This is a genomic window from Haloarcula nitratireducens (assembly GCF_019599505.1).
The window spans coordinates 1-56,305 of record NZ_RKLT01000004.1 but is presented as its reverse complement, the minus strand read 5'-3'; the positions used below and the strand labels follow the sequence as shown (position 1 = coordinate 56,305).

The window sequence follows — 56,305 nt, the reverse complement described above, 5'->3', positions numbered from 1 at the left end:
TGTACCGCGGTTTCGTTGATCCGCAAAACAGCGCGAAACGAGCTTATGTCCGGTCTAATAGCACTTTAGCAACTTCAATGTAAAGGGACGACAGGGAGAAGGGGCAAGCGAGATGAAACGCAACTCCAACCGCCGCGCGTTCCTCACGACAACCGCAGCGGGTGCCGCTGCGTTCGCGGGGTGCGGTGCCTTCGGAGATTCCGGTCAGTCAGACACCCAGACGCCCGAAAGCGACGGGACGGCGACGTCGACCCCGGCCCAGGCCGAGAACGGGACCGGAACGCCCGAGGAGACCGGGACGCCCTCCCAACAGCGCGACTACACGAACCGCGGGAAGGTCCTCGACGACTTCGAGGACCTCGAGTACTGGGGGACGATCCAGGGCGACGTCTCCGCGGAGACCGAGGACGTCTTCCGCGGCAGTCAGTCCGTTCGCATCCAGAACCCCTCCGGCGGCGGCGCGGGGATGTACAAGGCCTATCCCGACGGCCTCGACCTCACGAAGAACAACCTCTCGATCGCCGTGAAGATGGAGAAACCCAGCCCGGGCAAGCTCGCGATGGAGGTCATCGCGCCCGCCCGGAGCGACCACCTCGTCTGCCGGCGCTACATCCCCGACGCGATGGACGGCTGGATGCGCGTCGACCTCGGCTACACCGGCCTCCGCGGCGACCCGATGCTGAAGAGCGTCCAGGAGCTGCGCATCGTCGTCCTCTCGGACGGCGAACCCATCAACTTCGTCGTCGACGACCTCCGCAAGCACAAGAAGCCGACCGACAAGGGTCGCGTCATGCTCTCCTTTAGCGACACGTACGCCTCTCAGTACGACGTGGCGTTCCAGGAACTCAAGAAGCGCGGCATACCCGCGATGGTCGCCGCGGTCCCCGACCGAATCAACAGCAGTGGCGCGCTCACGACCGGACAGCTCCGGGAGATGCAGAACGCCGACTGGGACGTCGTCTCCTCGCCCCACATCGGCACGCCCCTGCCGAAACTCTCAAAGGACGAACAGCGCCGCACCATCAAACAGACGAAGGAGTACCTCCGCCTGAAAGGGTTCCGCGAGGGGATGCGGTTCATGTCCATCCCGTACGGGAGCTACAACAGGACGACGCTCGACCTCGTCGACGAGTTCCACGAGTACGGCTTCGCCTACGGCGCGGGACCGAACGCCATCCCGCCGGTCGGCACCTCCGCCGTCTCGACGGTCAGCGGCTCGGACCTGAACGGCGCGGCCCGGATGATCAACCTCGCGGCGAAGTACAACCAGCTCACCGTCGTCAACTTCGGAAACATCGGCAAAGACCAGAGCGTCGACAAGGAGCACCTCAACCACCTCCTGGACATCATCGAGGACTGGCAGAGCCAGGACAAGCTCGAAGTCACCACGCCCTCCGGCCTCCTCAAGCTACAGCAGTCCTGAGCGGCCGTTCGAACTCGCTCTGCCCCGTTGCTATCGGGCGACGTCGCCGCCGCCGTGTCCTTTTCGCTGTCTCGTGACTCGTCGAGACCGGCCGCCGCTCGGGTACTGGTTTCGGCTCGGTCCGTCGGTATTCGAAGACCCCGACTCAGCCCTGGTCCGGCGACTCCGCCGGTCGGGCGGGCCGGACGACGACGAGCTCCCCGCCCTGAATGGTGACCTCGTAGTCGTCCAGTCGGAAGAACAGCTGCGCGTCCTCTCGTCGCGTCTGGTCGTTCGCCGGCCGGAACAGGCGGTCGAGCGCGTCCGGGTCGACGACGTCGTAGACCCGACTGGCCACCTGCGCCGGTTCGATGCCCTCGGCGTCGGCGATGGCTCTGACGACGGATTCAGAGAGGGGCCGGTCCGCGGAAAGGGAGCGCCTTTCCACGTTCTCGTGCATACGCACCCTATACACGTCCACCCATGAAACAGTTTGGCATATATTCTTATCACCCGGCGCATCCGGGTCGGTATACGTATAGAGGGACACCGAATTCACCCGGCCACAGCGGTGTCAGACAGCAGTTCCGCCTCGTCGACCGTTGGGAGAAACTGTCTCAGTTGCGGTCGAGCCGTTACGTGTTGTACACGCGGACCGTCCCGTCGCCGGTGATCTCGACGAGACAGTTGACCAGTTCGAAGGTGAGTCGCCCCTCTCGGCCCGATCCGTCGGGTCGGGGGCGGAAGATCCGGTCGAGCGCGTCCGGGTCGACGTGGTCGTTCACGCGCGGGACGACGTCGGCCGGTGAGACGCCGACCGCCTTCGAGACGGCGTCGACGACGGTCACCGTCAGTTCGCTGTGCGGGTCGTCGAAGTCGTGTTCGACGACCATGTCCGGCGTCGCGGCCGTGGAAGCGACACTGATCGGTCGATCGCTCGGTCTCGGTTCGTTCTCTTCGTGACCCTTCACGTCTTCTCACCTTGCTCTGCTGGGCTCGTTCGAGCGCCACCCGTCCGATGCCCCAGTTTCGACTCCGACTTTGAAAGAGACCGTATTAAAATCTATCTCCGTATCAGTCGGTGACCCGGCGTCAGACGACCGCGTACCGATCTGCTCCGGACGGTTCCGTGCTCACCGTCGATTCCGGTCCCCGATATCCCGGCGTCGCACGTTCACGTCGCGCTTTCGCCGGGGGACCGCGAAGCGCCTCGTCCGGGGACCGTCCACGTGCGTTCCCGCGTCGTCGAGAGACGGGGAAGGTCGGCGTTTTCGAGGACTCGGTCGCGCCAGATGGCGTAGGTGAGGACGTTCCATGACTGCCGGCCGCTGCCCTCGATGACGGACTCGCGTTCGCCGTCGGGGACGAACGACGGCGGCTCGTACGTCTCGAACGCCGACGAGAGCGGCCCCGACCGCAGGTACCGCTGGAACGGCAACACGCCCGCGCCCTTCGGCTGCCCGATGGGGTACTCCGGCAGCCGGTCGCGTAGCAACTGCTTGAGGTGGTGTTTCGTCGAGACGTCGTAGAGGTGTCTGGGACCGGAGACGAAGCGCCGCTCGGCGGGGATCGACAGCGACGTCTCGATCATGCTCTGGGTCTCGAAGGGGTTGGTCAGCGCGTTCCCGTGGGCCATCGCCAGCTGTCGCCAGCGCGCGCCGACCCGGTGGCCGAAGACGAGGTTCATGTGCCGGCACTCGGCCTGCCGAGCGAATCGGCTGTACGTGTCGTCGAGTGGCACCCGTTCGGTCACGTACTCCGTCTGGGCGGCGACGCGGTCGTCGACGAGCGAGGGATCGAACAGTCGCTTCGCGTAGCCGGGGTTCGAGTACGTCGCGTACTGGTGTGCGTACGAGTCCGCGTCGTCGACCGGGCGGTCGAACTGGGCGTCGAGTTCGTCCATCCACTCGACGAACCCGCCGACCGGTCCGGGTCCGTACTGGGCGAGACCACGGGAGACGGGCGTGTTCAGCAGCGGACTGGCCCAGTCGGCGTAGCGCGGCCCCCTCATGGGCGTGTTGCCGAAGATGGAGTCCGCGCCGACGGCCATCACGTATCGTCGCCCGGAGTGCTGCCGGAGCGCCTCGTTCACCATCAGCACCTGTAACGGACAGGAGGGCGACCCGGTCGCGTCGATGCTGTCCTCTAAGTGTTCGAGGACGTCCGCCTCGGGGATCATCTCCTGTTCGAACGGCGCGTCGAAGTGGTCGGCCCCCTCGCGCGCGTACTCGACCTCGTAGGCGTACTCCTCTGAGTCCACGCCGGCGTTCAGCATCGTCGAGTCCTCGAAGAACGTCTGGGTGAGCGTCGAGTCCACGCCCCCGGAGTAGAGGTTGATAGCGTCGCCGTCGAACCCGTCGGTCGCCATCAGGTCGTCGTAGGTCGACTCGATGGCCGCGGGGGCTCGCGACGGTGGCGTCTCCGTCCGCGTCGAGAGCGTTCCGACGCGTTCGCTGGTCGTCTCGCCGCTGTCGAGGTGCCAGGTGCGCCACTCGCCCTGCTCGACGCCGTCGACCCCCTCGACGAATCCCGTCGCGCCGACGGGCGCGCGAAACAGCAGGTGGTCGATGATCGTCTCGTCGCTGACCGCGCGTTCCTCGACCGGGACTTCGGCCAGCGCGTTGCGGAAGTGGTCGGCGAGGACGAACTCGCCGTTCACCTTCGTCCAGTAGAGGCGGTGACCGCCGGTGACCGAACGGTAGGCGTGGACGGTTCGCCCCGAGTCGTCCTCGACGTTGACCGCGATGGCGTCCTCGGTGACCGACGGCAGCGCTCGCTTGACTTCGGCGATCGACGCGGCGTCTCGAAGGACCCTCTCGATACTCGACACGTCGATGCCGGCGACGACCCACGTCCCGGTGTCTGTCTCCAGCGTTCTGGCGGCCGGGTCGGCCACCAGTAGGCGAAACGATCCGGTCATTGGACAGGTATACCGCGGGTATCCCCATTATTATGCCGTTGCTATTCGGCGAATTCTCCGACGCGTCGCCCTCTCGACGCGAATTCGCGGCGTGCGAGTGGGCTGCGACGGGTGATCCTGCATCCCGTCTCGATGGCCGACGAGAAGACCGTCCGAAGCAGCGTTTTTCGCGCCCGATCTGTGACCGCCAGATACGCCGCGATGTTGATTCTATATCGCGCGTAAGGATTTATCGAGGGGGAGGCTGGATCCGTAGCCGAAATACGGAGTAACGGCTAGAACGTCCCGATCGCGTCGGTTTCCGGCGATAGATCTCGCTCGTAGCGAGGAGAAGTCCCGACCGATCGCGAGCTGTGTAGGATGGTAACGCGTGTATCGTCGTAGCGTCCACGTTTCGCTCGTCTCGCCGTCTCACGCCGGTTTCTCTGCGTGGAAGGGTACTGTCCGTTTCAGCGTTACTGCGACGGATAGGTCGCCTGCGCCCCGTTACTGTAGCGCGTCGTCAGTGCACTCGAAACGATGCTCTGGGGAGTCGTGTGCGATGGCGACGCACGCCGACCTGCTCTCGGCGGCCGCGACCGCCGGCGAGATGAATCGCCGTTTCGGTCGTTTGCAGGCGTCGCGGAGCCGTATCGTCGGCGAGAATCGTCGAGTCGCGGGTCGAACGACGAGCGCGGCCGTCTCTCGACGGTCGGGTCGAATCGGCGCTACGCCGTAGATAAATCGCTATCCGCGATACAGAATCAGCGCAGTCGCGTTCGAAGCGTCTCGGCGGTTCGCTCGCCGATGCCGTCGACGGCGGTCAGTTCGTCCGACGAGGCTTCGCGGACGCCGTCGACGCTGCCGAAGCGACGCAACAGGCGTTTCCGCGTCGCCGGGCCGACGCCGGGCACCTCGTCGAGCGCCGTCGAGACGTCGTCGCGCAGGGTCTGGTGGTACTGGACGGCGAAGCGGTGGGCCTCGTCGCGGACTCGCTGGAGGAGGTGGAGGTGCGCGGCGTCGTCCGCCCAGTCGTATACCCCGTCGGGCGCGATCACCAACTCCTCATCCTTGGCGAGGGCGACGACGGGCACGTCCCAGCCCGTCTCGGCCAGCGCGTCCCGTGCGGCCCCCAGCTGTCCCTCGCCGCCGTCGATGAGCAACAGGTCGGGGTCGGGCCGGTCGTCGCGTCCCTCGACGGCGCGCAGCGCGCGCCAGCGGATCAGTTCGCGCATGTTCGCGTAGTCGTCGTTGCGCTCGGTGAGCTTCTTCCGGCGGTAGCCCGATTTCTCGGGCGACCCGTCGACGGCGAGGACGTTCGACCCGACGACGCTCCGGCCCTGCGCGTGGCTCACGTCGAACCCCTCGATGCGGTCCGGGCGGTCGATTCCCAGCGCGTCGGCCAGCGCACCCACCTCGTCGCTGACGCCGCCGCGCTGGCGGGCGTTCTTCAGCGCGAGGTCCACGAGCGTCGCCTCGCGACCCGCGCCGGGGACTCGCAGCGCGACGCCCTCGCGTTCGAGCCACGCCTCGATGTCGGGGTCGGCGGGGTCCTCGGCACAGAGAATCTCGTCTGGGAACTCCCGCTCGGCGTAGTACTGCGTGAGAAAGGCCCGGTAGACGTCCTCCGGTCCCTCGCCGTCGGGCGAGTCGAGCGTGTGCCGTTCGCGCTCGACGAGTTTCCCGTCCTCAGCGTGGAGGCGGGCGACGACGGCCCTGTTTCCTTCGACAGCGGCACCGAGCACGTCGGTGCTGGACGCTCCGTTGGCGTCGCTGACGGCCGTATCGCCCTCCCCGTGAAGCGCCTCGACCGCGTCGAGTTTGTCCCGGAGGTTCGCCGCGCGTTCGAACTCCTGTTCCTCTGCGGCGGCGGCCATGCCGCGGCGGAGCGGGTCCGCGAGCACGCCGATCTCGCCCTCGAAAAAGCGCTCGACGCTCGTCACGTCGGCGGCGTAGTCCGCCTCGCTGATCTCGCCGGTGCAGGGCGCGGTACAGATGCCCATCTCGTAGTCCAGGCAGGGCCGATCGCGGTTGCTGTACTTGTGGTCCGAACAGCCGCGCAGGCCGTAGGTCTCCCGCAGGGCCTTCACGACCACCTCGACCCGGCCCTTGTCGGTGAAGGGACCGTACACCGTCGCGCCGTCCTCGGGATCTCGTGTCACCTCGATGCGCGGGACGGCGTGGTCGGTGAGTTGGACCAGCGGGTAGGACTTGTCGTCTTTCAGGCGGACGTTGTACGGCGGCCGGTGGCGCTTGATGAGGTTGGCTTCGAGCAAGAGCGCCTGCGTCTCCGTATCGGTGACCGCGAAGTCGATGCGGTCGGCGCGCCCGACCATCTTCCGGATGCGTCGACTTCGGGGGTCCGCATACGAGCGCACGCGGTCCCGCAGGTCGACGGCCTTGCCGACGTACAGCACTCGGCCCTCGGCGTCCTCGAACTGGTAGATGCCCGGTTCTCGGGGGAGGTCGCCGGCCCGCGTCCGAACGCCGTCTGTGTCCATCGCTGTGAGGTTAGGGCTCGGCGGAGTTGAACGTCACGCCGGCGAGTCGACAGTCACGCCAGCGGGTCGTCCACGGGCGGCGTCGCCTGTCCCGCCTCGGGCGGGGCGTCGCCGGGGAGAAGCGCCCCACGGAGGCGGTCTATCGCCCCGCCGTCGGCAGGCGCGGGCAGTTCCACGTCGTCGCCGCCGGCTACCTCGATGATAAGTAACTGCTCGCGGCTCCACGCGTAGACGCCGAGCGCGACGGCCGACAGCGCCAGCGCCAGCCCGCCGAACAGAACCATGAGGTCGTCGAGTCGCGCCACGAGCGAGAGCATCGTCTGAAGCGTGCCCATCATCCCGCCCAGACCCGGAGCCGTGGCCGCGCTCCCGCCCTCCAGCGAGACGCCGCTGGCTAAACTGTCGAGGCTGACCAGTTGACCCGCGCCGACGAGTGCGACGCCGGCGACGAGCGCCTTCAGTCCCCCTTCGAGGAGGCGGCCCTCGCCGCTGGTCCGCCGACCGACGCCGTCGACGTTGGGCCGGTCGACCTGTCGGAAGTTGGGTCCCTCGCGCTCGGGCGTGAACACGAGGACGCGGTGGCTCGTCACGACGACGCCGCTCTCGCCGAGCGAGACCCGTTCCTCGACGGTCTCGCCGTCGTACAACAGTCTCTCCGCCCCCGCGCCCCAGTCCATACCCCTACTCATGCGAAGCAGGTGATTTCAATGTTTGCCCCCAAACGGCTATCTCGCTGGGATACCGAGATACCACTGATGAGAGCAGACCCGCGCTGTCCACACTGCTCGGGGAAGGTCAGCGCCACGGCGACGTGGTGCATGCACTGCGGCGCGGATTTCTCGGTGCCGACCGACGCCAGCGGCGGACAGTTCGCGGGCGAGGCGTCGATGGCCGACCTCGAATCCGCCCTCGAAGCCGGCGACGTCGACGGAGTGACTCGCGTCTTCCGGCGGCGGGCGGACGGTTCGCGACTCGTCGGCGTCGCGCTGGGGGTCGTCGCGCTGGTGACGCTTCCCATCGTCGCTCCCGAGGGGATGACGTGGGCGTACCTCGCGGCCGTCGTCGCTATCGGGGCGTACGCGGCCCGCCAGCCGAGCGCGGACGATGCGATTCGCGACGGCGGCACCGCGCTCGCCGTCACACCGATTCTACTGTGGCTGGTCGCCGCTATCGTCGGCGGGTTCACGGGCGTTAGCGCGCTTGATCTGGTCGGCCCGACGCTGTACGCGGGCGTGGTGTTGTTCGCCGTGCGCCGGCTCACGTAGCTCGCCGATCGAAACGAAGAGAGCCGTCCCCGGCCAGACGCGACGGTATCAAAACTACCATGCCCCCCGACTGCGAGGCGACGTACAACAGGTGTCTCCCGTGACCGAAAAACGCGAATACAGAGACGACTACCCCGAGAAGACGCTGTACATCCCCGGCCCGACGGAGGTCCGCGAAGACGTCATCGACGAGATGGCCCAGCCGATGTTCGGCCACCGGATGGACCGGATGACCGACCTCTATACGACCATCGTCGAGGACACCAAGGAGTTCCTCGGCACCGACAACGAGGTCGTCGTCCTGACGGCCTCCGGGACCGAGTTCTGGGAGGCCTCGACGCTCAACCTCGTCGACGAGAACATCCTCGTCCCGACCTGCGGGAGCTTCAGCGAGCGCCACGCGAACGTCGCCGAGCGGCTCGGCAAGGACGTCGACCGACTCGAATACGAGTGGGGGCAGGCGATCAAACCCGAGGACATCCGCGAGGAACTCGAACAGGGTGACACGGACTACGACGTCGTCGCGACCGTGATGAACGAGTCCTCGACCGGCGTCCGCAACCCCATCGAGGAGATCGGCGACGTCGTCGCGGAGTACCCGGACACCTACTTCGTGGTCGACGCCGTCTCCGCGCTCGGCGGCGACTACGTCGACATCGACGAGCACGACATCGACGTCATCTTCGCCTCGACCCAGAAGGCCTTCGCCATGCCGCCCGGTCTCGCGGTCTGCGTCGTCAGCGACGACGCCTACGACCGCGAGGTCGGGAAGGACTCCGCGTCGTGGTACGGCGGCTTCCAGCGCTGTCTCGACTACTACGACCGGAAGGGCCAGACCCACTCGACGCCGGCCATCCCGGTCATGCTCGCCTACCGCAAGCAGATGAAACACATGCTCGAAGAGACCCACGAGGGCCGCGACGAGCGGCACCGCGAGATGACCGAGTACGTCCACGAGTGGGCCCGCGAGCACTTCGACCTCTTCGCCGAGGAGGGGTATCGCTCCCAGACGGTCTCCTGTATCGAGAACACGCAGGGCATCGACGTCGCCGCGACCATCGAAGAGGTCTCCGAGGAGTACGACATGGTCTTCTCGAACGGCTACGGCTCGCAGCTCGGCGAGGAGACGTTCCGCATCGGGCACATGGGCGAACACGACGTCGAGAGCATCCGGAAACTCACCGACGCCATCGAGGACGTCGCCGACCTCTGAGGCCCGCTGCGCGACGCGATCGCCTCGGCCGAACCTCCTGTCACTTCCGGTCCTCCCGAACGAACCGACTTCCCAGTCTGGCCGTGCGAGCCGCTCACATGGCACGTGCCGACGCCGTGGTTATCAGAATGTAAATTCCGGGGAGTAAATATAAGTCCGATTTCCGGACCCCCTTCGCTATGGAGACGACACGCGGATTCGAACCGATAGCCGGCCACTACAGCAGGCGCATCGGCGCGGCGCTCGCGGTGACGCTGGTCGCGACGCTCGCGTTCGGTGCGCTCTTCGCCGTCCACGCGGTGAACACGGAGGCGGGGCTGTCGGCGATCGCCGGCACGCTGTTCGTCGTCGCGCTCAACCTCGGTCTGCTCGGCATCGTCCTCGGCGGCAACGCGGCCGTCGCGCTCCGCCGGCTGACCGGTGCCGCGGAGGCCATCGAGGACGGCGACCTCGACGCCAGTCCCGACGTGGACCGGGCCGACGAGTTCGGCCACCTCGCTACGGCGTTCGACGACATGAGCGACTCGCTCGGCGAAGCGCTCGACGAGTCCGAGACGGCGCGGAGAGCGGCCGAGGACGCCCGCGAAGACGCGGAGGAGTCCCAGCGAGACGCGGAGGCGGCCCGACGGGAGGCCGAGGCGTTCAACGAGACGCTCATCGAACACGCCACGGACATCGGCGATGCGATGGCCGCGGCCGCCGACGGCGACTTCACGCGGCGACTGGAGACCGACGTGGACGTGGACGCGGTGGAGCGAATCGCGGTCGCCTACGAGGAGATGGCCGGCGACCTCTCGACGACGGTCGACGAGATCCGGGAGTTCGCCACCGTCGTCGAGAGCGCGAGCGGGGCCGTCGCCGACGACGCGGCCGACGTCGAACGGCTCAACGAATCGCTGGCCGGGGACATCCGCGAGCTGGCACGCGACATCGAGGGGCAGGCGAACCGGCTCCAGACCGCCGTCGCGGAGACGAACGACCTCTCGGCGACGATCGAGGAGGTCGCCTCGACGACGGACGAAGTCGCCCGGCGGGCCGGGCGGGCCTCGGACGTCGGCGCGACCGGAGCCGAGCGCGTCACCGACGCCATCGAGTCCATCGAGGGCGTCGAGACGGCTATCGCCGACCTGGACGCCCTCGTCGCGGCGCTGAACGACCGGATGCGGGACGTGGAGTCGACGACCGGCATCATCGACGACATCGCCGAGCAGACCAACATCCTCGCGCTCAACGCGAACATCGAGGCCTCGCACGCCAGCGAGGGCGGCGAGGGCTTCGCCGTCGTCGCCGACGAGGTCAAGAGCCTCGCCGAGGAGACCCAGAACGCCATCGACGAGATCGAGGGCATCGTCGCCGGCGCTCGGTCGGACGTCGACGAAGTGACCCGGGAGATGGACGCCACCCGAGCGCGCATCGACGAGAGCGTCGAGACGGTCACCGACGCGGGCGACACGCTGGCACAGCTCACCGACACCGTCGACGACGTCGACGAGGCGATGGGCGAGATCGCCCGGGCGACCGACGACGGCGCGGCCGCCACCGAGGAGGTGGCCGCGACCATCGACACCGTCGGTGACGCCGCCGCCGACGTGGCCGAGCGCTCGCACGCGCTGGCCGACACCGCCGAGGAGACCGCCGAGACGATGAGCGACGTGCGCCGCCGGGCCGACGATCTCTCCGCCCGCACCGACGAACTCATCGACCGCCTGTCGGCGTTCGACACGCGCGACGGGGGTCACGGCGCGTCGGCCGACCCGACACCGACCGCCGGGCGACAGACGGTGGGTGGCGACGATGATTAGCCAATCCGGCGTCTACGGCGTCGCCGCGGCCGTCTCGGCCGCGGCGTTCCTCGTCTTTCTGGGCTGGCTCAGCCGCGTTCCGGCGTCTCGGCGGCGCTACTGCTATCCGGTGGTCGCCGTCGTCGGCTTCTCGGCCGCGATGAGCGCGCTGACGTCGATGGGCGTCGCCCCCGTCGCCGGGACTCGACTCTCGGTCCCGAGTATGATCGACGACCTGGTCGCGTACTCCGTGCTGTGGACTGTCGCGGTGGCGCTGGCCGACGAGTCCCGGCGGATGCTCGCCGTCGCCGCCGTCGTCCCGGCGGTCCAGGTCGTCGCGTTCAACGTCGCGTCCGTCGTCGGCGGCGTCGTCGGCCTCGCGTGTCTCGCCGTCGTCGTCCTCGGACACGGCCTGATGGCGTACTTACTCTTCGGGCCGATCTGGCGTCGGGCGGCCGACGTTCCCGACGGACAGCGGCTCCTCCACTGGAAGTCCCGAAACCTCCTGTTGTTCCTCGTCGGGATGCTCATCGTCTACGCGCTGCTCTCGGTCGCGGCGGTGTTCGACTCGTTCGTCATCGCCGTCCTCAGAGTGTATATCGGCCTGCTCATCAGGGTCGGCTTCGCCGGGTTCCTCTTCGTCAACGTCACTGCCATCGCGGTCGGCGGGGTAGGCTCGACGGACAGCGGTCCCGCGTCATTCGCCGACGAGGCGGGCGTGAGCGGAAGCGATTGAGTCCACTCGACTCGCGCGGGTACTTCGGCGTTTTCAGATACTGAAATAGCGTACCAACGCTTATACACATATGACAGAAATACGCTAACCAGTTGTAGACCATGAGCAAATCTTTCGATACCGCTGACCGAGAGCGAGCTTCCGTGGGGGCCGTCAGCGAGCAGTTCGACTGGGCAGAGACCGAACCGAGCATGGCAGTCGTCGAGACGATCGCCGCCGCGACCGGCCGAACGCCGGCCGAGGGGACGCCGATCTACGAATCGGTCGACGCGGAGGCGATCGACACGCTGTTCGGGTCCGGAAACGACTCGCCGGACCGCCGGTTTTCGTTCACGCACGAGGGACTCACAGTGACAGTCGCGGGCGACGGCACCGTGTCGGCGCGACCCGCCGTCTGATCGCGCTCTCGGTGAGCGGACGCTGAACGCGCCGACAGCGCCAGCGGCACACAGCGGACAGTATTAGTGAGTGGCTCTCTCAGTACCGACGATGGCAGCCCTCGAAGACGAGACCGACAACCCCTACGTCTCGGACCCGCCGACCGAGTTCGACCCCGCCGGCGAACTCGACGCGGACGAGGCCCGGGAACAGGCCGAGCAGTTGCGCGAGGCCGTCCGCTATCACGACCACCGGTACTACGTCGAGAACGACCCCGCTATCGGAGACCGGGCCTACGACGCGCTGTTCGCGCGCTTAGAGGAACTCGAAGGGGCGTTCGACCTCGACACGTCGGGCAGTCCGACCCGGCGCGTGGGCGGCGAACCGCTCTCCGAACTCGACGAGGTCGAACACGTCGCGACGATGGGCTCTATCGACCAGGGCGGCGACGCCGAGGCCGTCCGCGCGTTCGACGAGCGGGTCCGAAGCCGACTCGCCGAGGCCGACTACGACGGCGACCTGCGGTACTTCTGTGAACCCAAGTTCGACGGGCTCTCGGTCGAGGTCGTCTACGAGGACGGCGAGTACCGGCGCGCGGCCACCCGCGGCGACGGCGAGGTGGGCGAGGACGTCACCGAGAACGTCCGGACCATCGCCAGCGTCCCGCAGCGCCTCCGCGGGGACTACCCCGACTTCCTGGCGGTCCGCGGCGAGGTGTACATGCCCCGCGACGCCTTTACCGAGTACAACCGCGAACGCGTCGAATCGGGCGAGGACCCCTTCGCCAACCCCCGCAACGCCGCCGCGGGGACGCTCCGCCAGCTCGACCCGAAAGTCACGGCACAGCGCCCGCTCGCCGTCTTCTTCTTCGGCGTCCTCGAGGCGTCGGTCGACTTCGAGAGCCACGCCGACCTGCACGAGCGGTTCCCCGAGTGGGGACTGCGGGTCTGTGACCGGACGCGCGTCGTCGACGACGTCGAGGCGGCTATCGACTACCGCGAGGACCAACTCGCCGCCCGCGACGACCTCGGCTACGAGATCGACGGCGTCGTCCTGAAAGTCGACGACATCGACGCCTGCGACCTATTGGGGAGGACCAGCCGCGCCCCGCGGTGGGCCTTCGCGTATAAGTTCCCCGCCCGCAAGGAAGAGACCACCGTCAGAGACGTCGTCGTGCAGGTCGGCCGCACCGGTCGGCTGACGCCCGTCGCGCTGATGGACCCCGTCGAGGTCGGCGGCGTCACGGTCACGCGCGCCTCGCTGCACAACCCCTCGCTCATCGAGGAACTGGGCGTGAACGTCGGCGACCGCGTGCGCATCAAGCGCGCGGGCGACGTGATCCCGGACGTGGTCGAGGTGGTCGAGAAGGACGGCGACGGCCACTTCGCGTTCCCGGAGACGTGCCCGGTCTGTGACAGTCCGGTCGAGCGCGACGGCCCGATGGCGTTCTGTACCGGCGGGCTCTCCTGTCCCGCCCAGCGCGAGCGCTCCGTCGAACACTACGCCAGCCGCGGCGCGCTCGATATCGAGGGCCTCGGCGAGAAAGCCGTCGAGCAGTTGCTCGACGCCGGCCTCGTCGAGGACGCCGCCGACCTATACGAACTCACCGTCGAGGACCTCCGGGAACTGGAGGGCTGGGGCGAGACGAGCGCGCGGAACCTCGTCGCGGAACTCGACGCCGCCCGCGACCCGCCGCTCTCGGACTTCCTCGTCGCGCTCGGTATCCCGCACGTCGGCGACGTGACCGCCCGGAACCTCGCCGCGGAGTTCGGGACGTTCGAGAAGATACGGGACGCGGCCGAATCGGGCGACCGCGAGGCGTTCGAGGCGGTCCCCGACGTGGGTCCCGAAGTCGCCGAGAGCGTCGTCGAGTTCTTCGAGAGCGAGGGCAACCGCGCGGTGCTCACCCGACTGCTCGACCACGTCGACCCGCGGGCCGCCGAGGCGACCGGCGGCGACGCGCTGGACGGGTTGACGTTCGTGTTCACCGGCTCGCTCGACGGCTACACGCGAGGCGACGCACAGGAGCTGATCGAGCGACACGGCGGCTCCGCGACCGGTAGCGTCTCGGGGAACACGGACTACCTCGTCGTCGGCGAGAACGCCGGGAAGCGAAAGCGCGAGGACGCCGAGGCGAACGACGTGGAGCTGCTGGACGAGGAGTCGTTCGAGGCGTTGCTCGACGAGCGCGGCGTCGAGCGCGAGTAGCGAGAAACGAGGCGTTCGGTCGCCGTTACAAGTCCGCGAGGTTGAACGTGTAGTAGCTGATGGTCGCGGCTATCCCGACCCACGCCAGCATGAACACGACGACGGCGGGGTCTGAGTAGACGAACGGCATCGAGCTGCCGCCGGCCTGACAGGAGACGAACGCCCCGAAGAGCCCTTCCTGGGCCTGCGGCGACCCGTTGAGGACGTTCGAGCAGATGGTGCGGCTCGCCTGCTCACCCTGGCTGAACATCCCGTAGCGAGCGCTGCGGGCGGCGTTCTCGCCCTCGCCGAGAACCGAGTTGACGAGCGTCTGGTAGGCCTGATTCGGGTTCAGGAGTTTCAACAGGAGCACGACGTGCCAGCGTATCGCCCCGGTGACGCCCAGTTCGTTGGTGAGGATCTTCCCGACGCCGTTGGCACCCGCGTTCCAGAGGAACGTGAAGTAGAAGTAGACGATGAAGTTCGCCGCACCGGACCAGAGGCTCTTCGAGAAGGCCCCGGAGATGGAGACGGTGATGGCGACGAACACCAGCGCGAACACCACCGTGAAGAAGCTGAACACCGCGAACAGCCCCGGCTTGAACGTCAGCCGCGAGAGCGCCAGGAAGACGGCGGTGAGGCCCAGCGAGATAGCGAGGGGAACGCCGAGCACCGCACAGCGGCCCAGCACCTTCCCGACGATGACGTCCTTCCGGGAGTGGGGCAGCGACAGCAGGAGCTTCAGCGACCCCGACGTGCGCTCCTTCGAGATGGCGGCGAAGCCGACGAAGATGGCGACGACGGGCAACAGGAACGTCACCATCCGCGTGTAGATCTGCGAGAGCAGGAGCTGCATCCCGAGTTCCTGTGCGCCCTGACTCACACCGATATCGAAATACAGCGCGAGCGCGACGGGCGAGATGAACGCGACGGTGAAGATGAGCCCGAGCAGCCACAGCCCCTTCGAGCGGATGGCGTCCTTGAACTCCTTCTTCGAGACGGTGTACCACTCGAAGGTGTTCCTGAGGGTGCGGTCGACGTCCCCGAGCGGGCCGGCGTCGGCGGTGCTCACGCCTGGACCTCCCGTTCTCGCTCGCGCTGGTCGGTGTAGGCGGTGAAGAGGTCTTCGAGCGAGGCCTCCTCGGTCTCGAAGTCCTCGACGGTGACGCCCGCCTCCTCGAACGCGTTGAGGACGGTCATCTTCGCGTCCCCCTGGCAGTTGACGACGGCGCGGTCCCCCTCCCGCGTGACGCCCGAGACTTCCGGGAGCGAGCGGACCTGTTCGACGGCGCTCTCCAGTCCGTCGGCGTCGGCGACGGTGACGACGAGTTTCATGTCGCCCTGTGCCGCGGACCGGAGGCCCTCGACGCTGTCCTTGGCGATGAGTCGCCCGTCTTGGAGGATGCCGACGGTGTCACACACCGACTCGACCTGACCGAGGATGTGCGAGGAGAAGAAGACCGTCGCGCCGCGTTCGCTCTCCTCGCGGACCAGATCGCGCATCTGTCGAGCGCCGTTCGGGTCGAGCCCGGTCGTCGGTTCGTCGAGGATGAGCAGGTCGGGCTGGTCGACCAGCGCCATCGCCAGCACGAGGCGCTGTTTCATTCCCTTGGAGTAGCCGCCGGCTCGCCGGTCCATCGCGTCGGCGACGCCCACCCGTTCGAGCAGCGCTTCCGGGTCGTCGTCGGCGTCTTTCGACTCGATGACGAACTCCATGTGCTCGCGGCCGGTCAGTCGCTCGTAGACGTCGTAGCCCTCGGGGAGGACGCCGATGCGCTCGCGGATGGCCTTCGAATCGTCCTGCGCGTCCATTCCGAGCACCTTCGCGGACCCCGCCGTCGGCCGGACGAAATCCAGGAGGATATTGATCGTCGTCGACTTCCCCGCCCCGTTCGGGCCGAGGAAACCGAACACTTCCCCCTCCTCGACCGTCAGGTCCACACCTTGCAGGGCGACGACGTCCCCGAACTCCTTGCGGACGTCGTTCAGTTCGATAGCGGTCATACGCCGGGTTTGTGCCGCCCTCCGGTATAGTCTTTCGTGTTGACTACACTGAACGAAAACGGCGGTTGCGGCGTCTCAGACCTCCGAATCCGGGTCCTGGTTGTCGGCCATCCGCCGGGCTTCGGTCGCGTAGCGCTCGCGGTCCTCGTCGGCGACCGGCTCCAGTCGGTCGGGTTCGACGTCGATCGCCGCGGTGACGCGCTTTTTCATCAGGAGGTTCGTCGAGAGCTGCTTCGTGACGTGGCGGTCCCCCTCGGGCGTGGCGTAGACCAGCGTCACCATCCGCTCGTCGCCGAAACTGGAGCGTTCGACCAGCCAGCACCGCACCGTCTCCTCGGAGTCTGTCATTGGTCCGTCTTGAGGGGCCGTGGGTTTGTATCCTCCGAGGCAAAGTGCGCCGCGGTCGATACGTCGCTGACCCTACCGGCGGTCAGATGCCCTCGCCTACCGACTAACTCGCCCATTACTTTGACACTCTGTCCGTTTCCCCCGTCTACGGGACGCCCTGACAATGACGTACTGTGACTGCGAGCCAGAACACGAAGCGGTGTGGGAAGGTGACGAAGCGACGCTGTCCGAGACGCTCATCGAGGCGATAGCGACCGTCGAGGGGGTCCGCCCGATAGAACTCGAACCGCTCGCCGACACGATAGACGCGGTGGCGCTCGATACGCTCTTCGAGAGTTCCGACGCGGTGCGTGACCCCGAACAGATATTCTTCTTCTCCGTCTCGGGATGGAACGTCTTCGTCAGCGGCGACGGCCGGATCCAGATCTGCGACCCCGCCGAGTCGTCGACCCCTTCTCCCCTGTTCGAGTCAGCCGCCGTCGACTGACCGGTTCCGCTGCGGTGGTAGCCCCCGCCGTCGCCGTCCTCCGGCCCCGCCTCGTTCGCTCCCCGATTCACGAGCTAACGACCCACACGGGGAGAGTTTTGCCGTAACTCGTGGTTATAGATGTTCGGAGATATATGCATACTGCACATGACTCATCGCTACGGATTCGGGACGCGCTGCGTCCACGCCGGACAGGAGGAGCCCGACCCGGCGACCGGGGCGCGCGCGCCGCCCATCTATCAGACTTCCTCGTACGTCTTCGAGGACGCGGAGACGGCCGCCGACCGCTACGCGCTGGAGGACGACGGTAACGTCTACTCTCGGTTCGACAACCCGACCGTTCGGACCCTCGAAAACCGGCTGGCGTCGCTCGAAAACGCCGTCGACGCCGTCGCCACCGGGTCGGGGATGGCGGCGCTCGACGCCGCGACGACGGTGCTGGCCCGAGCCGGCGACAACGTCGTCTCGGCGTCCTCTATCTACGGCGGGACGCACTCGTATCTCGCCAACACCGCCAGCCGACGGGGCATCGAGTCGCGCTTCGTCGATACGTTGGACCCCGACGCCTACGCCGAGGCCATCGACGACGACACGGCCTACGTCCACTGCGAGACCATCGGTAACCCCTCGCTCGTGGTCCCGCCGCTCGAAGAGATCGCGGAGGTCGCACACGACCACGGCGTCCCCCTGTTCGTGGACAACACCTTCGGGACGCCCGCGCTCTGTCGGCCGCTGGACCGCGGTGCGGACCTCGTCTGGGAGTCGACGACGAAGTGGATCCACGGCTCCGGGACCACCATCGGCGGAGTGCTGGCCGACGGCGGGTCGTTCCCGTGGGCCGACTACCCCGAGAAGTTCCCCGAGATGGGCGCTGAGAACCCCGCCTTCGGGGCGAACTTCGCCGAGCGATTCGGCGACCGGGCGTTCACGATGGCCGCCCGCCAGCGCGGCCTCCGCTCGCTCGGTGACGGGCAGAAGCCCTTCGACGCGTGGGCGACCCTCCAGGGGAGCGAGACCCTCTCGCTTCGGATGGAGCGGCACTGCTCGAACGCGCTGACCGTCGCCGAGCACCTCCGGGACCACGACGACGTGTCGTGGGTCACCTACCCGGGCCTCGAGAGCCACGAGACCCACGACCTCGCCGACCGCTACCTCGACGGCGGCTACGGCGGCGTCGTCACGTTCGGGCTCGACGGCGGCTACGACGCCAGCCGACAGTTCTGCGAGGAGACGGACTTAGCGCAGTTCCTCGCCAACATCGGCGACGCGAAGACGCTCGTCATCCACCCCGCGAGCACGACCCACGCCCAGCTCTCGGAGGAAGAACAGCGCGCGAGCGGCGTCAGCCCGGACCTGATTCGGATGAGCGTCGGCATCGAGGACCCGGCGGACGTGCTCGGGGACATCGACGAGGCCATCGAGCGAGCCACATGAGCGTCGAATCGGAGACCGTCTCGGTCGGCGAGTTCGAGTTCCAGTGCGGCGAGACCGTCGCCGACCTCGAACTGGCCTACGAGACCTACGGCGAGTTCGAGGGCGACAACGCCGTCCTCGTCTGTCACGCCCTGACCGGAAGCGCTCACGTCTCCTCGCGCGGCCGCTTCGAGGACGGCGGCGACCAGGCCTACGCGTGGTGGGACGACATCGTCGGCCCGGGGAAGGCCATCGACACGACGGAGTACTTCGTCGTCTGCGCGAACGTCCCCGGCTCCTGTTACGGCTCGTCGGGCCCCTCCAGTACGAACCCCGAGACCGGCGAGCCGTACGGTCCGGAGTTCCCCCCCGTCACGGTCGCCGACTGGACGGAGGCCCAGCGCCGCCTACTCGACGAACTCGGGATTCCCGCGCTGTACGCCGTCGTCGGCGGCAGCGTCGGCGGTATGAACGTCTTAGAGTGGGGTAAGCGTCACCCCGACCACGTCGAGAAGCTCGTCCCGGTGGCCGCCGCCCCGCGACTGGACCCGCAGTGTCTCGCGCTGAACGGCATCGCCCGCCGGGCTATCACCACCGACGACGACTGGAACGGCGGCCACTACTACGGCGGCTCCGACAGCGACGAGAACGGGACCTCGTCCGACGGCGGGACCCACCCCGACGAGGGACTGGCGCTGGCCCGGCAGATCGGCCACGTGATGTACTTCTCGAAGGCGAGCATGGAGCGCCGGTTCGGTCGCCGCGCCGCGACGCGGGAGGCCGAGCGCGCGTTCCCGACCGACCCCGCGGGCCGGTTCTTCCCGTACCGGGACGTGGAGTCCTACCTGGATTACAACGCCTCGAAGTTCGTCGAGCGCTTCGACGCCAACAGTTACCTCTACCTGACGCGGGCGATGGACAACTACGACCTCTCCTCGGGGTTCGAGTCGGACGCCGACGCGCTGGCGGCCTTCGACGGCGAGGCGCTGGTGATGTCCTTCACCGGCGACTGGCACTTCACGACCCAGCAGTCCGAGGCGCTGGCCGACGCCCTGCGCGAGACGGACACCGACGTCGCTCACCACGTCGTCGACTCCGATTACGGCCACGACGCCTTCCTCGTCGAACCCGACAGCGTCGGCCCGCCGCTATCTGACTTCTTAGAGGAGGGACTCGACGGCAACGCCGTCTCCGATACGAAGGCCGTCGAGAGCGAGTCGAGCGACTTCGCGCCCGTTCACAACAGTCTCTTCTCGCGCTAGGCGCTAGCCTTTATCACACCTCCCGCCGTCGGTTCACCTGTATGACAGACATGTTTGTCAACGCCGACGACGACGAACTCTCCTTCGGCAAGACGGTGTTCGACGAGGAGGGGAACGAGCTCGGCAGCATCCGCGGGTTCGACCAGCACGGCTTCTACGTCACCGTCGAGGGCGGCATCGAGTCGATGTCCGACGAGCACCGGACCACGGGCGCCGCCGGGCAGGCCGAACTGATGTGGCGCTGCTGGGAGTGCGGCGAGATGGGCGATATCGAGGAGGACATCCCCGACGAGTGCCCCTCCTGTGGCGCGCCCAAAGAGGAGATTTACTACTGGACCGAGGACTGATCCGCACGTCGAAGCGGTTTATCGGTGAGTAGCGGATTCGTACGAGTGAGGACTGATCCGCACGTCGAAGCAGTGTCTCCGCGAGGAGACTGTTACTCCGCCCGCTCGATGCGGTCGGCCGTCGCCGCGTCGAGCGAGTTTTTCACTGTCTCCAGACCGCTCTCCGGCAGCGCGAAGCGAAGCGTCTCCGCGCGCCACTCGGCGATAGCCACATCGTCGGCGTCGCGGACGACGAGATACGAGAGCTCGTCGAAGAGCGTGGCGAGCGCGTCAAACGTCTGGGGCGTGAACGGCACGGTGCCGGCGGTGTGGTCGGCGTCGACGGTGACGTCGGCGTGGCCCGACAGCGCCTCCAGTTCGACGCGCCCGGGACCGACGAGGTCCGCTCGACGGCCGCGGTCGAGGTAGCAGAACGCTGTCTCGGGACGGCGCGGCGTCGTATCGAGCACCGCCGCGAGCGCGTCCAGTCCGGCGTCCTCGTCGCTCACGGGCGGTCGCACCCGAAACAGGGGTTCGTCGTCGGGCCACGTCGGCGTCCCGGTGTCGAGTCCGGCCCGTTCCCACGCGTCGACGATGGCGTCCGTGAGGCGGTCCACGCCGACGTCTTCGATGGCGTCGGTGACGCGCTCGGCGTCCGATTTCCGCTCGTCCATGGCGGTCGTTCGCGGCGCGGCGTGTTGTGGTTGGTGGTCTCGGTGTCGCCGGCGCTGTCGAAGTCAACCCGCTCTCGGTCGTCGAGCGGCTCGCGGTGTCAGTTGATGGGAACGCCTACAAGTCGGCCGATAGAAGACGCTCAAGGTATGAGCGTCATTCTGGAGTTCACACTCGACGCCGAGGAGTTCACTCTCGGACAGGCTCTGTCGGGGCCACCCACGATGGAGATCGAACTCGAACGCATCGTTCCCACCGGCAAGGCCGTACTGCCGTTACTCTGGGTGACCGGTCCCCCCGAAGACATCGACGCGTTCGAGACGGCGGTCCGCGACCATTCGAACGTCGAGGCGTTCCGCGAACTCGACGAGGTCGGCGACAGTCGCCTGTACCGATTCCGGTGGCTGAATGACCCCGAGAACCTCATCGAAGAGCTCGCAGACCTCGACGCGACCATCCTCGAGGCGACCGGGGCCGACCAGTGGGCGTTTCGGGTTCGCTTTGCCGACCACGAGAAACTCACCCGTTTCCACAACTTCTGTACCGACCGGAGTATCACGATTCACATCGAACGCACCTATACGCTAAACGAGGACACCGAACGCGGGCATCGCTTCGACCTCTCGCCCGAACAGCGCGAAGCTCTCGTGTTGGCCCTGCGCCGAGGATACTTCGCCACGCCGAGGGAGGTCGACCTCACCGAGCTCGCCGACGAGCTCGGCATCTCCCGGCAGGCGATCTCCGATCGGATTCGTCCCGCCAACGAGAAGGTCCTCCGGAAGGCCTTGCTCTCCGCCGGCTCGCAATACGAGTAGTCGCGGACCCTCAGCGTATAAAACGGTTGATCGGTCAAGGCGTACTTCTTTGCGGAACCCGCCCAGTCCACGAACCAAGCGGGACCATCGCTCATGATAGTGAAAGCTCATCGGGAGAAGATACTTTCCCACCTCGAAGATGCGACGTCGGCTGAGAACCGAGGAGTCGGGGACCCCACTATCCGTGGGGCGTTGCCACGCTCCGACAGTACGATTCGACTCACGGCTGCGAATCAGGGGGGAGAGCGCTCATGACGCGGTCGGACGATGCCGAGAAGACACCCGGGGAAAGCGAAGTAGTCACTATGGATGACGGGTCGACGCACGTTTTGTGTATCGCCCCATCATGCAGCGAAGACGCGACTAAATCCTGTTACGATTCGAACATCGACCAATACGTCGCTTTCTGTGACGATTGCTTCGAGGAGTGGATAGGAAAGAACCACCTCGAAGCCGTCGACGGGTAACCGACGAGAACCGGCTATCGAACGGTCATCGCTGGCATAAGGCGATTCCCGGACGACAGTCTCGATACAGCCACCGTCCGTCTTCCGTCCTCCGCCCGGCCGGTCGGTCCCTGAAGCGGCCTTCTGTGTGGATCGGAACCGCTCGAACCCTTTTGTACCGCCCCCGCTTTCCCCAACACATGCACGTCGTCGTCTTCGGGGCCGGGAGCCTCGGGAGCCTCCTCGGGGGAATGCTCGCCCGCGCGCACGAGGTGACGCTCGTCGGGCGGGACCCCCACGTCGCCGCGGTTCGACGCGACGGCCTCGACGTGGTCGGCGTCGAGGAGTTCCGCGCCGACCCGGCGGCCGACACCGCCGTCCCCGAAGCCGCGGATCTCGCCCTGGTGGCGGTCAAGAGCGGCGACACCGGAGACGCCGCCCGCGCGCTCGCCGACTGCGAGCTCTCGGCGTGCCTCTCCGTGCAGAACGGGATGGGCAACGAGGTGACGCTCGCGGCCGAACTCGACTGTCCGGTGCTCGCGGGCACCTGCTCCTACGGCGCGCGGCTGGAGGGGCCGGGCACCGTCGCGTTCACGGGCCGCGGCGAGGTGGTGCTGGGCGCGCGAGCGGGCGGTCCCTCTCCGGTGGCCGACGGAGTGGGCGAGGCGTTCGACGCGGCCGGGATCGAGACGACGGTGGCGACGGACATGCCGACGCGCCTGTGGGAGAAACTGGCGGTCAACGCCGCTATCAACGCCGCGACGGCGCTCGCTCGCGCGGAGAACGGCGCGCTCGCCGACGGTCCGGGGCGGGAACTCGCCGCCGACGCCGCCCGCGAGACGGCCCGCGTCGCCCGCGAGCGGGGCGTCGACCTCACCGACGAACGCGCCGTCTCGCTGACCGAGACAGTGGTTCGGAACACCGCCGCGAACCGCTCGTCGACGTTGCAGGACGTGGAAGCCGGCCGACCGACCGAGGTCGACGCCATCAACGGCTACGTCGTCGAGCGAGCGGCCGAGCCCGTGCCGGTCAACGAGACGCTCACGAGGCTCCTCCGCCTCTGGGAGCGGGAGCGAGACGCTCGATAGCTAACCCGATTACCGACCGGTCGAGTCCGCGGCCTTCGTCAGAGTCTTGCTAACAAGGACCACTTACCGCGATGTGACACTCACTAGCGGCGAGCGACTGCCGTGCTTACCGGGGTTCTCGACCCCACCGTCGTTGGTCGATGATGACTCGGATACGTCGTCTCGCCGATCGCCGCTCGTTGCCCACGGCGGAGACGAGCCACCCCACTCAGTCGCCGTCGGCCGGTTGCTCGACCTGTTTCTTCGGCATCCCCAGCATCTCTCGGGCCTCCTCGGGCGTCGCGATCTCCCGGTCGAGGCGGTCGAGTATCTCGACGGTGCGGGCCACGAGCTGCTGATTACTCGCGGCTTTCTCACCGCGGCGATAGTAGAGGTTGTCTTCCATCCCGACGCGGACGTGGCCACCGAGCAGGACGGCCATCGTCGTCAGCGGCAGTTGATGGGGACCGACCGCGAGGACGTTCCACTCGGCGTTCTCGGGCAGGTTGTCGACCATGTTGATGAGGTTCCGCGGCCGCGCGGGCGTGAACGAGCCGCCGAAGATGAGGTTGACGTAGGGCGGTTCCTCGACCAGTCCCTCGTCGATGAGCCGTTTGACCTCGGCCAGCTGGCCGGAGTTGAACACCTCCATCTCCGGTTTGATGCCCTTGGCCCGCATCTCGACGGCGAGGCGCTCGATGTTGTTCCGGGTGTGGTTCGTGATGATGTGCTTGTCGCGCTTGAACGGTCCCATGTCCAGCGACGCCATCTCGGGCGGCGGGTCCGTTCTGATGCCCGCCACGCGCTGCTCGTAGGGGCTCTGCCCGCCGGTCGTGTTCTGGATGATGATGTCCTCGCAGCGGTCGCGGATGGCGTCGTTCACCTCCTGGAGCCGCGACGCGTCGTTCTCCCCGCGTTCGTTCCGGCCGTGGACGTGGGCGATCGACGCCCCGAGTTCCTCGCAGGCCGCCACCTGTCGGGCGATTTCCTCGGGCTGCTCGGGCAGGTTGGGATTGACGTTCTTCCCGTGAACCGCGCCGGTCGTGGCCACGGTGAGGATGACCTTCTTCCGCCGGTGGTAGTCGTCGTATGACACTGGTGTCACTCACACCGTTCGATACTTGGTTACGACACAGCTATCGGCGATTTCGCGCCGGTAACCGCGAATTATCCCCAGAACCGCCTCAATAACCAAACGACTGCCCGTCGCCAATTCTCTCGATGGTCTGTCCGCACCTCGATTACCGCAACTCGGACGGCGAGCAGACGTTCGACCACGAGCGACCGTACTGTGAGATCCAGGCGGCGTTCGTCTCACCGATGGAGGCCGACCTCTGTCGGGACCGCCACGAGTTCCACCACGAGACCCACTGTGCGGTGTACCAACGGCACCACGCCGCCGACCAGCTCGTCCCCGGTCTGAACTTAGAGGATGGCGACTAGCCGGGCGACCGTCGAGCGGTCGACGTCCGACGACGACTACACTATCCGCTGGTTCGAGCCGGGCGACCGCGAGGGATTCATGGCGCTGCACGACCGGATCTGGCCGGAGTACTCGACGGCGTGGTTCGACTGGAAGTTCGCCGACAACCCCTATCTCACCGAGTCGCCCATCGTCGTCGCCGAGCGCGACGGCGAGATCGTGGGCGCGCGGCCCAACCTCGCCTTTCAGATGCGCGCGGGCGATACGTACCACACCGCCATCCAGTCCTGCGAGACGATGGTCCACGAGGGCCACCGCCGACAGGGCCTGTTCAGCCGGATGAGCGAGCGGCTCTTCGAGGGGTACGCCGACGGACCGCCCGCGTTCACGTTCAACGTCCCGAACGCGAAGACGACCGCGGGACTGGCGAAGCTCGGCTGTGAGATCGCCGGCGAGCATACCACGTACTATCGGGTGCAGGACCCGGCGGCGTACGCGGGCGTCGACGACCGCCTTCTCTCGGCCGCGGGAAAGCTGGCCGCCCGCGGGTATCTCGGCGCGCGCGGTCGGCGCGTCGACCGCCCGCCGGAGGTGAGCGTCACCCGCCACACCGGGATTCCCGCACAGACCCTCGCGCGCCTCTATCGCCGCCGCCCGCCCGCCGAGATCCACGCCTACCGCGACGAGCAGTTCTTCGAGTACCGCTTCGGCAACCCGCAGTGGGAGTACACCGCCTACACCGCCCGATTGGGCGGCGACCCGGTCGCCGGGCTCGTCACCGGAACGCAGGAGGCGGAGTCGGGGACCGTCACCAACGTCGCCGACGTGGTCCCGCTGGTCGGCGACGTCGAACGGGACCGGGCGCTCCCGGCGCTGCTGGCCCGCGCGCTCGCCGACCACGGGGACTCCACGGTGGTCGCGGTGCGCGGCGACTCGATCCCGCGCGACCTGCTGGCCGACTTCGGCTTCCACAGCGATCAGCGGCTGCCGCTCCGACTGCTCGCGACGCCGACGACGATGATCGTCTCGCCGATTCCCCCGGACGGCGATTGGCGCGTCGCGGGGCGGGACCTCCGCGAGTCGGACAACTGGCGGCCGACGTTCGTCGAACACAACACCGCCTAGAAAATACCGGAATTTCTGCGCGTCTCCGCAGGGAGACAGTTGTGAACGACCGGAAAGCCCCGGCGAGAGACCGAAGGTCTCCCGAGCAGTCGGCGCATAACGCCGACAACGCCCCTTTCAGTCCCTTCCCATTGAACGTCTAATCGGGCGATTCGCCGGCGGTCAGTTCCGCTTGAGGACGTACAGCGCCGCGCCGCCGCCGAGCAGGAGCGCGAAGAGGTAACTGGCGACGCGATAGAGGATGGCGACGGCCGTCGCGTCGGTGCGGCTGATGGCGGTCAGCGCGACGATGAGGACGACCAGCGCCGTGGAGATGGCTCCCGAGCCGCCGGGCGAGGGGGCGATCCCCGCGAGCGTCGAGGCCGGGACGATGAAGAGGACGAGCAGGACCGTCAGCTCCACGCCGATGGACTGGGCGGCCAGGTAGAGCGGGAGCGCGAAGAACACCCAGCCGACGTACGAGAAGGAGAGCGCCTCGACGAGCGCCCGGCGGTCGGTGGCGATGCGCTGGAAGGCCGTCTCCGTCTCGCGGAGGCGCTCGCGCAGGCCCGACAGCGTCACGCGCGGCGTCCGTCTCGCCACCGGTGCCACGAGACCGAGTCCGGTCTCGGCGAGTCGCTTCCGGTATCGCCAGCCGACGGCGGCGAAGACCGGGACGCCCACCGAGAGGACGACCAGGCCGCCCGCGAGCGGTTCGATGGTGTCGGGGAGCGAACTCCGATACAGCAGCGCCGCGAAGCCGACGCCGGCGAAGGTGACGAACGGGAAGAGGTTCAGTAAGTCCGCCGTGACGACGCTGGCGAGGCTGTCCTGATAGCTGGCCTCGGTGTCGCGCGAGAGGACGTAAGCGATGAACGGCTCGCCGCCGGCCTGTCCCAGCGGCGTGACGTAGTTGGCGAACGTCGCGGCGAAGTAGGTGACGACGAGGCTGGAGAAGCGCTCCTCGATGCCGACGACCGCGAGCACGATCTGCCAGGCCTTCCCCCACGCGACGAGACACAGCATCGTCGAGAGGCAGGCCAGCGCGAGCCACGTCGGCTCCGCCGTCCGCAGCTCGGCGAGGACGCCGGCGGTCCCGACGAAGTCCACGAGGAGGTAGACGACGAGCCCGGCGACGGCGAAGCCCAGCACTATCTGTGCGACGGTCTTCTGGTCGGTGAGATCGACCGAGGGGGTTTCGTCGCTCACTGGCTAGTCGATGTAGCCGAGGTCCTGCAGGCGATCTCTCGTCTCTGTGTCCATCCCGTCCAGCACGTCGCCGTCGGCTCCGTCTGCCTCCGCGGGCCAGTCGGCGTCGACCTCGTCGAGGAACGCCCACAGCGCGTCTTCGAGGTGAGGCGGCTCCGCGTCCGTTCCGGCGAGGTTCGTCGTCTCGCCGGGGTCTTCCGTGAGGTCGTAGGCCTCGTCGGGGATGCGCGTACAGTGGATGTACTTCGAGTCGGGGGTCCGGGCCGCGCCCATCCGCGAGTAAAAGCGCGATTGCTCGTCCAGTTCGATGCCGGCGGCCTCGGCTTTCCCCTCCAGTTGGCGCAGCTCGACGACCGGCTGGTGGTACTCGACGAAGCCCACGTCGCCGCGGGGGACGCCGCCGAGGTCGGCGTCGAACTCGCGGTAGTCCGGCGACAGCAGCGAGCGGTGTGACTGCAGCGACTCGCCGCGACCCTCGGCGCTCGCGGCGTCCAGGATCGTGTGGTAGACGTCGACGAGTTCGACCGTCGTCTCGTCGTCGCGCTCGGGTTCCACGTCGGCGTGTTTCACCATGAGCGGGACGTTCACCAGCGGGTCGTAGATGCCGAACTCGTGGCCGTAGAGATCGTGTTCGCCGAACAGTTCGCCGTGGTCCGCGCAGACGACGACGGTGGTCTCCTCCCACCGGCCGGTCTCCTTGAGGTGCGAGAAGAGCCGGTCGAGCTGGTCGTCGATGTGAGCCAGTTCGGCGTCGTAGAGGCCCTTGATGTCGGCCCACTCCTCGCCGCCGATGTCTCGCGCGCCGCAGTTGTACTCCTTGGAGTTCTGGCAGACCTCGGTGGAGTCGACGCCGGGCGCGAACCGTTCGGCGTACTCCTCGGGCGGATGATAGGGGAGGTGGGCGTCCATCAGGTTGATGAACGCGAAGAAGTCGTCGCTCTCGTCGACGAAGTCGATGGTCTCGTCGATGACCTGCGGCGTCTTGGTGTCGCCGCCGCCGCCCTCCGCCAGATGTTCGTGCATCTTGTTGCCGACCTGGACGAGTCGGTCGGCTACCCCGCGCAGGGTGTCATTGTCGTTCATCGTCTTCCAGAGCGTCGCCAGCGGGCCCGAGAGCAGTTCGCTCGGCATGATCTGGAAGAAGTTGTCGTGGTCGTCGAAGCCGGCGGTGAGGTTCGTGTAGCTCGTTATCCAGGCGTTCGAGGAGTAACAGGCGGTGTCGTAGCCCGCCGCCGACAGCGACTCGGCGAGCGTCGTCGCCCCTTCGAGGTAGGGGTTCTCTTGCGTGGCTCCGTGTTCGCTGGGGTAGAGACCCGTGAACAGGGATGCATGGACGGGTAACGTCCACGGGGCCGGCGCGACGGCCTGTTCGAAGACGGCGGCCTCCTCGGCGAACTCCCGCAGGTTGGGCGTCGTCGTCACGTCGTCGTCGTAGACGGACAGGCGGTCCTTCCGAACCGTGTCCAGAACGACGAAAAGGACGTTCGACCCGTCCGTGTCGGTCATACGCGCTAGGACTCGGTCGGGAGATTAAAACCGTGCGCTTTCGTTTGCTACGCGCCGGTCCCGGCTCGGTCGGCGGGGGAAGACGTATGTGACCCCGCTACGCGGAGGCGGTATGACCATCGGTGTCTGCTACTTCCCGGAGCACTGGCCCGGCGAGCGCTGGGAGACGGACGTGCGACAGATGGCCGACGCGGGGATGGAGTACGTCCGCATGGGCGAGTTCGCGTGGGGGCGCGTCGAACCCGAACGCGGCGAGTTCGACTTCGCGTGGCTGGACGAGGCCGTCTCACTCGTCGGCGACCACGGCATGGACGCGGTGCTGTGTACGCCGACGGCGACGCCACCGAAGTGGCTGGTCGACGAACACCCCGACGTCCGGCAGGCCGATCCGGACGGGACCCCGCGAGAGTGGGGGAGCCGCCGATTCACCTGTTTCAACTCGCCGACCTACCGCGAGGAGACCGAACGAATCGTCAGGAAAGTAACCGAACGCTACGTCGACGATCCCCACGTCGCGGGCTGGCAGACCGACAACGAGTACGGCTGTCACGACACCGTCCGGTGTTACTGCGAGGACTGCGCGACCGCCTTCCGCGAGTGGCTCGAAGCGACGTACGGCGATGTCGAGACGCTGAACGAGGCGTGGGGAAACACCTTCTGGAGCCAGCAGTACGACTCCTTCGCGGCCGTCGACCCGCCCGGTCCGACGCCCGCCGAGCACCACCCCTCGCGGCTTCTCGACTACTACCGCTTCTCGAACGACAGCGTCGTCGACTACAATCGCCTGCACGCCGACCTGATCCGCGAGGCGAACGACGACTGGTTCGTCACGCACAACTTCATGGGCGACTTCGGCGCGCTCGACGCCCACTCGCTGGCAGACGACCTCGACTTCCTCGGCTGGGACTCCTACCCGACGGGGTTCGTCCAGGACCGTCGGCCGGGGAAAGCGACGACGGACGAACTGCGCGCGGGCGACCCGGATGAGGTGGCGATGAACCACGACCTCTACCGCGGCGCGAAGCGCGCGCCCTTCTGGGTGCTCGAACAGCAGCCCGGCGACGTGAACTGGCCGCCCCACGCCCCCCAGCCCGGCGAAGGTGCGATGCGACTGTGGGCGCACCACGCCGTCGCCCACGGGGCCGACGCGGTGCTGTACTTCCGGTGGCGGCGCTGTCGGGAGGGCCAGGAGCAGTACCACGCCGGCCTCCGAAAGCAGGACGGGAGCGCCGACCGGGGGTACGACGACGCCGCGGCGGCCGCCGACGAACTGTTCGACCTCGAGCCGGTGGACGCGCCCGTCGCCCTACTGCACGACTACGAGAGCCTCTGGGCGACCGACGTTCAGCCGCACTCCCCCGACTGGCACTACTGGTCGCACCTCCGCGCGTACTACGCCGCGCTCCGCGCGCGCGGCGTGCAGGTCGACGTCGTCTCGCCGACGAGCGATCTCGCGGACTACGCGGCCGCCGTCGCGCCGACGCTCTATCTCGTCGGCGACGACCTCGCCGCCCGCCTCGAAGCCTACGTCGCGGACGGCGGCCACCTCCTGCTCGGCGCGCGCACCGGCGAGAAAGACCCGCACAATCAGCTCCACGAGTCGCTCGCGCCGGGACCGCTGGCCGACCTCGCGGGCGTGCGCGTGGACCAGCACGAGAGCCTCCCCGACGGGATGCCGACCAGGCTTCGCTACGACGGCGAGACCCACGACTACCGGACGTGGGCCAGTTGGCTCGACGCCGAGGGGGCGGCCGCCGTCGGGACGTACACCGCGGGCGTCGCCGAGGGGCGGACGGCTATCACCCGCGCGGACCGCGACGGGGGAAGCGTCACGTACTGTGGCTGTTGGCCCACGGACCGACTCGCCGACGAGTTGGTGACGGACCTGCTGAGCGCTGCGGGCGTCGCGTACACGTCGCGATTCCCGACCGGTGTGCGCGTCGCCGAACGCGACGGCTACGCGTGGGTGACGAACTTCACGAGCGAGACGCGCTCACTCTCCGTCCCGGACGACGCCGCGTTCGTCGTCGGCGGCGAAACCGTCGGCGCGTTCGACGTAGCCGTCGTCGAGACGCCGGCAGCCACGCTTTCTCTGGAATAGATAGGTCCAAAAGGGTCTAATATAAGAACGAAAAGTAGAAATTCAGAATATATTGCGAGTATAGGGATATATGTGGAGGTAACTGAGCGTAGGAATATCCATAGTATGGATAAGTGCGGGACTGTGGGCCTTTCGAGAAACGTGTGTTCGTCGGGTCGAATCCCGTAGGGTCAGCTCGCGAACTCCGTGTTCGGATAGTTCACGATGTATGAACTCACGGAGCCCGCGAGCTACCCGTGCGAAATAACGAACGTACTTATGTTATCCATAGGGGTCGTTTCGACGTTCGACGCCCGGGACCCGTCGCGACCGACCGCGCCTCACGCCGACGAGCGCGGCGTTTCCCCGACTGACGAGAGACGTGGACCGGCGGTATCGGTCTCTGGTGTTCATACATCGTGAACTCACCGGCCATACCTACTCTCGCCGCGGCGAGGTCGAGGCGAACGCTGTAGCGAGCGTGAACCGTCGATTCGAGCGGTCTCGCGGAGCGGTTCGGAGCGACCGCGTGTCGGTTGCCCACAGTTCGCACGAACTCTCCGGCCAGCGCCGGATTCGACCGACCGGAGCGGGGCGGTGTTTCGTTCACACACCGTGAAAACCCTCGATACGGTCCTCTGGTTGCCGACACAACGATTAAATGGGCCGTTCACGAACCCCCGCACGATGCCAATCGATACACGATCCACGCACCGCGGGGCGGAACACGCCGCCACGGGCCGCGACAGCGACGAAGCGTCAGCGACGACTCTCTCCGTTCGCTCGCCGCGTCACCGATGAGTTCGAACGCCACCGACGACGGACCCGAGAATCGCATCGTCGACTACGAACTGTTCGAGGTGCCGCCGCGATGGCTCTTCCTCCGGGTCGAGACGGCCGACGGCACCGCCGGGTGGGGCGAACCGGTCGTCGAGGGCCGCTCTCACACGGTCAGGGCGGCCGTCGAGGAACTCATGGAGAACTACCTACTGGGGGAGGACCCGGCGAACATCGAGGACCACTGGCAGACGATGTACCGCGGCGGGTTCTACCGCGGCGGCCCGATCCTCATGTCGGCCATCGCGGGCATCGACCAGGCGCTCTGGGACATCAAGGGCAAGCAGCTGGGCGTCTCGGTCCACCAGTTGCTCGGCGGGGCCGCCCGCGACCGGATCCGCGTCTACCAGTGGATCGGCGGCGACGAGCCCTCCGACGTCGCCGAGCAGGCCCGCGAACAGGTCGAGGCGGGCTTCTCGGCGCTGAAGATGAACGCGACGCCGGCGATCGAGCGCGTGGACGACCCGGCGACGGTCGAGGCCGCCGCGACCCGCCTGCGCGAGGTGCGCGAGGCGGTCGGCGACGAGGTGGACATCGGCGTCGACTTCCACGGCCGCGTCACGAAGCCGATGGCGAAACGGCTGGCGAAGGCGCTCGAACCGTACGAACCGATGTTCATCGAGGAACCGGTGCTGCCCGAACACAACGAGGCGCTGCCGGACATCGCCGCCCACACCACGATTCCGATAGCGACGGGCGAACGAATGTTCTCCCGGTGGGACTACAAGGAGGTGTTCGAGGACGGTGCTGTCGACGTCATCCAACCGGACCTCTCGCACGCCGGCGGCATCACCGAGGTCAAGAAGATCGCCTCGATGGCCGAGGCCTACGACGTGGCGATGGCTCCCCACTGTCCGCTCGGACCGCTCGCGCTGGCCTCCTGCGTGCAGGTCGACGCCTGTTCGCCCAACGCCCTGATTCAGGAGCAGAGCCTGAACATCCACTACAACGAGACGACGGACGTGCTGGACTACCTCGAAGACCCGTCCGTGTTCGAGTACGAGGACGGCTTCGTCAGCGTCCCCACGGACCCGGGACTGGGCGTCGAGATAAACGAAGCGTACGTCCGCGAGCAGGCCGAGAAAGACGTCGACTGGCACAACCCGGTGTGGCGACACGAAGACGGCAGCGTCGCCGAGTGGTGAGGGCGGCCACCTCGACGCTCCTCTCGTCGCCGCGTTTCCGCCACCCGGTTCCGGACGTGATTCGTTCACGCATCGGAAACGCTCGCGGGGAGTTCGGCGGGTAGCGTCATTACAACCGTCTACTCGACTCGTAACAAGATTTAACACCTATTACAATAGTGGATGTGGCATGGGCGAGCTAGAGATTCGAGACCTCACGAAGGTGTTCCACGACGACGGCGGCGACATCGTCGCGGTCGATTCGTTCGACGCGGAGATAGAAGACGGCGAGTTCGTCGTCCTCGTCGGGCCGTCGGGCTGTGGGAAGTCGACGACGCTGCGGATGATCGCCGGGTTGGAGAACCCCACGGAGGGCGAGGTCGTCCTCGACGGCGAGGACGTCACCGAGAAGAAGCCCAAGTCGCGCAACATGGCGATGGTGTTCCAGAGCTACGCGCTGTATCCCCACATGACGGCTCGCGAGAACATGGCGTTCGGGCTGAAGATGACCACGGACCTCTCGAAGGACGAGATCGCCGACCGGGTCCAGAACGCGGCCGACATGATGGGGATCGGTGGGCTCCTCGATAAGAAGCCCGACGAGCTATCCGGCGGCCAGCAACAGCGCGTCGCGCTGGGTCGGGCCATCGTCCGGGAACCGGAGGTGTTCCTGATGGACGAACCGCTCTCGAATCTGGACGCGAAGCTCCGCACGCAGATGCGAACCGAACTGCAGGAACTCCAGCAGGAGTTCGGCGTGACGACCATCTACGTCACGCACGACCAGACCGAGGCGATGACGATGTCCGACCGCATCGCCGTCCTGGACGACGGGCGACTCCAGCAACTCGGGACGCCCCTGGAATGCTACCACGAACCGGCCAACCGCTTCGTCGCGGGATTCATCGGGTCGCCGTCGATGAACTTCTTCGACGTCGAACTCGACACGTCCGGGGCGACGCCGACGCTGATTCACGACGCCTTCGAGTACGAACTCGACGACGACGTCTACGCCGACGTCGAGGGCCACGGCCCGCGCCTCACGCTGGGTATCCGCCCGGAGGACGTGAAAGCGGTGCCCGAGGGGACGCACAACGCCATCTCGCCGACGGTGAAGGTCACCGAACCGCTCGGCGACGTGAGCTACGTCTACCTCGACATCGGCGGCGAGCAGTACACCGCGACGCTCGAAGGCGACATCGTCATCGAGTCCGGCCGCACGCTCACCGTGCAGTTCCCGCAGGACCGCATCCACCTCTTCGACGGCGAGACCGGCGAGGCGCTGCGGAACCGCGCGCCCCCGGACAGCGACGACGTGGCGGCGCTGGCCGGACTCGACGACGTCAGCGGCGTCGAGATCGGCGTCGAGTGACGGCGGCTCCACGGAAAAGCGCGGGCGTCGTGATAGCCGAAGACGGGAGCAGAAGCGGATAGTCGGGTCGTACTCAGCGAAGCGCCGGCAGGTACGCCTCGTTCTTCGTGAGCAGTTCTTCTGTCATCTCGTGGATCTCGGGCAGCGTCAGCTCGGCGGCCGTCAGCGGGTCCTGCTTGACGGCCCGGTGGATCTTCTCGCGGTCGTTCTCCAGCGCGCCCTCGACGACGAGCTGCTGGACGGCGACGTGTTGCTGGGGGAAGGTCCGAACAGACTTCGGGAGTTCGCCGACCGAACACGGCCGGAGGCCGGTGCCGTCGACGAGGACGGGGACTTCGACGCAGGCGTCGGTCGGGAGCGACTCGATGGCGTTCGTCTCGTTGCTGACGTTGAGGTTCAGGCGACGGGTCGTGTCGGTCTCCAGGGAGTGGATGAGCCGAGAGGCGTACTCCTCGGAGCGCTCGACGCCGACCTCGTCCAGGTCGACGCCGAGTTCCGGGTCGTCGCGCTCCTCGGAGCGGGCCTGCCACCCTTCGAGGTACGTCGCTGTGGGCATCCGCTCGGCGTAGTCCGTTCCGGTCATCTCCTCGATGGTGTCCTCGTCGGTCCGGAAGTAGGGGACGTACTCGGACATGTGATGTGAGGACTCCGTCGGGAAGTAGCCGAAGTGCTTCATCATCTCGAAGCGGACAGTGTCGCGCTCGTAGGTCTCCTCGTCGTCGTAGGCCTCGCGGAGGTCGGGATAGACGCTCTCGCCGTCGTGTTCGGCTTCGAGGAACCACGCGACGTGGTTGACGCCGGCGACCCAGTACTCCAGTTCGTCTTCGGGGACGTCGACGTAGTCGGCGATGGCCTCTGCGGTGTGGGGGACGCTGTGGCACAGCCCCACGGTCTCGACGTCCGTCGCCTCGAACATGGTCTGACAGAGGATCGACATCGGGTTCGTGTAGTTCAACAGGAGGGCGTCGGGACAGAGCTCCTCCATGTCGCTCGCGATGTCGAGCATCGTCGGGATGGTCCGGAGGCCGCGGAAGATGCCGCCCGGGCCGATGGTGTCGCCGATGGCCTGTTTCACGCCGTACTTCTCGGGGACGCGGATCTCGTTCTCGAACGGTTCGGTGCCGCCGACGTTGATCATGTTCATGACGTAGTCGGCGTCGTCGAGCGCGTCCACGCGGTCGGTCGTCGATTCGATGGTGGCGTCTAAGTCCTCGTTTTCGACCATCGCCTCGGCGATGCGTGTGGTCTGTTCGAGTCGATGCTCGTCTACGTCCATCAACGCGATGGTGCTGTCGTTCAGTTCGTCGAAGGAGAGGATGTCCCCCACGAGTTTCGTGGCGAACACCATACTACCCGCTCCGACGAAGGCGATCTTCGGCATGCACCGTATACCTCTCAGACAGCGAGTGATAAATCTACTGGATAGTGTCAACAGTTCGCAGGGGTCATCCACGTTCTTTGAGGGAAAATTATAAATGGGGATAGTCCAATGTCCACGCTAGGGTTTACCCAATGTCAGACCGTAGCTCCTCTGGACTCAGCAGACGCTCGCTCGTGAAGGCCATCGGCGTCGGAGCCACCGCCGGACTCGCCGGCTGTGGCGGTGGCGGAGACGGTGCGGCCGACGAGATGGGTGCCGACGGCGGAAGCGGGAGCGGCACCGGTACCGAGGGAAGCGGCGGCGGTGGCAGCGGCGACAGCGTCCTCTTCTGGAACTACGCCTTCCCGAACGACGGGTCGCCGCCCGTCTGGAAGGAGACGTTCCAAGAGAACTTCAAGCAGCGCTCGGACACCAGCCTCGAGATGGGCCGGTTCTCCTACGAGGACCTCCGACAGAAGTTCCTCACCGGCGCTCGGACCGGCGATCCGGACGCCATCGAAGGCGTCCTGAGTCATCTCGCCGAATACGTCGAGGCCGGTCATCTCTCCCCGCTCGGCGACTGGGCGGAGGGGCTGGACTTCTACGACGGCTACGTCGACAGCACCATCGAGGCGCTGACCTACCGCGGGAAACTGTACGGCCTACCGTACAACGGGAACGCTCGCGCGTTCATCACTCGGAAGGACATCCTCGACGAGCTCGGCCAGGACGTCCCCCAGTCGGCCTCGGCCTTCCACGAGGTCGGCCGGATGATAAACAGCGAGTACGACGACATGTGGGCGTACCACAACTCCACCAAGGACGGCAGCGTCCGGGCGTTCCAAGAGTGGATGTCCCACGTCTATCAGCACACCGACCAGCTGTACGTCCCCGACGGCGAGTCCTGGAAGCTCAACATCGAGGCCGACGCGCTCGGACAGGTCTTCGACAACTGGTACTACCAGATCTACGCCGCCGAGAACCCGGTCGGTAACCCCGACCAGCTTGGGACCGGGTGGCAGGTCAACGACCCCGGTTACATCAACGGGAACTTCGCGTTCATCGAGTGCGGGACGTGGATCCGCGGGTGGACGACCGGTGAGAATATCAACGACAGCAGCAAGGCCAAGAAGATACTGAACGAGCGGACGCGAGTGGCCCACCTGCCCCGTGGCGAGGGGGCCTCGAAGGGAACCTTCCTCGAAGTCAAGCCGGTCATGGTCAACAGCCACTCCGACCAGCAGGAGGCCGCGAGGGAAGTCGTGGCGTCGTTCGCCTCGCCGGCCACGCTGAAGGCGATGGGCGAAGACGCGAGAGGCGACGGCATGACTCCTGTCCACGAGGACGTCGAGTCGACCATCACCAACGAGAGCTGGCGACCGTTCACCGACGTCTTCGAGACGGGTCGCGCGCTGGCGAAAATCGGCTGGGGTCCCGTCCGGCAGCCGTTCTATAAGCACATGCAGGAGGTCGCTTACGGCAGAACCGACCCGTACAAGGCTGGTAAACAGTTCCACAACGAGCTGAAGAACCTCGAAAGCGAGCTCTGAGCACCTGATGGCAACGAGCACCGACACCGGCCCGACGGCTGGCGGCTACGTCGAGGCGTTCCGGTCGTTCCTCGAGGAGACGTGGCTGGGCTACGCGCTGGTACTCCCCGCGGTCGTCCTGATGGGCGTCATCATCATCTTCCCGACGCTCCGAGGTATCCAGTTGGCCTTCTTCGAGGCGTCGCTGTTGAACCCCGAGCAACAGACGTTCGTCGGGTTACAGAACTTCGCGCAGATGTTCGCCGACGCGACGTTCCGGTCGGCGCTGTGGCACACGGTGTTGCTGACCTCGATAGCCGTCTCGCTACAGTACCTGCTCGGGCTGGGTCTCGCGCTGGCGCTCAAAGAGAAGGTGCCCGGCGCGGGGCTCTTCCGGAGCCTGTCGATGATCACGTGGGTGTTGCCCATCATCGTGATGGTCATCATCTTCCGCTTTCTGACCCAGACCGGGTTCGGTCCGGTCAACGTCATCCTTGGAAGTCTCGGGATGGAGACGTCCGCGTGGTTCGGCCAACCGGGCGTGGCGTTCCCGCTAATCGTGCTGATGCACGTCTGGCGGAACACGCCGTTCTACGCCATCGCGCTGTTGGCGGCGATGAAGTCCATCCCGGAGACCCAGTACGAGGCCGCCCGCCTCGACGGGGCCGGGCCGCTCCAGCGCTTTCGCTACATCACGCTCCCGCAGATTTCGTACGTGTCGATGATCATGATCGTGTTGCACGTCATCTTCACGTTCAACAACTTCGACATCGTCTTCCTCTCGACGGGGGGCGGCCCGCTGGGCAACACCGAGGTGCTCGCGACGTACATCTACAAACAGGCGTTCCAGCAGTACGCGATGGGTTACGCCGCGAGCATCGGCGTCGTGATGCTGCTCATCATGATGGCCTTTACCGTCGTGTACGCCACCCTGGAGGCGCGTGACTGACTATGGCAACTGATACGCAATCGCAAGCACGTTCGACGAACCGCTCGCTCTCGGATCGACTGGACGCGTGGCTCGCGGAGGACATGTCGCCCAAGCGCGCGCTGGGCGTGTACGCCGTCCTCGGCGTCTACATGTCGTTCCTGCTGCTCCCGGTGGCGTACATGGTCATGGCGACGTTCACCTCGCCGGACTTCCTCTACTCGCCGCGACTGGTGCCGGCGCTGAGTGAACTGACGCTCCAGAACTACGTCGCCATCCTCTCGACGGGGCTGTTCCAGCAGTACTTCATCAACTCCACCATCGTCGCCACCGCGACGACGGCGATCACGCTGGTCGTCGGGACGCTCGCGGCGTACTCGATGTCCCGGTTCGAGTACCCCGGTCGAAGCGGCCTGCTGTTCACGTTCCTGGGGACGCAGATGCTGCCGCGGGTGCTCATCCTCATCCCCTTCTTCCTGGTGATGTTCTCGCTGAACCTCATCGACTCGCTGCTGGGCATCATCATCGCTCACTCCGTCCTGGGCATCCCGCTGGGAACGTGGCTGCTCAAGGGCTACTTCGACGACATCCCCGAGTCGCTCGACGAGGCCGCGAAGATGGACGGCTGCTCGCACCTGGACATCCTCGGGCGCATCATCGTACCGATGTCGCTGCCGGGCATCACCGTCGCGGGGTTCTACACCTTCATCCTCTCGTGGAACGACTTCCTGTTCGTCTCCATCCTCTCGCAGACGGCGGCGACCCGGACCCTCCCCTTCGGCTTGCAGCTGTTCCAGTCTCAGAACACTGTCGCCTGGGAGCTGCTGTTGACCGCTGCGACGGTCACGATGATCCCCGTCGTCGTGCTGTTCGCGGTGTTCCAGCACTGGATCGTCGAGGGACTCGCGAGCGGCGGCATGAAGGGGACCTGACGGAACCGACCTGCCGCCACTTTCGGTCCAGAACGCAGCAAGATACATACCACTCAGATACTATTTTGAAACTTATACTTCTGCAGAATGGTAACGTATCGTTCAAATCGCCGTAGGTGGCGGATTGGCGTCGCTATCTATCGACGATAATCCGTATCTGGCGACTGTAAGACGTCTTTTGCGACGAGATGGGATCCGGACCGTACTTGGAATGGCGAAGGTAGTTCCCTCGAAAGAAATGCATCGGTGAGGTCAAATCGAAGCCCAAATACCGAATATTTCCCGGTACTTCGAGTTTGTCCGGAATCGATACGCTATTTCGAAGTATACGAATTCGAGTATGTCCGTGGATGTGCCACGTCTGAGTTCGAACGTCCTCGGAAGTCAGACGTCCGCCGCTGAGCCGAGACAGTGCCGCCGCTCTCCGACTGAGAAAAATGGGGAGAAGTCTGGCCTCAGAACGGCGCTTCGGGGCCTTCGTCCTCGCCGCCGACGTCGCCGCCGCGGGAGTCGCCGCCGGGGAACGAGGGGTTCATGCCGCTACCGCCGGCCATGCCCTCCTGCTGTTCCGTCCCGGTGCGCGCGACGACCTCGCTGATCTCGGGGATCTCCTTGGTCATGCGCGTCTTGATGGCCTGGATGGTCATCGGGGAGATGCCACAGCCGGAGCAGGCACCGCCCAGCCGGATGGTGACGCTGCCCTCTTCGCGGTCGATCTCCTCGATGGCCGCGCTGCCGCCGTGCATCTGAATCTGCGGGAAGTTCCGGCGCAGGAAGTTCGTGATGCGCTCGCGCAGGTCGTCCGCGTCCTCTGTCTCCGTGCTCATAGTGACTCTAGGTCGGGGCCGGGGAGACATAGACCTTTGGACTGGAAATGCGGACCCCCCGAAGGCCCGGGCAGCGTTTGCCGGGTCAACACTGAAGGGTGTACGAGACGCTAGTATGTGTATGGATGACACGGGAGAGCCGATGCGGCACTTTCAGGTCCCCGACCGCGAGGACCTCCCCGACGACGTCCGGGAGCGAATAGACGAGGAGACCGACCGCGCGGGCTTTACGCCCAACGTCTTCTCGGCGATGTCCTATCGCCCCTCGCACTTCCGGGCGTTCTTCGAGTACCACGACGCGCTCGTCGAGGACACGGAACTCGAACGCGCGGAGATAGAGATGATTATCGTCGCGGTCAGCGGCGACAACCACTGCCTGTACTGCGTCGTCGCCCACGGCGCGCTCCTCCGTATCCACGCCGAGGCCCCGCGACTGGCCGAACAGGTCGCCACGAACCACCGCACGGCCGACATCAACGAGGCCCACAAGGCGATGCTGGACTTCGCGGTGAAACTGACCGAACACCCGGCCGCGGTAGACGAGAGCGACCTCGAACGACTGGAAGAGCACGGCTTCAGCCGCCGTGCCATCTGGGACATCGGCAGCGTCGCCGCCTTCTTCAACCTCTCGAACCGGTTGGCGCAACTCGCCGATATACGGCCGAACGAGGAGTTCTACGACCTCGGACGGGACGTCGACGGGTAGGCGCCGACCGCCGTTACTCCACGGCGATGCCGCCTTTCATCCCCAGCGAGAGGTGCGGTTCACAGTGGTACAGTGCGACGCCGGATTCCTCCAGCGTTCGGGTGTACTTCACGCCGGACCCGCCAACCGCTTCGCCCGAACTGAACTCGTAGTCGGACTCGCCGAGCTGTTCCTCGGGCAGCGCCTCGACGTTGTGCGGGTTCCCCTCGCCGGTCCAGTTCCAGCGGACCTCCGTGCCCGTCGAGACGACGACGGCGGACGGGGCGTACGCGAAGTTCCCGTCGTTGCCCTCCGCACCGACGTCGACGGTGAGACTGGCGTTGTCACGGTGGTCGGTCAGCGACCCGGCGTACGTGTCGTCCGCGCCGCCGATAGCCGTCTCGGTTAGCCACTCGTCGATGCTGGGATAGTCTTCGGGGGGGACCGAGGCGTCGCCGCTTCCGCCTCCACCGTCGCTACCGTCGCCACCGTCGCCACCACCGCATCCAGCCGCGCCGACGACGCCGACGGCGGCCGCTGTCTGCAGTACTTGACGCCGGGAGACGTCGGAAACTGCCATATGTTCTCACTGGGCTTGCTGGTCGATAGTTACACTCTTCTTATCGGCTCTCGGCCTCGCCGTCGGACCGGGTAGCTACCGCCCGATAGGGACGGCTTATCAGTCTCTTGCCTGTGTGTAACTAATCCCGCGATGGCCCGACGGCCTCCATGGGTTGGACTTCGCCATCTCGATTACTCCTCTCTCTCGCGTTCGCGCTGGTGATCCTCGGTGCGACGCCGATGGCCACCGCGGCGGCTCACGACGCGACCGCGCTCGCTCAGTCGCCGGCCTTCCAGGTCGACTCGGAGACGCCGACGAACGAGACGGCCACGGAGGAGCCGACGGCGACCGCCGACGAAGCCACCGAGACGGAAACGGAAACCGATAGTCCGGAAACGGCGACAGATAGCGTGGAAACCGAGACGGCGACCGAAGATCCGACAGCGGAATCGGAGACGACCGCCGGCGAAGCCACCGAGACGGAGAGTGCGACCGAAAGCGACGACGTAGACGACGCGGACGAAACCGAGACCGACGACGGCGGGCTCGGCTCGCTCATCGACGAGATACTGTCGCCCACCGACGAGGAAGAGACGCAAGAAGCGACCGAGACGGAGACGACCGAAGCGGAGACGGCGACTGCAGAACCCACGGCGGAGCCAGTGACGGAGGAAGCGACCGAGGAGGAGACGGTCCCGGAAGAGCCGACCGAGGAAACTACTGAGACGGAGACTGCCACGGAAGATCCGACCGAGACGACCACCGACGTGGAGACGGAAACTGACGAAGCGACTGAGACAGAGGCGGAAACCGAGGAAGAGACTGAAACGGAGGCGGAAACCGAGGAAGCGACCACCGAAGCGCCGACGACGACCGACGAGGCGGACGAAGCGGACGAAACCGAGACGGAGACGCCTTCTTCGACGCCCGGGCTTCCGCCGCTCCTGTCACCGATATTTGACCAGCCCGCGACGCCCGAACCGACCGCGACGCCGGAGCCAACTGCGACGCCGACGCCTGAACCGACCGCGACGCCGGAGCCAACTGCGACGCCGACGCCTGAACCGACCGCGACGCAGACGGCTACGCCGACACCGGAACCAACACCGACGGCGACGCTGACGCCCGAACCGACCGCGACGCAGACGGCTACACCGACACCGGAACCAACACCAACGGCGACGCCGACGGCGACGCCGACGCCCGAACCGACCGCGACGCCGACGCCGACGCCGACACCGGAACCAACACCAACGGCGACGCCGACGGCCACTCCGACTCCCGACGACTCGGGTGACGGCGGCGACGCGGACGCCGGGTCGGTGTCGAGCGACGACGACGGAGCGAGCGACGAGAGCGGCGGAAGCGACGGCCCGAGGTACGGCAACCCGCCCGACGAACGGGACTCGTCGACCCTGCTCGTCACGCAGTCACAGACGAGCGACGGCCTCAGATTCACCGTCCGAAACGCCGCGGTCGGAACGACGGTGACGCCAGACTTCCGGGCGAACGGACAGTCCGCCGTCGCCGTCTCCGGCATGCGCGTCACCTTCGCGGCGGAGCGACAGCGCGTTCAGGCGACGGTGGGGGCGGCGCGGGCGGACTCGGGCGCACTTCCGTCGGTTTCCCCCGGTGACGTGCTGGGGTACGTTCCGGTCCAGACGGGTGCTGACGACGAGACAGTTCGGGCCGTCGACGTCGCGGTCCGGGTCGACGAATCGGCCCTGCCGGCCGATCGCTCGCGCGACAGCGTCGCGCTGTACCGGTACGCCAACGGCTCGTGGCGACCGCTGGAGACGACTTACGACGCCGACGCGGGACTGCATCGTGCGACCGCCGACGGCCTCTCCTCGCTGGCGATCGTCTCGCTCGAGCCGGGCGAGGTGAGCGTCGTCGAGACGACCAGCCCGCCCGACTGGGCCAGATCGGGCTACGAGACGAGCATCGTGGCGACCGTCGAGAACCCCGGCGACCGCCCGGCAAATCGGACGCTGACCGTCACCGTCGACGGCGAGGCGGCCGCCACTCGCAACGTCTCGCTCGCACCCGGCGAGCGCAAGGACGTGACGCTCGAGTTCCCGGCCAGAGAGGGAACCGTCGCCGTCGAGGGCGTCGAGGCGGGTCGGATGCGCGTCGGGGAGAACGACAACTGGGACCAGAATCCTGGCACCGGGCTGACGGAAGGTGACGGTCCCGGCTTCGACCTCGGGCTGGCGGCGGTGGCGTTCGTCGCGTTCGTCCTCGTCGGCGCTGTCGTCCGGGTGCGTCGCGCGGTGCGCTGACCGGCGAACGGGTCGGTGAGACGGGGAAGTCCGCCGTCACTTCTCCGTCTCGTACGGTTCGCCCACGGCCGCGGGCATCCGCGTGTAGCCGACGGCGGCCAGCACCACCAGCACGGCGACGTACGGAAACAGCTCGGTGATACTCCCAGGGAGCGCGATACCGATGGTCTGGAGCTGGATCTGGAGCATCTCCATCGCGCCGAACAGCAGCGCCGCGCCGAACGCGCCGACCGGATTGTAGTTGCCGAAGAGGTACGCGACGATGGCGATCCATCCCCGTCCGTCGACCATCGTCACGCCGGTCCCCGTGAAGCCGCTGCCGATGCCGATCGAGAGGACGGCACCGCCCAGCCCCGCCATCGCCCCGGAGAAGATGACGGTGGCGTAGCGGACGCGATTGACGGAGACGCCCGCGGTGTCGAGCGCCTGCGGGTTCTCGCCGGCGGCCTGCACCCAGTAGCCGTAGCGGGTGCGATAGAGGACGACCCACGCCGCGGCGGTCAGGAAGAGAGTGAGCCACAGCAGCGGCGAGGAGTCGAAGACCAGTCGCCCGAGCACCGGGATCTCCGCGAGGACCGGGACGGTGATCGTATCGACGTTCGGCAGCGACGGACTGGAGACGCCGCCCCAGATGACCGTCGCGGTGAACGGGCCGAACCCGAGCGCGACGAACCAGACGGCCAGTCCGGCGACGATCTGATCGGCTCGATAGCGGATGGTCAACAGCGCGTAGATCACCGTGAGCAGCGCGCAGACGAGTACCGCGACGAGAATGCCGAGCCAGAGGTGCGCCTGCGTGACCGCGCCCTCGCCGGAGGCGATCGAGGCGGTGGCGGCGGCCGCCAGCGCCCCGAATATCATGAATCCCTCCAGTCCGATGTTGAACACGCCGCTCTTCTCGGCGTAGAGGCCGCCGATGGCCGCCAGCGCGATGGGGATAGCCGCCTGCAACGCCCGCTGTGCGGCCCCGACGGTGAGCAGTTCCGCCCCGGGGAGATCGAGCAGGGTCGCAACTCCGCCGACGACCAACAGGACCAGCAGGCCGACGCCGACGGTGACGCGGACCGGGTTCGCGTACTCCGCGACGCTCACTCCTCGTCACCCCCGAGGCCGGTTCGTCGACCGGCCATCCGGAACAGCTCCGGCGTGGCGACGAACAAGACGACGAGTCCGACGACGCCGTCGACCAGTTGCCGGGGCACGTCGAGCGTGAAGCCGATGTACTGCCCGCCGGCGTCGAGTCCGCCGAACAGCAGGGCGGCCGGGACGACGCCGAGCGGGTTGTTCGCCGCCAGCAGACTCACGGCGATCGCGTCGAAGCCGAAGCGGGGGAACGTGCTCGGGTCGCTGTAGTAGCCCAGAATCATGATGGCGAACATCGCGCCCGCGAGGCCCGCGACCATCCCCGAGAACGTCATCGTGAGGACGACGGTGCGTTTCGGGTCCACGCCAGCGTAGGCCGCGGCCGCCGCCTGGTGGCCGCTGGTGACGAGGTCGTAGCCGTAGCGGGTGCGACCGAGCACGAACGCGACGACGACGGCGGTCAGGAGAGCGACGCCCAGCCCGATGACCGAGAAAGAGCTACTACCGAAGGCGAACCCGGGGAGGTCGACGTACGACGGGAGTTGCTCGGTGTTCGGGGCCGACGCGCCCTCGGGACGGAGGTGGCTGTCGACGAGGTAGAAGACGACGCCCGAGGCGATGAAGTTCAGCATGATAGTCGTGATGACTTCGTTCGCGTCGGCGTAGGCCTTCATTACGCCCGGAATCGCGGCGTACGCACCGCCGGCGAGCATGGCCGCCGCGGTGCCCAGTGTCATCAGGAGGACGCCGCCGACGACGCCGGTCGGCAGGAACGGCGCGAGAAAGAGCACGGTGACGACGGTGGCGAACCCGCCGACGACGAACTGCCCCTGGACGCCGATGTTGAACACGCCGGCCCGGAACGCGATGGCGACGGCCACGCCGGTGAGGAGGAGCATCGTCGTCTGCCGAAGGGTGAAAGCGATGTTGGAGATGGTCCCGAACGCGCCGTAGACGAGCGCGGTGACGAACTCGACGGCGTCGTACCCCGAGGCGGCGACGATTACGGCCCCCAGCAACAGCGCCAGCGACGTCGAGGCCACCGCGATGGCGAACCGCTCCAAGACGGAGGCGCGGACCATCCGATCGGCGGCTCGGTCGAGCGTCGCTCGAACGTTCCCGCTATCGAGGCCGCTCACAGTTCGACCTCCCGGTCGCCGTCGCCCGATCGGTCGTCCGTCGGCGAGTCGCCGGTCATCAACAGGCCGAGGTCGTGTTCGGTCACGTCGTCGGGGTCGACGACGTCGACGAACCGCCCCTCGTACATGACGGCGATGCGGTCGGAGAGCTTCTGGACCTCGTCGAGCTTCGAGGAGACGAGCAGGACCGCCATCCCGCGGTCGCGCATCTCCAGCAGCCGGTTGTGGATGAACTCGATAGAACCGATGTCGACCCCGCGGGTCGGGTGGGAGGCGACCACGAAGTCCGGGTCGCGTTCCAGCTCCCGGCCGACGATGAACTTCTGCTGGTTCCCGCCCGAGAGCGACGCGGCCTCGGCCTCCCGGTCGCCGGGTTGCACGTCGTAGGCGTCGATGATGTCGTCGGCGTGGTCGCGGACGGCGTTCCAGTCGAGAAAGCCGTTACGCTCGAAGGGGTCGAGCGTCTGATTCCCCAGGAGCGCGTTGCGCACGAGGGTGTAGTCCTGTACGAGTCCCTCCTCCTGTCTGTCCTCGGGGACGTAGGCGATGCCGGACTCGATACGGCGGCGGCGACTCGTCTCGGTCACGTCGGTGCCTTCGAACGAAATAGTTCCGGAGTCGACCGCTCTGAGGCCGACGAGCGCCTCGACGAGCTCGGATTGGCCGTTCCCCTCGACGCCCGCGATCCCCAGCACTTCGCCCTCGCGTATCTCGGCGTCGACGCCGCCGACCTGTTCGAGGTCGCGGTCGTCACGCACGCGGAGGTCGTTCACCTCGACCAGTACGTCGCCCGGCGTCGTCTCGCGCTCCTCGACCTCGAAGAGGACGTCTCGGCCGACCATCATCCGCGCGAGTTCCTCGCGGGAGGTGGTCGCCGCGTCGACGGTGCCGACCGCTTTGCCGTCCCGCAGCACCGTGATGCGGTCGGCCGCCGTCATCGCCTCGTCGAGTTTGTGCGTGATGAAGATGAGCGAGCGCCCGCGGTCGGTGAGTTCGGCCATCACGTCGAACAGCGCGTCGACCTCCTGGGGGGTCAACACCGCCGTCGGCTCGTCGAGGACGAGCGTCTGCGCGCCCCGATAGAGGCTCTTGACGATCTCGACGCGCTGTTGGACGCCCACGCCGAGTTGCTCGACGCGCGTGTCGAGATACCGGTCGACGTCGAAGCCGTAGGTGTCACAGATAGCTTTCACGTCGTCGCGCGCGCTGGACTGGTCGACCAGCCCGCCGCTGGTCGGTTCCTGACCGAGCACGACGTTCTGGAGGACTGTCATCGTATCCACCAGCTGGAAGTGCTGGTGTATCATGCCGACGCCGGCGTCTATAGCGTCCCGCGGCGAGGAGAAGCGGCGCTCCTCCCCGTGGACCGAGATAGTTCCCGAGTCCGGTCGGTAGAGCCCGTAGAGGACGCTCATCAGCGTGGTCTTCCCCGCGCCGTTCTCGCCGACGAGGGCGTGGACCGACCCCGATTCGACGGCGAGGTCGACGTCCTCGTTGGCGACGACGTCGCCGAACCGCTTGGTGATGCCGTCGAGTCGCACCGCGAACTGGCCCGCGTTTCTGGTTGTCATAGTGGTAGTAAAGGCGATAAATCGAGCGGGGCGACCGCTTCAGTCCTGACAGCCACCGGCGGTACACGGGACCGTGACGTCCCCGCCGACGATGGCCTGCTTCGATTCCTCTAGGTTCTGTGTGACCACGTCGGGGAGCTTCGGCCCGACGGCCTGCCCGAGGACCACCTCGACGGCGTTCTCTTCGAGGCCGAGGACGTTCGGCCCCTGCACGCTCTCCCAGTTGTCCTCGACGACTGCCTGTGCCACCTCGGAGGTCCCGCGGTTGATGTACTTCACCGCGGAGCCCATGATGACGTCCTGGTAGTCCGGCAGCGTCACGGACTGGTCGGCGTCGACGCCGACGGCGAACCGCTGGGCGTCCTGTGCGGCCTGGAAGACGCCCTGTCCGGCCGCCGCGGCGGCGTGGTAGACGATGTCCGCGCCCGCGTCGTACTGCGAGCTGGCGATGTTGTTCGCCGTCTGCGTGTCGGTGTAGTTACCGATGTAGCCGACGCGGACGCCGACGTCCTCGTTCACCCACTCGGCCCCGGCGACGTACGAGCGCTCGAAGGCGTTGATGAGCGCGCCGTCGACGCCGCCGACGAACCCGATGGTCGCATTGTCGGGGTTCAGCGTATTTCCTTCGTGGGATAGTTCTCTGGTGGTCATCGTCCCGGCGAGCACGCCGGCCTGGAAGGACATCTCGTGGTTTGCCCACGTGTAGCCGGCGACGTTCGGTTGCTCGACGTGGGCGTTGATGAGCATCCACCGCTGGTCGGGGTACTCCTCGGCGTTGGTCTGGAGCGCCTGCGTGTGGTTGTAGCTGACCAGCACGATGAGGTCGTAATCCGGGTTCTGGCTCTCGGCGAGCCGCGACTGAACGGTGCCGTACTGGGACTGGTCGGTCTCCTCGACCTGCTGGAGTTCGATGTCGTACTCCTCGGCGGCGTTCTGTAGTCCCTCCAGCGCGAGGTCGTTGAACGCCCGGTCCCCGAATCCCGCGGGACTGGAGACGATGGCGATGTTGGTCGTCCCACCGCCACCGCCGCCGTCGCCGGTCGTAGTTCCGTCGTCGGTCCCCGTCCCGTCACCGGCGGTACCGTCGCCGCCACCGCCGTCTCCGCCGTCGCCGCCTCCGTCGCCGTCGTCGGTGAGACAGCCGGCCAATCCCGCCGTTCCGAGGAGCGCCGCCCCGGATTTGAGGATCGCCCGTCGGTCGACGTCGCTCGCTGTCAGTCGCCGTCTGTACGCCGGTGTCGTCCGGTCGTCGTCGCCTGTTTTGTTGGTCATGGACCGTTCTGCAATACAGTTTTTAATTATGGTATATATTTCTTTGCCGAATGACACTATGTCGCGATCGAATCGCCCGCGAGGAAACGGATCCGCGATGCAGTCTCCGAAAAACCGAAAAATACCGCTCGCTACGCGCTCACTCGTCGGTCACGACCGCTTCGCGGAGGCGGGCGACGGCGGTCAACACCGGATGCGTCCACCCTTCGTCGCCGTAGAGGTACGAACAGAACTCGGTCCCCTCGAACTGCTGTAAGCCGTGCTGGAGGTGTCGCTGTCGCGCCGACATCACCGCGGTCAGTTCCTCGTCGAAGGACTCGCCGTACCACTCGGGAATCGTACAGCCGTCGAGTTCGTCGAGGAGGTCGATTAGGGCTCGCTTCTGGTCGGCCAGCGCGTCAAGTTCGCGTTCGACGACCTCACAGAGCGCCGTCCGTCGCTCGACGCAGTCCTCGACGCTCGCGAGTACCAGCCGTTTCACCTGCGGGGAGAACTGGACGCCGCTTCCCGGGTCGAGCGCGCCGCCGATGTCGGGGCTGAGCTCGGCCGTGACGTTCTGGAGGAGCGGCTCGTCGTACACCTCGTCGTAGTGGTCGACGGCCACGACGGTCTCTCGGTACGCGGTACGGACGTCGGCGCACGCGGTCGACCCGGACGACGACGTCGACCACGACGGCGACTGGGTCGTCACGGTCTGTACGGGTTCGATAGCTTCCACTCGTTCGCGGAGCGCTTCGAACGCGTCTCGTTCGGCAGTCAACTCGGTGTGCTCGCGCGCGGCCAACGATTCAGCGGCAATCAGGGGTTCGAGGACGTACTCCCGCAACGAATCGACGAACAGCAGGGAGTCGTCAGGGTCGGAGACAGCGGCCATACTAGTATGCTAGCCGGTAACAACAATAAGTCTTTTACATATCTCGGGGTCTTCCGGTGTTCGGCCGCAAGATTTTATATACCCGACCTCGGCGACCGGCCGCTTCGGCCCGTTGTCCGGTTTCGCTCTCACCTTCGCACCGGAGAGAGAAAAAAGCCGATGTGGAGTCGGCCAGCGAGCACTGACAGGTACAAGCAGAACGTGTGGCCTCGAAAGTAACGAACGAACCCAACTCCAAGAAGTAATTTCGGTCGTGTCCGGAGAGCGCCGGCGACCATCAGCCAGCCGACCGGCCGATGTCAACGCTCTCACGAACGAACTTCCATTTTTATCCTTATCTCTATTCGAACACGCGACGCAACGCCCGAGATAGTTGCTACAATCCCCAATATATATATATATGAGGCGACTACTAGAATCGCATTTCGAATTATACACTCGTATTGGGAGTATTGCAGTATACATTCGAATACCGATACGCGAATAGCGTATAGAAGACGATATTCACTCGCATCCTCGTACGCTATTTACGAGTCGTATCGAGACGAGTACACAGACGCTCGCCGAAGCTTTTACTCCCCGTCACCGGTAGCCAGTAGCGATGAAAGACTGGCTCGACGCCTACGACGAACGCGACTGGCAGACGACGACCGAGGGCAGCGTCCGGTACGCGCTGTTAGGACTGGGCTGGTGGACGATGGACCTCGCCCTGCCGGCCATCGAGAACTCCGACCTCGGGGAAGTGACGACGCTCGTCAGCAGTTCGGCGGAGAAGGCACAGCGACTGGCCGAGGAGAGCGACGTCGACCGCGGCATCAGCTACGACGAGTTCCACGCTGGCGAGGCGAGCGACGCCTACGACGCGGTGTACGTCGGCACGCCGAACGCTTACCACCTCGAGTACGTCGAGACCGCGGCCGACCTCGACAAGGCGATTCTCTGTGAGAAGCCCATGGAATCCACGGTCGAACGGGCTGAACAGATGGTCGACGTCGCCGAGAGTGGAGACGTCCCGCTGATGATCGCCTACCGGATGCACACCGACCCGGCCGTACGACGGGCGAAGGAGCTGGTCGCCGACGGTTTCATCGGCGACCCGGTGTCGGTGTACGGTAACAACACCCAGCCGCTCTTAGAGATGATTCCGGACCACGACCAGTGGCGGCTGGATCCGGACGTCTCGGGGTACGGCACCTCGGTGATGGACCTGGGCATCTACTCGCTCAACACCGCTCGGTTCATCTTGGACCGGGACCCCGTGGCCGTCCAGTCACAGATGAGTTCCCACCACGAAGCGTTCGCCGACGTCCCCGACGAGCGCTCGGGGTCGCTCCTCGTTCTGGAGGACGACGTGAAGATGGTCACGACCACGAGCCAGAACGCCCACGAGGACACGCAACTGAAGCTCACGGGGACCGAGGGACAGATCGACCTACGTCCGGCGTTCCACGGTGAGTGCACGATGCACCTCTCCCGGGGCGACCTCTCGACTACCGTCTCCCACGACGCCTTCGACTCACAGCGCGAGATGCGCGAGGAGTTCGACTTCTTCGCCGACCGGGTGCTCACGGACGGAGAGATAGTCGCCGACGGTCGCCACGGCCTGCAGGACATGCGCATCATCCGCGCCGTCCACGAGGCCGCAGAGAGCGGCGACGTGGTCGAACCGTAAAGGGCCCCGTTGTTCGTCGCGGTGTCGAGCTCCTACGCAGTATGCCGCACCGAACGGTCAGACAGCGCCGAGGGTGGTGAAGAGCTGCGAGTTGACCGCGACGAGAGCGGCGATGTCCTGCGCGTTATCGACGCACCGTGCGAGAGCGCAGACGACGGACCGTCGGTCGCGTTCGAGCGAACGCTAGTTCCTCGAGACTTGTCGACGTATCGTTCGAATCTGTCCCGTTACGCTTGATTATAATAGCTGCCTCATTTATGACTAAGTCGTATAAAAAGAGTATAGGTGCTTATATTATATAATCAAATTACGGAAGAAGAGTACAAATACTGCTATTTACATGTACATACGGTCCTCTGGGTAGTCGTGGCTGCCCAGGGAGTCCGATTCCTCCGCCACCGAGGCCATTCGGTTGGCCAACTGCTCGTAGTACTGCTTGAACTGTTCGCCCAGCTCGCGGAGTTCGGTCTCGTCGATTTCGAACCCGTACACTGTCGTCAGCACGTCGAGGAGTTTGAGCGCGGCGTCGATGTCCGGTCCCGGCGGATGAGTCGGGGTGACGAACACGCCGATTTCCGAGCCCGCTTCGTCGAGGCTGTGCGTTACCAGTTCCCCCACGACGCCGTCGAGGAAGCCGCCCTTCAGCGGCGGAATCTCCCCGTCCGCGAGCCGCGTCTCGCGAAATCCCGGCGTCGAGACGTGGAACACCTCGTGCTCGTCAGGGCCGTGCGGAAACGGAACGCCGTGCAAGACGACGACCTCCTCGATGGCCTGCTCGTCTATCCACTCGATGAGCGCGTCGGCGTAGGGTCGAGCGCTCGTCACCGGGATGAACAGTTCCTCGACGAGGACCGTCAAATCGGTCGAATCGAGCGTGTAGAACCGGCTGTGGTGACGCGGAACCCCTTCTTCGAAGGGCGCGATTCCGGGGAGCTCCGCCGGCGAGAGGTGGCCGATCTGCGTCGCGTCGAGGTGCCGAACGAGGTAGTCGGCCGCGGTTACTCCGGCCATCCCAGGGTGTGCCTGGCCGACGACGAGCGTCGTGTCGGTCCCTGTCCCGGCGGGCGTGTCGATGTCGAAGGAGCGTTTCGCTGGCATACATCGGCGTCCTCTCCCGGCGGCCCCGTAGTTATAACCGGAAATCCCGGCGTAGCCACTCGATACCGTCACGTCGACGTTCGCCGCGAGGCGCTCCCAGTCGGAAGGACCGAACTACTACCGCGTCGCTCGGCCAGTCGCCTTAGATGACGAGGACGTGTCGGTCGGTCCGCTCTAGCACGCCGTCTAAGACCGACCCCCTCGACTTCCGGTGCGAGTGTCCCTGATATCCCATGACGACCAAGTCGGCGTCGACCTCGTCGGCGTACTCCACGATGGTCGTTTCCGGTTCGCCGTGACGTACCTCCCGTTCGACGTCGATGCCACGTTCGGCCCCGCGGCCGACTAACTCCGTCAGCAGGTCCCGCCCTTCGTCCTCTAATTCGTCTACGAACAACTCGACGCTGCTGAGCGCCGGTTCACCGTAGAGTCCGGTGTCGACGACGAACAGCGTGTGGACGACGCTCTCGTTTTCCTCGGCCAGTCGGAACGCGACTTCGATAGCGTCCTCGGCGCGTTCGCTCCCGTCCGTCGGGACGAGAATAGTGTCGTAGTGACCCATCGAGCAATTGTTCGTCGCCGGGTCGCAAATACGCTCGCATTATCGAATTGTCACTTTTTTCGCCACGCGGCTCACTCTTCCCCGTAGTCCCCGCCGTACTTCGTGAAGACGTACGCGAGGACGAAGACGGCGAAGATCGTGGCGGCGGCACCCACGCCGACGGTGATCGCGCTTTCCGGAACGCTCGGGAGCCCCTCCTGGACGCCGCCGTCGCCACCGCCTTGCGGTTCCGTCGTCACCGTCAGCGAGGCGACCATCCCCGCGCCCTCGTGCGGGATACAGAAGTAGCCGTACTCGCCCTCGACGTCGAAGGTGTGTTCGTAGCTCTCGCCGCCCGCGACGTCGCCCTCGCTGGGATACGCCTGCCGAGCGGCCTGTTCGCTCTCCAGTCCGCCCGAGGCGAAGTACTCGGCCTCCTCCGGGATCTCGTCCTCGTAGGCCGTCACCGAGTGACCGATTCCTCCGACGTTCTCCCAGACGACGGTCGTCCCCGGCGCGATGGTCTGCTCGTCGGGGTCGAACACCAAGTCGTCGGTCATGTCGATGGTGACGGTCTCGCCGCCGTCCCCGTCGCCCTCCTGCGCCGCGGCTCGGTCTGCGGCCGCCGCGACGCCGGTCGCTCCCGCCGCGACCCGGAAGAACTCTCTCCGCGATACCTCGGACTGGAAACTCTGGTCGCCCATACGCCGAATTCGGTTTCGACCCACAAAGCAGTTCGCGTGGGTGTCGGGGTCACTTCGCGGTGTAACCCCCGTCGACGACGAGGTTGTGACCGGTGACGTACGCCGCGTCGTCGCTCGCGAGGAACAGCGCGGCCCCGGCGATGTCCTCGGGTTGGCCGTCTCGGTGCAGGGGAATCTGTTCGTCCATCGTGCCGGCGGCCGGCGTGTCCTGGGTGGTCATCGCCGTCTCGACGACGCCGGGGTTGATCGCGTTGACGCGGATGTCGTCCGGGCCGAGTTCGAGCGCCAGTTCCCTGCTGAGGTTCGCGACCGCGCCCTTCGAGGCGCAGTAGGACGCGGCGTCGTCGTAGCCGACCAGTCCCGCGATGGAGGAGATGTTGACGATGGCACCGCCCTCGCCCTGTTCGCGCATCTCGCCCGCCGCGAACTTGCTCCCGAAGTAGGCGCTCTTGAGGTTGACGTCCATGACGCGGTCGTACTCCGCCTCCTCGACCGCCTCTATCGGACGGCTGCCGGGGAATATCCCGGCGTTGTTCACCAGCACGTCGAGGCCGCCGAACGCCGACACCGTCTCCTCGACGGCGTCGCGCATCGCGTCGACGTCGGAGACGTCGGTCTCGACGAACTCGGCGTCCGCGACGACCTCGTGTGTCGGCCGTCCGCCCTCGCGCGGCTCCTCGCGTATGTCCGCGACGACGACGTTTGCCCCCTCCTCGGCGAACCGGATCGCTATCGCCCGCCCGATACCCGATGCCGCACCTGTGATCAGTGCCGTCTGGTCCGCGAGTCTGTCGATCATTGGGAATCCCGCTCGAAACTGGTCGGGCCAGCTACATAATACCGTGTGACGACCTATCGAGTCGCGAACCGGCACGTCCCGAACGACCCGCCGATCGACGGCGACGGTCGCGGTTCGGAACCGACCTGTAGCGTTTTAGTATCCCACCGGTTAACAGGTGGAACATGAACGAACGCGACACGCAGTACGCGACCCTCTAACGAGTCGGGCTGGTCCTCGACGGTCGCGTTCGCCCTCGTGCGGTACGTCGTCTCCCCGGTCGGCCTCTCGCCGGGGGGCCAACGCCGTGCTGGCGAGCACGCTCTGGATAGCCGCGTGGTGAATGACCGAAGCGGTCCCCATCCCGGTGACGAGTCTGCTTCCGGTGTTGCTCCGGACCGGCGACGACGCGCGTCGACTGATGGATCGCTGAACCCGGGGAACTTGGGCCGGCATTTCGACAGGCTCGAGCGGTCCGGTGACGGCTACACGCTCGTCGTGAAACGGGACCCGCGGACGTACCGCTACAGCCTTCAGCGACTCACCTACGAGTGAGGGCCGTAGCGCTCGCTCCGTATCGGTCGACGATCCAGCGCCGGAAGCGGCTGACTACCGGTGAGTGAAGCGGTCTCGACGGTGTCTCCGCCCCGTTCGGACGCGTCGATGAGCTACGACGGCGCTCGTCACGGCGTCGCGGTTACCGGTTCAGTAACATAGGTACCCCTGTTATAACATCGCCGGTATTGGCGTCTTATCGGAGAAAAGCGGGGGCTACTTCCGAGCGCGTTCGCGCCGTCGGCCCGTCGCGTATGCCGCTGTGTCCCCTAAGCGACCCTTGCGGATCGATACGTTCGGGCGCCGCAGAGCGGACGCGGCGGTGGTCCGAACCACGGATACCGTCGAACGTCGAGCCGGCGCGGGGGAGATACTCTCGCGAGCGGTATTGCCGTCGAAACGTCGACCGGTGTGCGTATACTATTGTACGCCGGCCCCCGATAATCCGACCGGAGAACGATGCCGATACGCGACGTGGCGCGAACGAGCGTCAAGACAGCGCACAGAGAGCAGTCCGCGGGCAACCTCGCGACGATAATGAAAGAGGAGGCGGTCGGGAGCGTCGTCATCGAGGACGACGACCGCCCGGTGGGTATCGTCACCGACCGCGACCTCACGCTCCAGGTGTTAGAGCCCAGGCGCGACCCGACGGAGGTAACCGCCGAAGACGTGATGACGGAGACGCCGACCACCGTCGACACCGAGGCGGGGATCCTCGAGGCGACGGCGAAGATGTACGAACACGCGGTCCGGCGGATGCCGGTGGTGGACGACGACGGCACCGTCGCGGGGATCGTCACGCTGGACGACGTCCTCGTCTTGCTCACCGACGAGCTCGATAACCTCGTGGGCGTCATCGAGGCCGAATCGCCGCCGTACTGAGCCACGACGGCGACCAGTCATCCCTCGGGCGGTTCGAAGAACCGGTCGAAGGAGTCGGGCAAGCGGCCGCGGACGTCCTCGATCTCGCCGGCGCTTACGGCCTCGCGGAGGAGCGAGAAGACGGCGCGGGCGTGGGCCTGCGTCGCCGCGGGATCCGTCCCCAGGGATTCCCCGACCCGCTCGACGAACTCCTCGGCGGAGAACCGCTCGCCCTTGCCGCGGCGGAGTTCGTCGGCGAGCTCGCTCGGCAGCTCCGCGGCGAGCTGGTCCGCCTCGTCCTCGCCGATCCGCTCGGCCAGCGTTCGGAGCGTGACGCGGAGGAGCCGCTCCGCGTTCCGTCTCGGGAGATCGGTCCGCGCTTGGAGGCGGTCGAGCAACTGGTCGTACTGCATACTCCGAATAGGTCGTGGAGCCACATAACCGTTGTAGCGCCCCGCTTACAACGTCCCCCCCGTCCCGCGTCGCTCGACGGGCATAGGTTCAGGTGGGCAGCGACGTGCGCGTCGTCCGAGAGCCGGGCGGCACGTAGTTCCCTGGACGCGTCCGCCCACCCGGCTCTCGGCGACCCCGGGGAGTGAGCGGCGAGCGCGAAAGAGTATTTGCCCGGCGGCGTCAACACCACACGTGTGACTTCACACGATCACCCACAGCGAGACTCGCCGGACTGGGAGAACCCGGACTTCTGCCCGTTCTGCGGCGCGGGGCTGACCGACGGCGGTGCCGGATTCGTCGACCACATCGAGGACAGCCCGCCCTGCGAGGCGCGCTTCGAATCGTGGCGCGAACAGATAGCCGACGACGTCGGCAGCGAGTGGGGCGGCTGAACGACTCGTACGAGGATCAGTATGGGTGCGGCAGCACTCCGAGAAATCGCTGTCACTCGCCGGGTCGAGGACGACGAACTAGCGGGGTCCGCCGCGGCGGTGGACGCTTTCAAACTAGGTAGCGAGGCGGATTCCCCGCCCCACCGTGGGCGGGGAGGAAGCCGACACCCGCTGCCACCAACCACGAGCTATTAAGTACCATATCCTTCTATTGAAAGACGTAGCGGACGACTACCTGAGACGCACCGCAATCACCCGCCCTATCCTCTCCGACGAGCAGAAGCAACTGCTCGACGCCACCATCAACGAGTGGCAAACTGCCTGCACCATCAGCAGCCAGATTGGATGGG

52 protein-coding genes are annotated in these 56,305 nt (G+C 66.5%); 27 read left to right on the top strand and 25 right to left on the bottom strand.

All coding sequences use genetic code 11. From position 1 onward, the window contains the following. Window positions 1-112 precede the first annotated feature (112 nt). Window positions 113-1,423, top strand: coding sequence for a polysaccharide deacetylase family protein (locus tag EGH23_RS12675; protein ID WP_220580366.1), 1,311 nt, complete (start codon window positions 113-115; stop codon window positions 1,421-1,423). Window positions 1,424-1,568: 145 nt separating this feature from the next. Here the strand turns inward: EGH23_RS12675 and EGH23_RS12670 are convergent, their stop codons facing one another. From EGH23_RS12670 to EGH23_RS12660, 3 genes are all read right to left on the bottom strand, one after another. Beyond that, complete coding sequence (locus EGH23_RS12670; RefSeq protein WP_220580365.1) at window positions 1,569-1,862, bottom strand: HalOD1 output domain-containing protein; 294 nt, start codon at window positions 1,860-1,862, stop codon at window positions 1,569-1,571. Between the two features lie 175 nt (window positions 1,863-2,037). Further along, a complete protein-coding gene (locus tag EGH23_RS12665; RefSeq protein ID WP_220580364.1) occupies window positions 2,038-2,295 on the bottom strand; it encodes a HalOD1 output domain-containing protein in 258 nt (85 codons plus the stop codon). 281 nt (window positions 2,296-2,576) lie between these two features. After that, complete coding sequence (locus tag EGH23_RS12660) at window positions 2,577-4,322, bottom strand: asparagine synthase-related protein (RefSeq protein WP_220580363.1); 1,746 nt, start codon at window positions 4,320-4,322, stop codon at window positions 2,577-2,579. Between the two features lie 541 nt (window positions 4,323-4,863). Here EGH23_RS12660 and EGH23_RS12655 point away from each other — a divergent pair. Continuing rightward, the gene (locus EGH23_RS12655) at window positions 4,864-5,040 is read left to right on the top strand and encodes a hypothetical protein (protein WP_220580362.1); all 177 of its coding nucleotides are present in this window, start codon (window positions 4,864-4,866) and stop codon (window positions 5,038-5,040) included. Window positions 5,041-5,065: 25 nt separating this feature from the next. Here EGH23_RS12655 and EGH23_RS12650 read toward each other — a convergent pair whose 3' ends face one another. Together EGH23_RS12650 and EGH23_RS12645 are read right to left on the bottom strand one after the other, a co-directional pair. Then, the gene (locus EGH23_RS12650) at window positions 5,066-6,802 is read right to left on the bottom strand and encodes an excinuclease ABC subunit C (RefSeq protein ID WP_220580361.1); all 1,737 of its coding nucleotides are present in this window, start codon (window positions 6,800-6,802) and stop codon (window positions 5,066-5,068) included. A gap of 53 nt (window positions 6,803-6,855) precedes the next feature. Continuing rightward, on the bottom strand, window positions 6,856-7,479 hold the full coding sequence (locus EGH23_RS12645; RefSeq protein WP_220580360.1) for a hypothetical protein: 624 nt from the start codon (window positions 7,477-7,479) through the stop codon (window positions 6,856-6,858). 78 nt (window positions 7,480-7,557) lie between these two features. Between EGH23_RS12645 and EGH23_RS12640 the strand changes: the two genes are divergently transcribed. The 6 genes from EGH23_RS12640 to ligA all read left to right on the top strand — a co-directional run bounded on the left by EGH23_RS12640 (window position 7,558) and on the right by ligA (window position 14,383). Continuing rightward, the gene (locus EGH23_RS12640) at window positions 7,558-8,067 is read left to right on the top strand and encodes a hypothetical protein (protein WP_220580359.1); all 510 of its coding nucleotides are present in this window, start codon (window positions 7,558-7,560) and stop codon (window positions 8,065-8,067) included. A 100-nt stretch (window positions 8,068-8,167) separates the two neighbouring features. Continuing rightward, window positions 8,168-9,280 (top strand): pyridoxal-phosphate-dependent aminotransferase family protein, encoded by a 1,113-nt coding sequence (locus tag EGH23_RS12635; protein WP_220580716.1) that lies wholly within the window; start codon window positions 8,168-8,170, stop codon window positions 9,278-9,280. A 179-nt stretch (window positions 9,281-9,459) separates the two neighbouring features. Then, entirely contained in the window at window positions 9,460-11,082 is a 1,623-nt protein-coding gene (locus tag EGH23_RS12630) for a methyl-accepting chemotaxis protein (protein ID WP_220580358.1), read from the top strand. Beyond that, window positions 11,075-11,797 carry a bacteriorhodopsin gene (locus tag EGH23_RS12625; RefSeq protein WP_220580357.1) on the top strand — a complete coding sequence of 241 codons (723 nt, stop codon included), beginning with the start codon at window positions 11,075-11,077 and terminating at the stop codon, window positions 11,795-11,797. Before EGH23_RS12630 ends, EGH23_RS12625 begins: the two co-directional genes overlap by 8 nt. A 101-nt stretch (window positions 11,798-11,898) precedes the next feature. Continuing rightward, window positions 11,899-12,195, top strand: coding sequence for a HalOD1 output domain-containing protein (locus EGH23_RS12620; protein WP_220580356.1), 297 nt, complete (start codon window positions 11,899-11,901; stop codon window positions 12,193-12,195). A gap of 91 nt (window positions 12,196-12,286) precedes the next feature. Beyond that, window positions 12,287-14,383: an NAD-dependent DNA ligase LigA gene (gene ligA / locus EGH23_RS12615; RefSeq protein ID WP_220580355.1), complete on the top strand. Its 2,097-nt coding sequence runs from the start codon at window positions 12,287-12,289 to the stop codon at window positions 14,381-14,383. A gap of 25 nt (window positions 14,384-14,408) precedes the next feature. On the opposite strand, the gene EGH23_RS12610 is transcribed toward ligA, so the two are convergent. The 3 genes from EGH23_RS12610 to EGH23_RS12600 all read right to left on the bottom strand — a co-directional run bounded on the left by EGH23_RS12610 (window position 14,409) and on the right by EGH23_RS12600 (window position 16,714). Further along, window positions 14,409-15,434: an ABC transporter permease subunit gene (locus EGH23_RS12610; protein ID WP_220580354.1), complete on the bottom strand. Its 1,026-nt coding sequence runs from the start codon at window positions 15,432-15,434 to the stop codon at window positions 14,409-14,411. Further along, entirely contained in the window at window positions 15,431-16,366 is a 936-nt protein-coding gene (locus tag EGH23_RS12605) for an ABC transporter ATP-binding protein (RefSeq protein ID WP_220580353.1), read from the bottom strand. Before EGH23_RS12605 ends, EGH23_RS12610 begins: the two co-directional genes overlap by 4 nt. A 75-nt stretch (window positions 16,367-16,441) precedes the next feature. After that, complete coding sequence (locus EGH23_RS12600) at window positions 16,442-16,714, bottom strand: DUF7967 family protein (RefSeq protein WP_220580352.1); 273 nt, start codon at window positions 16,712-16,714, stop codon at window positions 16,442-16,444. 163 nt (window positions 16,715-16,877) lie between these two features. Here EGH23_RS12600 and EGH23_RS12595 point away from each other — a divergent pair, with 163 nt between their 5' ends. From EGH23_RS12595 to EGH23_RS12580, 4 genes are all read left to right on the top strand, one after another. Continuing rightward, window positions 16,878-17,201 (top strand): HalOD1 output domain-containing protein, encoded by a 324-nt coding sequence (locus EGH23_RS12595; protein ID WP_220580351.1) that lies wholly within the window; start codon window positions 16,878-16,880, stop codon window positions 17,199-17,201. A 147-nt stretch (window positions 17,202-17,348) separates the two neighbouring features. Then, complete coding sequence (locus EGH23_RS12590) at window positions 17,349-18,635, top strand: O-acetylhomoserine aminocarboxypropyltransferase/cysteine synthase family protein (protein WP_220580350.1); 1,287 nt, start codon at window positions 17,349-17,351, stop codon at window positions 18,633-18,635. Continuing rightward, complete coding sequence (metX, locus tag EGH23_RS12585; protein ID WP_220580349.1) at window positions 18,632-19,876, top strand: homoserine O-acetyltransferase MetX; 1,245 nt, start codon at window positions 18,632-18,634, stop codon at window positions 19,874-19,876. Before EGH23_RS12590 ends, metX begins: the two co-directional genes overlap by 4 nt. A 41-nt stretch (window positions 19,877-19,917) precedes the next feature. Beyond that, window positions 19,918-20,223, top strand: a complete 306-nt coding sequence (locus EGH23_RS12580) for a DUF7130 family rubredoxin-like protein (protein WP_220580348.1) — start codon at window positions 19,918-19,920, stop codon at window positions 20,221-20,223. A 92-nt stretch (window positions 20,224-20,315) separates the two neighbouring features. On the opposite strand, the gene EGH23_RS12575 is transcribed toward EGH23_RS12580, so the two are convergent. Beyond that, window positions 20,316-20,876, bottom strand: coding sequence for a hypothetical protein (locus EGH23_RS12575; protein ID WP_220580347.1), 561 nt, complete (start codon window positions 20,874-20,876; stop codon window positions 20,316-20,318). Window positions 20,877-21,023: 147 nt separating this feature from the next. On the opposite strand from EGH23_RS12575, the gene EGH23_RS12570 reads away from it, so the two are divergent. Together EGH23_RS12570 and EGH23_RS12565 are read left to right on the top strand one after the other, a co-directional pair. Continuing rightward, window positions 21,024-21,689 carry a helix-turn-helix domain-containing protein gene (locus tag EGH23_RS12570; RefSeq protein ID WP_220580346.1) on the top strand — a complete coding sequence of 222 codons (666 nt, stop codon included), beginning with the start codon at window positions 21,024-21,026 and terminating at the stop codon, window positions 21,687-21,689. A 646-nt stretch (window positions 21,690-22,335) separates the two neighbouring features. Further along, window positions 22,336-23,223 (top strand): ketopantoate reductase family protein, encoded by an 888-nt coding sequence (locus tag EGH23_RS12565; protein ID WP_220580345.1) that lies wholly within the window; start codon window positions 22,336-22,338, stop codon window positions 23,221-23,223. A gap of 208 nt (window positions 23,224-23,431) precedes the next feature. Here the strand turns inward: EGH23_RS12565 and EGH23_RS12560 are convergent, their stop codons facing one another. Then, window positions 23,432-24,298: a beta-keto acid cleavage family enzyme gene (locus tag EGH23_RS12560; RefSeq protein WP_220580344.1), complete on the bottom strand. Its 867-nt coding sequence runs from the start codon at window positions 24,296-24,298 to the stop codon at window positions 23,432-23,434. Between the two features lie 125 nt (window positions 24,299-24,423). On the opposite strand from EGH23_RS12560, the gene EGH23_RS12555 reads away from it, so the two are divergent. Further along, window positions 24,424-24,645, top strand: coding sequence for a hypothetical protein (locus tag EGH23_RS12555; protein WP_220580343.1), 222 nt, complete (start codon window positions 24,424-24,426; stop codon window positions 24,643-24,645). After that, window positions 24,635-25,750: a GNAT family N-acetyltransferase gene (locus tag EGH23_RS12550; RefSeq protein ID WP_220580342.1), complete on the top strand. Its 1,116-nt coding sequence runs from the start codon at window positions 24,635-24,637 to the stop codon at window positions 25,748-25,750. Before EGH23_RS12555 ends, EGH23_RS12550 begins: the two co-directional genes overlap by 11 nt. A 162-nt stretch (window positions 25,751-25,912) precedes the next feature. Here the strand turns inward: EGH23_RS12550 and EGH23_RS12545 are convergent, their stop codons facing one another. Next, a complete protein-coding gene (locus EGH23_RS12545; RefSeq protein ID WP_220580341.1) occupies window positions 25,913-26,938 on the bottom strand; it encodes a lysylphosphatidylglycerol synthase transmembrane domain-containing protein in 1,026 nt (341 codons plus the stop codon). 3 nt (window positions 26,939-26,941) lie between these two features. Next, window positions 26,942-28,444 carry a sulfatase gene (locus tag EGH23_RS12540; RefSeq protein WP_220580340.1) on the bottom strand — a complete coding sequence of 501 codons (1,503 nt, stop codon included), beginning with the start codon at window positions 28,442-28,444 and terminating at the stop codon, window positions 26,942-26,944. A gap of 112 nt (window positions 28,445-28,556) precedes the next feature. Between EGH23_RS12540 and EGH23_RS12535 the strand changes: the two genes are divergently transcribed. The 3 genes from EGH23_RS12535 to EGH23_RS12525 all read left to right on the top strand — a co-directional run bounded on the left by EGH23_RS12535 (window position 28,557) and on the right by EGH23_RS12525 (window position 33,857). Then, complete coding sequence (locus tag EGH23_RS12535) at window positions 28,557-30,545, top strand: beta-galactosidase (RefSeq protein ID WP_220580339.1); 1,989 nt, start codon at window positions 28,557-28,559, stop codon at window positions 30,543-30,545. A gap of 776 nt (window positions 30,546-31,321) precedes the next feature. After that, complete coding sequence (gene dgoD / locus EGH23_RS12530) at window positions 31,322-32,506, top strand: galactonate dehydratase (protein WP_220580338.1); 1,185 nt, start codon at window positions 31,322-31,324, stop codon at window positions 32,504-32,506. Between the two features lie 169 nt (window positions 32,507-32,675). Then, on the top strand, window positions 32,676-33,857 hold the full coding sequence (locus tag EGH23_RS12525; protein ID WP_220580337.1) for an ABC transporter ATP-binding protein: 1,182 nt from the start codon (window positions 32,676-32,678) through the stop codon (window positions 33,855-33,857). Between the two features lie 73 nt (window positions 33,858-33,930). Here EGH23_RS12525 and melA read toward each other — a convergent pair whose 3' ends face one another. Next, complete coding sequence (gene melA / locus EGH23_RS12520) at window positions 33,931-35,238, bottom strand: alpha-galactosidase (protein ID WP_220580336.1); 1,308 nt, start codon at window positions 35,236-35,238, stop codon at window positions 33,931-33,933. Between the two features lie 131 nt (window positions 35,239-35,369). Here melA and EGH23_RS12515 point away from each other — a divergent pair, with 131 nt between their 5' ends. Genes EGH23_RS12515 through EGH23_RS12505 form a run of 3 tightly spaced genes read left to right on the top strand, consistent with a single transcriptional unit; the run spans window position 35,370 to window position 38,606 of the window. Beyond that, window positions 35,370-36,767, top strand: a complete 1,398-nt coding sequence (locus EGH23_RS12515) for an ABC transporter substrate-binding protein (RefSeq protein ID WP_220580335.1) — start codon at window positions 35,370-35,372, stop codon at window positions 36,765-36,767. A gap of 7 nt (window positions 36,768-36,774) precedes the next feature. After that, window positions 36,775-37,695: a carbohydrate ABC transporter permease gene (locus tag EGH23_RS12510; RefSeq protein ID WP_220580334.1), complete on the top strand. Its 921-nt coding sequence runs from the start codon at window positions 36,775-36,777 to the stop codon at window positions 37,693-37,695. Between the two features lie 2 nt (window positions 37,696-37,697). After that, window positions 37,698-38,606 carry a carbohydrate ABC transporter permease gene (locus EGH23_RS12505; RefSeq protein WP_220580333.1) on the top strand — a complete coding sequence of 303 codons (909 nt, stop codon included), beginning with the start codon at window positions 37,698-37,700 and terminating at the stop codon, window positions 38,604-38,606. Between the two features lie 455 nt (window positions 38,607-39,061). Here EGH23_RS12505 and EGH23_RS12500 read toward each other — a convergent pair whose 3' ends face one another. Continuing rightward, on the bottom strand, window positions 39,062-39,433 hold the full coding sequence (locus EGH23_RS12500) for a NifU family protein (protein WP_220580332.1): 372 nt from the start codon (window positions 39,431-39,433) through the stop codon (window positions 39,062-39,064). Window positions 39,434-39,554: 121 nt separating this feature from the next. Between EGH23_RS12500 and EGH23_RS12495 the strand changes: the two genes are divergently transcribed. Then, window positions 39,555-40,139, top strand: coding sequence for a peroxidase-related enzyme (locus EGH23_RS12495; protein ID WP_236044811.1), 585 nt, complete (start codon window positions 39,555-39,557; stop codon window positions 40,137-40,139). Between the two features lie 13 nt (window positions 40,140-40,152). On the opposite strand, the gene EGH23_RS12490 is transcribed toward EGH23_RS12495, so the two are convergent. Further along, the gene (locus tag EGH23_RS12490; RefSeq protein WP_220580331.1) at window positions 40,153-40,698 is read right to left on the bottom strand and encodes a halocyanin domain-containing protein; all 546 of its coding nucleotides are present in this window, start codon (window positions 40,696-40,698) and stop codon (window positions 40,153-40,155) included. Window positions 40,699-40,847: 149 nt separating this feature from the next. Here EGH23_RS12490 and EGH23_RS12485 point away from each other — a divergent pair, with 149 nt between their 5' ends. Continuing rightward, window positions 40,848-42,962, top strand: a complete 2,115-nt coding sequence (locus tag EGH23_RS12485; protein ID WP_220580330.1) for a hypothetical protein — start codon at window positions 40,848-40,850, stop codon at window positions 42,960-42,962. A 36-nt stretch (window positions 42,963-42,998) separates the two neighbouring features. On the opposite strand, the gene EGH23_RS12480 is transcribed toward EGH23_RS12485, so the two are convergent. The 5 genes from EGH23_RS12480 to EGH23_RS12460 form a co-directional block, all read right to left on the bottom strand. Further along, window positions 42,999-44,054: an ABC transporter permease gene (locus tag EGH23_RS12480; protein ID WP_220580329.1), complete on the bottom strand. Its 1,056-nt coding sequence runs from the start codon at window positions 44,052-44,054 to the stop codon at window positions 42,999-43,001. After that, window positions 44,051-45,127, bottom strand: coding sequence for an ABC transporter permease (locus EGH23_RS12475; RefSeq protein ID WP_220580714.1), 1,077 nt, complete (start codon window positions 45,125-45,127; stop codon window positions 44,051-44,053). Before EGH23_RS12475 ends, EGH23_RS12480 begins: the two co-directional genes overlap by 4 nt. A gap of 53 nt (window positions 45,128-45,180) precedes the next feature. Continuing rightward, window positions 45,181-46,755 carry an ABC transporter ATP-binding protein gene (locus tag EGH23_RS12470; RefSeq protein WP_220580328.1) on the bottom strand — a complete coding sequence of 525 codons (1,575 nt, stop codon included), beginning with the start codon at window positions 46,753-46,755 and terminating at the stop codon, window positions 45,181-45,183. Window positions 46,756-46,794: 39 nt separating this feature from the next. Continuing rightward, entirely contained in the window at window positions 46,795-48,042 is a 1,248-nt protein-coding gene (locus tag EGH23_RS12465; protein ID WP_425433229.1) for a BMP family lipoprotein, read from the bottom strand. Between the two features lie 124 nt (window positions 48,043-48,166). Then, complete coding sequence (locus EGH23_RS12460) at window positions 48,167-48,901, bottom strand: DUF7260 family protein (RefSeq protein WP_220580326.1); 735 nt, start codon at window positions 48,899-48,901, stop codon at window positions 48,167-48,169. 601 nt (window positions 48,902-49,502) lie between these two features. Between EGH23_RS12460 and gfo6 the strand changes: the two genes are divergently transcribed. Then, window positions 49,503-50,573 carry a D-xylose 1-dehydrogenase Gfo6 gene (gene gfo6, locus EGH23_RS12455; RefSeq protein WP_220580325.1) on the top strand — a complete coding sequence of 357 codons (1,071 nt, stop codon included), beginning with the start codon at window positions 49,503-49,505 and terminating at the stop codon, window positions 50,571-50,573. A 336-nt stretch (window positions 50,574-50,909) separates the two neighbouring features. On the opposite strand, the gene EGH23_RS12450 is transcribed toward gfo6, so the two are convergent. The 4 genes from EGH23_RS12450 to EGH23_RS12435 form a co-directional block, all read right to left on the bottom strand. Further along, on the bottom strand, window positions 50,910-51,671 hold the full coding sequence (locus tag EGH23_RS12450) for a proteasome assembly chaperone family protein (protein ID WP_220580324.1): 762 nt from the start codon (window positions 51,669-51,671) through the stop codon (window positions 50,910-50,912). A gap of 142 nt (window positions 51,672-51,813) precedes the next feature. Beyond that, complete coding sequence (locus EGH23_RS12445) at window positions 51,814-52,233, bottom strand: universal stress protein (protein ID WP_220580323.1); 420 nt, start codon at window positions 52,231-52,233, stop codon at window positions 51,814-51,816. 71 nt (window positions 52,234-52,304) lie between these two features. Beyond that, a complete protein-coding gene (locus tag EGH23_RS12440; protein ID WP_220580322.1) occupies window positions 52,305-52,916 on the bottom strand; it encodes a plastocyanin/azurin family copper-binding protein in 612 nt (203 codons plus the stop codon). A gap of 49 nt (window positions 52,917-52,965) precedes the next feature. Next, the gene (locus EGH23_RS12435) at window positions 52,966-53,715 is read right to left on the bottom strand and encodes an SDR family oxidoreductase (protein WP_220580321.1); all 750 of its coding nucleotides are present in this window, start codon (window positions 53,713-53,715) and stop codon (window positions 52,966-52,968) included. Window positions 53,716-54,708: 993 nt separating this feature from the next. Between EGH23_RS12435 and EGH23_RS12430 the strand changes: the two genes are divergently transcribed. Continuing rightward, window positions 54,709-55,131 (top strand): CBS domain-containing protein, encoded by a 423-nt coding sequence (locus tag EGH23_RS12430; RefSeq protein ID WP_220580320.1) that lies wholly within the window; start codon window positions 54,709-54,711, stop codon window positions 55,129-55,131. 17 nt (window positions 55,132-55,148) lie between these two features. Here EGH23_RS12430 and EGH23_RS12425 read toward each other — a convergent pair whose 3' ends face one another. After that, complete coding sequence (locus EGH23_RS12425) at window positions 55,149-55,523, bottom strand: DUF2267 domain-containing protein (RefSeq protein ID WP_220580319.1); 375 nt, start codon at window positions 55,521-55,523, stop codon at window positions 55,149-55,151. 234 nt (window positions 55,524-55,757) lie between these two features. Here EGH23_RS12425 and EGH23_RS12420 point away from each other — a divergent pair, with 234 nt between their 5' ends. After that, window positions 55,758-55,955, top strand: a complete 198-nt coding sequence (locus EGH23_RS12420; RefSeq protein ID WP_220580318.1) for a DUF7501 family protein — start codon at window positions 55,758-55,760, stop codon at window positions 55,953-55,955. The last annotated feature ends 350 nt before the right edge of the window (window positions 55,956-56,305 follow it).

What these genes read in the sequence shown, in the direction of transcription:
- EGH23_RS12500 (WP_220580332.1), bottom strand. Translation starts at nt 39,433, where the DNA reads ATGAGCACGGAGACAGAGGACGCGGACGACCTGCGCGAGCGCATCACG.
- EGH23_RS12600 (WP_220580352.1), bottom strand. Translation starts at nt 16,714, where the DNA reads ATGACAGACTCCGAGGAGACGGTGCGGTGCTGGCTGGTCGAACGCTCC.
- EGH23_RS12675 (WP_220580366.1), top strand. Translation starts at nt 113, where the DNA reads ATGAAACGCAACTCCAACCGCCGCGCGTTCCTCACGACAACCGCAGCG.
- EGH23_RS12430 (WP_220580320.1), top strand. Translation starts at nt 54,709, where the DNA reads ATGCCGATACGCGACGTGGCGCGAACGAGCGTCAAGACAGCGCACAGA.
- metX (WP_220580349.1), top strand. Translation starts at nt 18,632, where the DNA reads ATGAGCGTCGAATCGGAGACCGTCTCGGTCGGCGAGTTCGAGTTCCAG.
- EGH23_RS12595 (WP_220580351.1), top strand. Translation starts at nt 16,878, where the DNA reads ATGACGTACTGTGACTGCGAGCCAGAACACGAAGCGGTGTGGGAAGGT.
- dgoD (WP_220580338.1), top strand. Translation starts at nt 31,322, where the DNA reads ATGAGTTCGAACGCCACCGACGACGGACCCGAGAATCGCATCGTCGAC.
- EGH23_RS12630 (WP_220580358.1), top strand. Translation starts at nt 9,460, where the DNA reads ATGGAGACGACACGCGGATTCGAACCGATAGCCGGCCACTACAGCAGG.
- ligA (WP_220580355.1), top strand. Translation starts at nt 12,287, where the DNA reads ATGGCAGCCCTCGAAGACGAGACCGACAACCCCTACGTCTCGGACCCG.
- EGH23_RS12550 (WP_220580342.1), top strand. Translation starts at nt 24,635, where the DNA reads ATGGCGACTAGCCGGGCGACCGTCGAGCGGTCGACGTCCGACGACGAC.
- EGH23_RS12555 (WP_220580343.1), top strand. Translation starts at nt 24,424, where the DNA reads ATGGTCTGTCCGCACCTCGATTACCGCAACTCGGACGGCGAGCAGACG.
- EGH23_RS12565 (WP_220580345.1), top strand. Translation starts at nt 22,336, where the DNA reads ATGCACGTCGTCGTCTTCGGGGCCGGGAGCCTCGGGAGCCTCCTCGGG.
- EGH23_RS12570 (WP_220580346.1), top strand. Translation starts at nt 21,024, where the DNA reads ATGAGCGTCATTCTGGAGTTCACACTCGACGCCGAGGAGTTCACTCTC.
- EGH23_RS12440 (WP_220580322.1), bottom strand. Translation starts at nt 52,916, where the DNA reads ATGGGCGACCAGAGTTTCCAGTCCGAGGTATCGCGGAGAGAGTTCTTC.
- EGH23_RS12580 (WP_220580348.1), top strand. Translation starts at nt 19,918, where the DNA reads ATGACAGACATGTTTGTCAACGCCGACGACGACGAACTCTCCTTCGGC.
- EGH23_RS12490 (WP_220580331.1), bottom strand. Translation starts at nt 40,698, where the DNA reads ATGGCAGTTTCCGACGTCTCCCGGCGTCAAGTACTGCAGACAGCGGCC.
- EGH23_RS12435 (WP_220580321.1), bottom strand. Translation starts at nt 53,715, where the DNA reads ATGATCGACAGACTCGCGGACCAGACGGCACTGATCACAGGTGCGGCA.
- EGH23_RS12655 (WP_220580362.1), top strand. Translation starts at nt 4,864, where the DNA reads ATGGCGACGCACGCCGACCTGCTCTCGGCGGCCGCGACCGCCGGCGAG.
- EGH23_RS12625 (WP_220580357.1), top strand. Translation starts at nt 11,075, where the DNA reads ATGATTAGCCAATCCGGCGTCTACGGCGTCGCCGCGGCCGTCTCGGCC.
- EGH23_RS12515 (WP_220580335.1), top strand. Translation starts at nt 35,370, where the DNA reads ATGTCAGACCGTAGCTCCTCTGGACTCAGCAGACGCTCGCTCGTGAAG.
- EGH23_RS12670 (WP_220580365.1), bottom strand. Translation starts at nt 1,862, where the DNA reads ATGCACGAGAACGTGGAAAGGCGCTCCCTTTCCGCGGACCGGCCCCTC.
- EGH23_RS12575 (WP_220580347.1), bottom strand. Translation starts at nt 20,876, where the DNA reads ATGGACGAGCGGAAATCGGACGCCGAGCGCGTCACCGACGCCATCGAA.
- EGH23_RS12535 (WP_220580339.1), top strand. Translation starts at nt 28,557, where the DNA reads ATGACCATCGGTGTCTGCTACTTCCCGGAGCACTGGCCCGGCGAGCGC.
- EGH23_RS12665 (WP_220580364.1), bottom strand. Translation starts at nt 2,295, where the DNA reads ATGGTCGTCGAACACGACTTCGACGACCCGCACAGCGAACTGACGGTG.
- EGH23_RS12525 (WP_220580337.1), top strand. Translation starts at nt 32,676, where the DNA reads ATGGGCGAGCTAGAGATTCGAGACCTCACGAAGGTGTTCCACGACGAC.
- EGH23_RS12605 (WP_220580353.1), bottom strand. Translation starts at nt 16,366, where the DNA reads ATGACCGCTATCGAACTGAACGACGTCCGCAAGGAGTTCGGGGACGTC.
- EGH23_RS12660 (WP_220580363.1), bottom strand. Translation starts at nt 4,322, where the DNA reads ATGACCGGATCGTTTCGCCTACTGGTGGCCGACCCGGCCGCCAGAACG.
- EGH23_RS12445 (WP_220580323.1), bottom strand. Translation starts at nt 52,233, where the DNA reads ATGGGTCACTACGACACTATTCTCGTCCCGACGGACGGGAGCGAACGC.
- EGH23_RS12540 (WP_220580340.1), bottom strand. Translation starts at nt 28,444, where the DNA reads ATGACCGACACGGACGGGTCGAACGTCCTTTTCGTCGTTCTGGACACG.
- EGH23_RS12510 (WP_220580334.1), top strand. Translation starts at nt 36,775, where the DNA reads ATGGCAACGAGCACCGACACCGGCCCGACGGCTGGCGGCTACGTCGAG.
- melA (WP_220580336.1), bottom strand. Translation starts at nt 35,238, where the DNA reads ATGCCGAAGATCGCCTTCGTCGGAGCGGGTAGTATGGTGTTCGCCACG.
- EGH23_RS12590 (WP_220580350.1), top strand. Translation starts at nt 17,349, where the DNA reads ATGACTCATCGCTACGGATTCGGGACGCGCTGCGTCCACGCCGGACAG.
- EGH23_RS12475 (WP_220580714.1), bottom strand. Translation starts at nt 45,127, where the DNA reads ATGGTCCGCGCCTCCGTCTTGGAGCGGTTCGCCATCGCGGTGGCCTCG.
- EGH23_RS12485 (WP_220580330.1), top strand. Translation starts at nt 40,848, where the DNA reads ATGGGTTGGACTTCGCCATCTCGATTACTCCTCTCTCTCGCGTTCGCG.
- EGH23_RS12640 (WP_220580359.1), top strand. Translation starts at nt 7,558, where the DNA reads ATGAGAGCAGACCCGCGCTGTCCACACTGCTCGGGGAAGGTCAGCGCC.
- gfo6 (WP_220580325.1), top strand. Translation starts at nt 49,503, where the DNA reads ATGAAAGACTGGCTCGACGCCTACGACGAACGCGACTGGCAGACGACG.
- EGH23_RS12460 (WP_220580326.1), bottom strand. Translation starts at nt 48,901, where the DNA reads ATGGCCGCTGTCTCCGACCCTGACGACTCCCTGCTGTTCGTCGATTCG.
- EGH23_RS12450 (WP_220580324.1), bottom strand. Translation starts at nt 51,671, where the DNA reads ATGCCAGCGAAACGCTCCTTCGACATCGACACGCCCGCCGGGACAGGG.
- EGH23_RS12425 (WP_220580319.1), bottom strand. Translation starts at nt 55,523, where the DNA reads ATGCAGTACGACCAGTTGCTCGACCGCCTCCAAGCGCGGACCGATCTC.
- EGH23_RS12495 (WP_236044811.1), top strand. Translation starts at nt 39,555, where the DNA reads ATGGATGACACGGGAGAGCCGATGCGGCACTTTCAGGTCCCCGACCGC.
- EGH23_RS12470 (WP_220580328.1), bottom strand. Translation starts at nt 46,755, where the DNA reads ATGACAACCAGAAACGCGGGCCAGTTCGCGGTGCGACTCGACGGCATC.
- EGH23_RS12505 (WP_220580333.1), top strand. Translation starts at nt 37,698, where the DNA reads ATGGCAACTGATACGCAATCGCAAGCACGTTCGACGAACCGCTCGCTC.
- EGH23_RS12645 (WP_220580360.1), bottom strand. Translation starts at nt 7,479, where the DNA reads ATGGACTGGGGCGCGGGGGCGGAGAGACTGTTGTACGACGGCGAGACC.
- EGH23_RS12620 (WP_220580356.1), top strand. Translation starts at nt 11,899, where the DNA reads ATGAGCAAATCTTTCGATACCGCTGACCGAGAGCGAGCTTCCGTGGGG.
- EGH23_RS12650 (WP_220580361.1), bottom strand. Translation starts at nt 6,802, where the DNA reads ATGGACACAGACGGCGTTCGGACGCGGGCCGGCGACCTCCCCCGAGAA.